The 57,311-nt window shown below is 75.3% G+C and carries 49 protein-coding genes and 1 riboswitch (2 of these 50 running past the window's edge); of the genes, 21 read left to right on the top strand and 28 right to left on the bottom strand.

What is annotated here, in order from left to right; genetic code table 11:
• Both guaA and thiE read right to left on the bottom strand, forming a co-directional pair.
• Positions 1 to 664, bottom strand: partial view of a glutamine-hydrolyzing GMP synthase gene (guaA, locus tag ABRQ22_RS19160; protein WP_308202267.1) — the start only. It extends 950 nt beyond the left edge of the window; 664 of the gene's 1,614 nt are visible here — the first part of the coding sequence; the start codon lies at positions 662 to 664; its stop codon lies beyond the left edge, outside the window.
• A gap of 43 nt (positions 665 to 707) precedes the next feature.
• Positions 708 to 1,394, bottom strand: coding sequence for a thiamine phosphate synthase (gene thiE / locus ABRQ22_RS19155; RefSeq protein ID WP_353709584.1), 687 nt, complete (start codon positions 1,392 to 1,394; stop codon positions 708 to 710).
• Positions 1,395 to 1,484: 90 nt separating this feature from the next.
• Positions 1,485 to 1,564: riboswitch (TPP riboswitch) on the top strand.
• Positions 1,565 to 1,568: 4 nt separating this feature from the next.
• Between thiE and ABRQ22_RS19150 the strand changes: the two genes are divergently transcribed.
• The 3 genes from ABRQ22_RS19150 to ABRQ22_RS19140 all read left to right on the top strand — a co-directional run bounded on the left by ABRQ22_RS19150 (position 1,569) and on the right by ABRQ22_RS19140 (position 4,057).
• Positions 1,569 to 2,966, top strand: coding sequence for an FAD-dependent oxidoreductase (locus ABRQ22_RS19150; protein WP_353707834.1), 1,398 nt, complete (start codon positions 1,569 to 1,571; stop codon positions 2,964 to 2,966).
• 5 nt (positions 2,967 to 2,971) lie between these two features.
• Positions 2,972 to 3,205, top strand: a complete 234-nt coding sequence (thiS, locus tag ABRQ22_RS19145; RefSeq protein WP_308202266.1) for a sulfur carrier protein ThiS — start codon at positions 2,972 to 2,974, stop codon at positions 3,203 to 3,205.
• 108 nt (positions 3,206 to 3,313) lie between these two features.
• Complete coding sequence (locus tag ABRQ22_RS19140; protein WP_253051422.1) at positions 3,314 to 4,057, top strand: thiazole synthase; 744 nt, start codon at positions 3,314 to 3,316, stop codon at positions 4,055 to 4,057.
• Positions 4,058 to 4,140: 83 nt separating this feature from the next.
• Here ABRQ22_RS19140 and ABRQ22_RS19135 read toward each other — a convergent pair whose 3' ends face one another.
• Positions 4,141 to 5,406, bottom strand: a complete 1,266-nt coding sequence (locus ABRQ22_RS19135) for a ThiF family adenylyltransferase (protein ID WP_353707833.1) — start codon at positions 5,404 to 5,406, stop codon at positions 4,141 to 4,143.
• The gene (locus ABRQ22_RS19130) at positions 5,403 to 5,843 is read right to left on the bottom strand and encodes a DUF3817 domain-containing protein (protein ID WP_353707832.1); all 441 of its coding nucleotides are present in this window, start codon (positions 5,841 to 5,843) and stop codon (positions 5,403 to 5,405) included. The genes ABRQ22_RS19135 and ABRQ22_RS19130 overlap by 4 nt, the downstream gene beginning before the upstream one ends.
• Before the next feature lie 123 nt (positions 5,844 to 5,966).
• On the opposite strand from ABRQ22_RS19130, the gene ABRQ22_RS19125 reads away from it, so the two are divergent.
• From ABRQ22_RS19125 to ABRQ22_RS19115, 3 genes are all read left to right on the top strand, one after another.
• Complete coding sequence (locus tag ABRQ22_RS19125) at positions 5,967 to 7,763, top strand: ABC transporter ATP-binding protein (RefSeq protein ID WP_253050858.1); 1,797 nt, start codon at positions 5,967 to 5,969, stop codon at positions 7,761 to 7,763.
• The gene (locus tag ABRQ22_RS19120) at positions 7,760 to 9,493 is read left to right on the top strand and encodes an ABC transporter ATP-binding protein (RefSeq protein ID WP_253050857.1); all 1,734 of its coding nucleotides are present in this window, start codon (positions 7,760 to 7,762) and stop codon (positions 9,491 to 9,493) included. Before ABRQ22_RS19125 ends, ABRQ22_RS19120 begins: the two co-directional genes overlap by 4 nt.
• A 102-nt stretch (positions 9,494 to 9,595) precedes the next feature.
• Positions 9,596 to 10,714 (top strand): hypothetical protein, encoded by a 1,119-nt coding sequence (locus ABRQ22_RS19115; RefSeq protein ID WP_353707831.1) that lies wholly within the window; start codon positions 9,596 to 9,598, stop codon positions 10,712 to 10,714.
• 71 nt (positions 10,715 to 10,785) lie between these two features.
• Here ABRQ22_RS19115 and ABRQ22_RS19110 read toward each other — a convergent pair whose 3' ends face one another.
• A complete protein-coding gene (locus ABRQ22_RS19110; protein ID WP_353707830.1) occupies positions 10,786 to 11,679 on the bottom strand; it encodes an SURF1 family protein in 894 nt (297 codons plus the stop codon).
• A 244-nt stretch (positions 11,680 to 11,923) separates the two neighbouring features.
• Between ABRQ22_RS19110 and ABRQ22_RS19105 the strand changes: the two genes are divergently transcribed.
• The 5 genes from ABRQ22_RS19105 (at position 11,924) to ABRQ22_RS19085 (ending at position 19,663) form a co-directional block, all read left to right on the top strand.
• Positions 11,924 to 14,425 (top strand): phosphoketolase family protein, encoded by a 2,502-nt coding sequence (locus tag ABRQ22_RS19105; protein WP_353707829.1) that lies wholly within the window; start codon positions 11,924 to 11,926, stop codon positions 14,423 to 14,425.
• Positions 14,422 to 16,635: a phosphate acetyltransferase gene (pta, locus tag ABRQ22_RS19100; RefSeq protein WP_353707828.1), complete on the top strand. Its 2,214-nt coding sequence runs from the start codon at positions 14,422 to 14,424 to the stop codon at positions 16,633 to 16,635. Before ABRQ22_RS19105 ends, pta begins: the two co-directional genes overlap by 4 nt.
• Entirely contained in the window at positions 16,632 to 17,891 is a 1,260-nt protein-coding gene (locus ABRQ22_RS19095) for an acetate kinase (RefSeq protein WP_353707827.1), read from the top strand. The genes pta and ABRQ22_RS19095 overlap by 4 nt, the downstream gene beginning before the upstream one ends.
• A 16-nt stretch (positions 17,892 to 17,907) precedes the next feature.
• Positions 17,908 to 18,849: a DUF4031 domain-containing protein gene (locus tag ABRQ22_RS19090; protein WP_353707826.1), complete on the top strand. Its 942-nt coding sequence runs from the start codon at positions 17,908 to 17,910 to the stop codon at positions 18,847 to 18,849.
• Positions 18,850 to 18,973: 124 nt separating this feature from the next.
• Positions 18,974 to 19,663, top strand: coding sequence for an ElyC/SanA/YdcF family protein (locus ABRQ22_RS19085; protein WP_353707825.1), 690 nt, complete (start codon positions 18,974 to 18,976; stop codon positions 19,661 to 19,663).
• Positions 19,664 to 19,710: 47 nt separating this feature from the next.
• Here the strand turns inward: ABRQ22_RS19085 and ABRQ22_RS19080 are convergent, their stop codons facing one another.
• From ABRQ22_RS19080 to ABRQ22_RS19065, 4 genes are read right to left on the bottom strand one after another with little or no spacing between them, the layout of a single operon-like run.
• Positions 19,711 to 21,354, bottom strand: a complete 1,644-nt coding sequence (locus ABRQ22_RS19080) for a succinic semialdehyde dehydrogenase (protein ID WP_253050849.1) — start codon at positions 21,352 to 21,354, stop codon at positions 19,711 to 19,713.
• 9 nt (positions 21,355 to 21,363) lie between these two features.
• Positions 21,364 to 22,425, bottom strand: a complete 1,062-nt coding sequence (locus ABRQ22_RS19075) for a GNAT family N-acetyltransferase (protein WP_353707824.1) — start codon at positions 22,423 to 22,425, stop codon at positions 21,364 to 21,366.
• Positions 22,422 to 23,039 carry a GNAT family N-acetyltransferase gene (locus ABRQ22_RS19070; protein WP_353707823.1) on the bottom strand — a complete coding sequence of 206 codons (618 nt, stop codon included), beginning with the start codon at positions 23,037 to 23,039 and terminating at the stop codon, positions 22,422 to 22,424. The genes ABRQ22_RS19075 and ABRQ22_RS19070 overlap by 4 nt, the downstream gene beginning before the upstream one ends.
• A gap of 8 nt (positions 23,040 to 23,047) precedes the next feature.
• Positions 23,048 to 24,172: a GuaB3 family IMP dehydrogenase-related protein gene (locus tag ABRQ22_RS19065; RefSeq protein WP_253050846.1), complete on the bottom strand. Its 1,125-nt coding sequence runs from the start codon at positions 24,170 to 24,172 to the stop codon at positions 23,048 to 23,050.
• Positions 24,173 to 24,317: 145 nt separating this feature from the next.
• On the opposite strand from ABRQ22_RS19065, the gene ABRQ22_RS19060 reads away from it, so the two are divergent.
• Together ABRQ22_RS19060 and ABRQ22_RS19055 are read left to right on the top strand one after the other, a co-directional pair.
• Positions 24,318 to 25,019 carry an exonuclease domain-containing protein gene (locus tag ABRQ22_RS19060; protein ID WP_253050845.1) on the top strand — a complete coding sequence of 234 codons (702 nt, stop codon included), beginning with the start codon at positions 24,318 to 24,320 and terminating at the stop codon, positions 25,017 to 25,019.
• Between the two features lie 161 nt (positions 25,020 to 25,180).
• A complete protein-coding gene (locus tag ABRQ22_RS19055) occupies positions 25,181 to 26,716 on the top strand; it encodes a UDP-N-acetylglucosamine 1-carboxyvinyltransferase (protein WP_253050844.1) in 1,536 nt (511 codons plus the stop codon).
• A gap of 54 nt (positions 26,717 to 26,770) precedes the next feature.
• Here ABRQ22_RS19055 and ABRQ22_RS19050 read toward each other — a convergent pair whose 3' ends face one another.
• Positions 26,771 to 27,409 (bottom strand): Rid family hydrolase, encoded by a 639-nt coding sequence (locus tag ABRQ22_RS19050; RefSeq protein WP_205207131.1) that lies wholly within the window; start codon positions 27,407 to 27,409, stop codon positions 26,771 to 26,773.
• A 357-nt stretch (positions 27,410 to 27,766) separates the two neighbouring features.
• Between ABRQ22_RS19050 and ABRQ22_RS19045 the strand changes: the two genes are divergently transcribed.
• Positions 27,767 to 29,380, top strand: a complete 1,614-nt coding sequence (locus ABRQ22_RS19045; RefSeq protein ID WP_353707822.1) for an FAD-dependent oxidoreductase — start codon at positions 27,767 to 27,769, stop codon at positions 29,378 to 29,380.
• A 144-nt stretch (positions 29,381 to 29,524) separates the two neighbouring features.
• Here the strand turns inward: ABRQ22_RS19045 and guaB are convergent, their stop codons facing one another.
• A complete protein-coding gene (guaB, locus tag ABRQ22_RS19040) occupies positions 29,525 to 31,054 on the bottom strand; it encodes an IMP dehydrogenase (protein WP_253050842.1) in 1,530 nt (509 codons plus the stop codon).
• An 82-nt stretch (positions 31,055 to 31,136) separates the two neighbouring features.
• A complete protein-coding gene (locus tag ABRQ22_RS19035; protein WP_353707821.1) occupies positions 31,137 to 32,270 on the bottom strand; it encodes a MerR family transcriptional regulator in 1,134 nt (377 codons plus the stop codon).
• A gap of 267 nt (positions 32,271 to 32,537) precedes the next feature.
• Between ABRQ22_RS19035 and ABRQ22_RS19030 the strand changes: the two genes are divergently transcribed.
• Complete coding sequence (locus ABRQ22_RS19030) at positions 32,538 to 32,828, top strand: WhiB family transcriptional regulator (protein ID WP_031316449.1); 291 nt, start codon at positions 32,538 to 32,540, stop codon at positions 32,826 to 32,828.
• 174 nt (positions 32,829 to 33,002) lie between these two features.
• On the opposite strand, the gene groES is transcribed toward ABRQ22_RS19030, so the two are convergent.
• Positions 33,003 to 33,299 (bottom strand): co-chaperone GroES, encoded by a 297-nt coding sequence (gene groES / locus ABRQ22_RS19025; protein ID WP_253050840.1) that lies wholly within the window; start codon positions 33,297 to 33,299, stop codon positions 33,003 to 33,005.
• Between the two features lie 240 nt (positions 33,300 to 33,539).
• On the opposite strand from groES, the gene ABRQ22_RS19020 reads away from it, so the two are divergent.
• Positions 33,540 to 34,829, top strand: coding sequence for an SAM-dependent methyltransferase (locus ABRQ22_RS19020; protein ID WP_353707820.1), 1,290 nt, complete (start codon positions 33,540 to 33,542; stop codon positions 34,827 to 34,829).
• Positions 34,826 to 35,983 (top strand): glutamate--cysteine ligase, encoded by a 1,158-nt coding sequence (locus tag ABRQ22_RS19015; protein WP_353707819.1) that lies wholly within the window; start codon positions 34,826 to 34,828, stop codon positions 35,981 to 35,983. The genes ABRQ22_RS19020 and ABRQ22_RS19015 overlap by 4 nt, the downstream gene beginning before the upstream one ends.
• Positions 35,984 to 36,000: 17 nt before the next feature.
• On the opposite strand, the gene ABRQ22_RS19010 is transcribed toward ABRQ22_RS19015, so the two are convergent.
• On the bottom strand, positions 36,001 to 37,119 hold the full coding sequence (locus tag ABRQ22_RS19010) for a hypothetical protein (protein WP_353707818.1): 1,119 nt from the start codon (positions 37,117 to 37,119) through the stop codon (positions 36,001 to 36,003).
• The gene (tsaD, locus tag ABRQ22_RS19005) at positions 37,116 to 38,165 is read right to left on the bottom strand and encodes a tRNA (adenosine(37)-N6)-threonylcarbamoyltransferase complex transferase subunit TsaD (RefSeq protein ID WP_253050836.1); all 1,050 of its coding nucleotides are present in this window, start codon (positions 38,163 to 38,165) and stop codon (positions 37,116 to 37,118) included. The genes ABRQ22_RS19010 and tsaD overlap by 4 nt, the downstream gene beginning before the upstream one ends.
• Positions 38,166 to 38,294: 129 nt before the next feature.
• Here tsaD and ABRQ22_RS19000 point away from each other — a divergent pair, with 129 nt between their 5' ends.
• Positions 38,295 to 38,942 carry a malonic semialdehyde reductase gene (locus ABRQ22_RS19000; RefSeq protein ID WP_253050835.1) on the top strand — a complete coding sequence of 216 codons (648 nt, stop codon included), beginning with the start codon at positions 38,295 to 38,297 and terminating at the stop codon, positions 38,940 to 38,942.
• 74 nt (positions 38,943 to 39,016) lie between these two features.
• Here ABRQ22_RS19000 and ABRQ22_RS18995 read toward each other — a convergent pair whose 3' ends face one another.
• From ABRQ22_RS18995 to ABRQ22_RS18965, 7 genes are all read right to left on the bottom strand, one after another.
• On the bottom strand, positions 39,017 to 39,838 hold the full coding sequence (locus tag ABRQ22_RS18995) for a sulfurtransferase (protein WP_353709583.1): 822 nt from the start codon (positions 39,836 to 39,838) through the stop codon (positions 39,017 to 39,019).
• Positions 39,839 to 39,930: 92 nt separating this feature from the next.
• Complete coding sequence (rimI, locus tag ABRQ22_RS18990; protein ID WP_353707817.1) at positions 39,931 to 40,482, bottom strand: ribosomal protein S18-alanine N-acetyltransferase; 552 nt, start codon at positions 40,480 to 40,482, stop codon at positions 39,931 to 39,933.
• A complete protein-coding gene (tsaB, locus tag ABRQ22_RS18985) occupies positions 40,479 to 41,210 on the bottom strand; it encodes a tRNA (adenosine(37)-N6)-threonylcarbamoyltransferase complex dimerization subunit type 1 TsaB (protein ID WP_353707816.1) in 732 nt (243 codons plus the stop codon). The genes rimI and tsaB overlap by 4 nt, the downstream gene beginning before the upstream one ends.
• Before the next feature lie 46 nt (positions 41,211 to 41,256).
• Complete coding sequence (gene tsaE / locus ABRQ22_RS18980) at positions 41,257 to 41,856, bottom strand: tRNA (adenosine(37)-N6)-threonylcarbamoyltransferase complex ATPase subunit type 1 TsaE (protein ID WP_353707815.1); 600 nt, start codon at positions 41,854 to 41,856, stop codon at positions 41,257 to 41,259.
• Positions 41,853 to 43,097 carry an alanine racemase gene (gene alr / locus ABRQ22_RS18975; protein WP_353709582.1) on the bottom strand — a complete coding sequence of 415 codons (1,245 nt, stop codon included), beginning with the start codon at positions 43,095 to 43,097 and terminating at the stop codon, positions 41,853 to 41,855. The genes tsaE and alr overlap by 4 nt, the downstream gene beginning before the upstream one ends.
• A 205-nt stretch (positions 43,098 to 43,302) precedes the next feature.
• On the bottom strand, positions 43,303 to 44,217 hold the full coding sequence (locus tag ABRQ22_RS18970; RefSeq protein ID WP_353707814.1) for a pseudouridine synthase: 915 nt from the start codon (positions 44,215 to 44,217) through the stop codon (positions 43,303 to 43,305).
• Positions 44,218 to 44,309: 92 nt separating this feature from the next.
• Positions 44,310 to 46,043: an NAD(P)H-hydrate dehydratase gene (locus ABRQ22_RS18965; RefSeq protein ID WP_353707813.1), complete on the bottom strand. Its 1,734-nt coding sequence runs from the start codon at positions 46,041 to 46,043 to the stop codon at positions 44,310 to 44,312.
• A 128-nt stretch (positions 46,044 to 46,171) separates the two neighbouring features.
• Here ABRQ22_RS18965 and ABRQ22_RS18960 point away from each other — a divergent pair, with 128 nt between their 5' ends.
• Positions 46,172 to 47,221, top strand: coding sequence for a TIGR03560 family F420-dependent LLM class oxidoreductase (locus ABRQ22_RS18960; protein WP_253050829.1), 1,050 nt, complete (start codon positions 46,172 to 46,174; stop codon positions 47,219 to 47,221).
• Positions 47,222 to 47,304: 83 nt separating this feature from the next.
• On the opposite strand, the gene ABRQ22_RS18955 is transcribed toward ABRQ22_RS18960, so the two are convergent.
• Both ABRQ22_RS18955 and glmS read right to left on the bottom strand, forming a co-directional pair.
• Complete coding sequence (locus ABRQ22_RS18955) at positions 47,305 to 47,655, bottom strand: holo-ACP synthase (RefSeq protein WP_253050828.1); 351 nt, start codon at positions 47,653 to 47,655, stop codon at positions 47,305 to 47,307.
• Between the two features lie 139 nt (positions 47,656 to 47,794).
• Positions 47,795 to 49,672 carry a glutamine--fructose-6-phosphate transaminase (isomerizing) gene (gene glmS / locus ABRQ22_RS18950; RefSeq protein WP_353707812.1) on the bottom strand — a complete coding sequence of 626 codons (1,878 nt, stop codon included), beginning with the start codon at positions 49,670 to 49,672 and terminating at the stop codon, positions 47,795 to 47,797.
• Positions 49,673 to 49,797: 125 nt separating this feature from the next.
• On the opposite strand from glmS, the gene ABRQ22_RS18945 reads away from it, so the two are divergent.
• Complete coding sequence (locus ABRQ22_RS18945) at positions 49,798 to 50,691, top strand: DUF72 domain-containing protein (protein WP_353707811.1); 894 nt, start codon at positions 49,798 to 49,800, stop codon at positions 50,689 to 50,691.
• Between the two features lie 114 nt (positions 50,692 to 50,805).
• Entirely contained in the window at positions 50,806 to 51,795 is a 990-nt protein-coding gene (coaA, locus tag ABRQ22_RS18940) for a type I pantothenate kinase (protein WP_253050825.1), read from the top strand.
• 27 nt (positions 51,796 to 51,822) lie between these two features.
• Here the strand turns inward: coaA and ABRQ22_RS18935 are convergent, their stop codons facing one another.
• The 4 genes from ABRQ22_RS18935 to glmM form a co-directional block, all read right to left on the bottom strand.
• A complete protein-coding gene (locus ABRQ22_RS18935; RefSeq protein ID WP_353707810.1) occupies positions 51,823 to 52,545 on the bottom strand; it encodes a DedA family protein in 723 nt (240 codons plus the stop codon).
• Positions 52,546 to 52,802: 257 nt separating this feature from the next.
• Entirely contained in the window at positions 52,803 to 55,349 is a 2,547-nt protein-coding gene (hrpB, locus tag ABRQ22_RS18930; RefSeq protein WP_353707809.1) for an ATP-dependent helicase HrpB, read from the bottom strand.
• Between the two features lie 56 nt (positions 55,350 to 55,405).
• Positions 55,406 to 56,005, bottom strand: coding sequence for a peptide deformylase (locus tag ABRQ22_RS18925; RefSeq protein ID WP_353707808.1), 600 nt, complete (start codon positions 56,003 to 56,005; stop codon positions 55,406 to 55,408).
• A 38-nt stretch (positions 56,006 to 56,043) separates the two neighbouring features.
• Positions 56,044 to 57,311, bottom strand: the 3' portion of a protein-coding gene (gene glmM / locus ABRQ22_RS18920; protein ID WP_353707807.1) for a phosphoglucosamine mutase. The gene runs 94 nt beyond the window's last position; only the last 1,268 of its 1,362 coding nucleotides appear in the window; the start codon falls outside the window, past its right edge — the gene reads right to left on this strand; its stop codon occupies positions 56,044 to 56,046.

The following is a 57,311-nucleotide window of genomic DNA, read 5'->3' as shown; positions in this document are numbered from 1 at the left end:
GGTCCGCGATGACGTTGCCGGGCGTCCAGTCCGGGGCCAGCCCGGCGCCGTCGTACAGGAAGTGCTCCAGCACGGTCTGGCCGTGCGCGGAGTGCTTGACCTCGGGGTGCCACTGCACGCCGTAGAGGCGACGCTCGCGGTCCTCGAACGCGGCGACCGGCGAGCCCGACGACGTCGCGAGGACCTCGAAGCCCTCGGGCGCGCGGTGCACCGCGTCGCCGTGGCTCATCCACGTGGTCTGGTGCTCCGGCGTGCCGTCGAGCAGCACGCCCGCGGCGCACACCTCGACCTCGGTGCCGCCGTACTCGCGCAGGCCCGTCTGGGCGACCTCGCCGCCGAGCGCCTTGGCCATGGCCTGGAAGCCGTAGCAGATGCCCATCACGGGCACGCCGGCCTCGAACAGCGCCGGGTCGACGAACGGGGCGCCGGTCGCGTACACCGACGACGGCCCGCCGGAGAGGATGATCGCCACCGGGTCCTTCGCGAGCATCTGCTCGACCGTGAAGGTGTGCGGCACGATCTCGGAGTAGACCTTGGCCTCGCGCACGCGGCGCGCGATGAGCTGCGCGTACTGGGCGCCGAAGTCGACGACGAGCACGGGGCGCGGGGTCGCGGCGACCTCGGCGGTGGTGGGGGTGTCGGGAGCGGTGGCGGGTGACGTCACGGCTCCAGGATAGTCGCCGCGCGGCGCGGTCCCGTCCCGCGTCTCAGGCGCCGGTGGGCTCGGCGGCGCGCTCGGCCGCTCGCTCGGCGACCCGCCCGCGCAGCGCCCGGGCGGCCGCCTCCGGGTCTGGCGCCTGCGTGATCGCCCGCACGACGACGACGCGGGTCGCCCCGGCGTCGAGGACCGCGTCCAGCCGCTCCGCGTCGATCCCGCCGATCGCGAACCAGGGCGTCGTGGGCCGGGTCGCGGCGACGTCGCGCAGCAGGTCGAGCCCGACCGCGGCGCGCCCCGGCTTCGTCGGCGTCGCCCAGAGGGGGCCCACGCAGAAGTAGTCGACGTCCGGGTCCGCCTCGGCCGCGGCCGCCTGGTCGGCCGAGTGGGTGGACCGGCCGAGCACCGGCGCGGCCCCGAGCAGGGATCGCACCGCGGAGACCGGCAGGTCGCCCTGACCCATGTGGACGACGGGTGCACCGGTGAGCGCCGCCACGTCGGCCCGGTCGTTCACGGCCCACAGGGCGCCGTGCTCCGTCGCGACCCGTGCGACGAGCTCCTGGAGCTCGAGCTCGCGCGCCGCGACGAGCGTCTTGTCGCGGAGCTGGACCACGTCGACCCCGCCCGCGAGCGCCGCCCGCAGGAAGTCCTCGAGGTCGCCGCGCTCCTCGCGCGCGTCGGTGCACAGGTAGACGCGTGCGTCGGCGAGCCGGGCCCGCGCGTCGTCCGCAGCCGGCACGGCGGGGTTCGCGGGCGTGGCGAAGGTCTCGGTGCTCACCCGCCGGAGCCTAGCCGCGCCCGCTCCCCCGCGCGGGTACTGTGGCCGACAGCACGGGAGCCCCGCACGGGGCTGAGAGGGCGTCGGAGCCGACCGTCGAACCTGATCTGGGTCATGCCAGCGAAGGGAGCGCGCATGCACACCCCCGTCCGTCCCGGGCCCCGCCCGCCGGGAGCCGGCCCTGCCGCGCCCGACGGCGCGCGCGACCTCGTCGTCGTGGGCGGCGGGATCGTGGGGCTCGCCGTGGCGTGGCGCGCCGTGCGCGCCGGCCTGTCGGTCACGGTGCTGGACCCGGCGCCGGGCGACGGCGCGACGCACGCCGCGGCCGGGATGCTCGCCCCCGTCACGGAGGCCGACTTCGGCGAGGACGCGGCGCTGCGCCTGCACCTCGCCGCCGCCGCGGCGTGGCCGGGGTTCGCCGCCGACCTGCGCGCCGCGACCGGGGCCGACGTCGGTCTGCGCACCGCGGGCACCCTCACGCTCGCCTACGACGCCGACGACCTCGCCCTGCTCCGCCGCGTCCTCGCCCTCCACGCGGAGCACGGCCTCGCCTCGCGCGAGCTCACCGTCGCCGACGCCCGTCGGCGCGAGCCGTATCTCGGCCCGCGGGTCGCGGGCGCCGCCTGGGCGCCGGACGACCACGCGGTCGACCCGCGCGCGGTGCACGCCGCCCTGCTCGGCGGGCTGCACGGCCTGGTCGGTGGCGGCACCGGAGCGGGCTCCGGGCCGGGGACGCTCGCGGGGTCGGGCACCGGATCCGCGGCAGGCGCCGTCGTCGTGCGGGCGTCCGCGACGCGGCTCGCGCTCGGCCGGGCCGGGCGGGTCGTGGGCGTGCACGACGACGCGGGCCGGCTCCACGCGGCGGGCGCGGTCGTCGTCGCGGCGGGATGGGAGTCCGGAGCGCTCCTCGCGGACGTGCCGGGCGTCGTCGTGCCGACCCGGCCGGTCAAGGGGCAGACGTTGAGGCTCGACGCCGGGCCGGACCTCGCGCTGGAGCACGTGGTGCGCGGGGTCGTGCAGGGGCGACCCGTGTACGTCGTGCCGCGCGACCCGGTCCCGGACGGGCAGGGTCGCGGCGTCGCGGGTCACCGGGAGGTCGTCGTCGGCGCGACCACCGAGGAGAACCCCGACGACCGCCGCGCGACCGCGGGCGGCGTCTTCGCCCTGCTGCGCGACGCGCGCGCCCTGCTGCCCGGGATCGACGAGGCCGCGCTCGTCGACGTGACGCCCCGGGCGCGCCCCGCGACCCCGGACAACCTCCCGCTCGTCGGTCCGACCGGCGTCCCGGGGCTGCACCTCGCGACGGGGCACGGCCGCAACGGCATCCTGCTCGCGCCGCTCACCGCCGACGCGGTGATGGCCGGGCTCACGGGTGCCGCGCTCTCGCCCACCGTCGCGGCCGCCCTCGCCCCCACCCGCACCGACCGCTTCGCCGAACCCGGGATCGCTCCCCACGGCGGGCCCGACCTGGGGAGCGACCCCGGGTTCGGCACCGTCCGGTCCGCCGCGTTCTCCCTGACGACACCGAGGTGATCTCCGTGACCCGACCTGCTCCGACCGCGCTCGTCAACGGCGAGCCGTACCCGCTCGACGCCCCCGTGCACCTCGAGCAGCTCGTCGCGGCGCTCGTGCCCGCGTACGTCGCCGACGGGACGCCGCAGGGCGTCGCCGTCGCGGTGGACGACGCCGTCGTGCCGCGCGGCTCGTGGGCGACGACCGTCGTCGCGCCGGGTGACCGCATCGAGATCGTGACCGCCGTCCAGGGCGGCTGAGGAGGACCCGTGACCACGACCGACATCTCCCCCGCGCCCGCGCACCGACCGTCGGACGGCGGCGACCCGCTCGTCGTCGCCGGCACGACGATCGGGTCCCGCCTCGTCATGGGCACCGGCGGGGCGGCGAACCTGCTCACGCTCGAGGACGCGCTCGTCGCCTCGGGCACCGCACTGACGACCGTCGCGATGCGCCGCGTCGCCGTGCGCGCCGGTGGCGTGGCCTCCCCCGACGCCGGGATCTGGGCGCTCCTCGCGCGACTCGGCATCCGGGCGCTGCCCAACACGGCCGGGTGCTTCTCGGTGCGCGAGGCCGTGCTCACCGCGCACCTCGCGCGCGAGGCGTGCGGCACCGAGTGGGTCAAGCTCGAGGTGATCGCGGACGACGTCACGCTCCTGCCCGACCCCGTCGGCCTCGTCGAGGCGGCCGAGCAGCTCGTGCGCGACGGGTTCGTCGTGCTGCCCTACACGAACGACGACCCGATCCTCGCGCGCCGGCTCGAGGACGTCGGGTGCGCCGCCGTCATGCCCCTCGGTGCGCCGATCGGCACCGGCCTCGGCATCCTCAACCCCCGCAACATCGAGGCGATCGCCGCCGCCGCGCGCGTGCCCGTGATCCTCGACGCGGGGATCGGCACGGCGTCCGACGCCGCGCAGGCCATGGAGCTCGGGTGCGCCGGCGTCCTGCTCGCGACCGCCGTCACGCGCGCCGCCGACCCGGTCCGCATGGCGCACGCGATGCGCCTCGCCGTCGAGTCGGGCCGCCTCGCCGCCGGTGCCGGCCGCATCCCCCGCCGCGAGGGCGCCCTCGCGAGCTCGTCCCCCCAGGGTCGACTCGACCTCGCCCTCTGACGCCGGTCCCGCCAGCGGATCAGGCCGTCCTGGCTCGTCAGCCGACCAGGACCCGCGACGTCCACCTGCTCGGCGGGGGCGGACTAGGTGGCCGGGGTCGTTTCCAGGGCGTCGAGGAGGGCGGGGACGCCGCCGACGACCGAGCGGGCGTCGATCCCGGCGGCGCGCGCGACGTCGGCGACGCGGGCCGAGCGGCCGCCGACCGCGCACAGGACGAGCACGGGTCGGTCCGTCGGGAGGTCCGCGAGCGCCGCGGCGGGGTCGCCCGTGAGGAACGTGCCGCTCGGCACGAGGGTCGACCCGGGCAGGGGACGCACCTGCGCCTCCCAGTCCTCGCGCACGTCGAGCAGGTACGGGGCCGTGCCGTCGTCGCCCAGCAGGGCCGCCGCGTCGCGCGCGGTGACGTCGCGCTCCCCCGTGACCGGCCGCGCGACCGACGTCGCCGGGGCCAGTCCGCAGAACGCGGCGTAGGCGTCGTCGCCCGGCAGGAGCGCGGTGACGGGGTCGCGGGTCGGGTCGGCGCGCACGGTGAGCTGGCGCCACGAGAGGTCGAGCGCGTCGTAGACGGCGAGGCGGCCGAGCAGCGTCGTGCCGGCGCCGGTGACGAGCTTGATCGCCTCGGTCGCCATGACGGAGCCGACGGTCCCGCACATCGCGCCGAACACGCCGCCGGTCGCGCAGTCGGGCGCGGCACCGGGCGGGGGCGGGACGGGGAACACGTCGCGGTAGGTGACCCCGCGCGCCTCGCCGTCCCCCGGGCCGTCGGGAGCCGCGCCGCCCGGGCGCGGGACATCGTCGGGCAGGGCGAACCGGGGCGCGCCCCAGAAGACGCTGACCTGCCCCTGGAAGCGGTAGATCGAGCCCCAGACCACGGGCAGGCCGAGCACCTCGGCCGCGTCGGAGACGAGGTAGCGCGTGGGGAAGTTGTCGGCGCCGTCGAGCACGACGTCGTAGCCGCGCAGCACGTCGAGCGCGGTGTCCACGTCGAGGCGGACCGCGTGCTCGACGACGCGCACGTGCGGGTTGACGTCGGCGATGGCGTCGTGCGCGGAGTCGACCTTGCGGCGCCCGACGTCAGGACCGCCGTGGATGACCTGCCGCTGGAGGTTGGAGGTGTCGACGACGTCGTCGTCGACGATGCCGATCGTGCCCACGCCCGCGGCGGCCAGGTAGAGCAGGGCGGGGCTGCCGAGGCCGCCCGCGCCGACGACGAGCACGCGCGCGGCGGCGAGACGGCGCTGCCCCTCGGGGCCGACGCCGGGCAGCGCGAGGTGGCGCGCGTACCGCTCGAGCTCCGCGGTGGTCAGCTCGGGGCCGGGTGCGACGAGGGGCGCGAGCGGCGTCGTCATGACGCGTACTGCTCCTCCAGGACGGCGAGCTTGGCCTCGGCCTCGGCGTGCACCTTCTTCTCGAGGATGAACGACATGACCGGCACGACGCCCGCGAAGACCATGGCCGCGAGGCGGCCCCAGCCCCACCGCATCTTGGTCCACAGGTCGAGGACCGTCACGAGGTAGACGACGTAGATCCAGCCGTGGGCGAAGGGGATCCACGAGACGTACCGCATGACCCCGTCGACGTCGACGAGCTGGCCGACCCCGTACTTGACGAGCATCTCGACGCACAGGACGAGGAGCATCACACCGGTGATGATCGCGAGGACCCGGTAGCGGGCGAGCGCGCCGCGCGCCTTGCGGATCGCGGTGCGGGCGGCCTCCGTGCTGGGCGTCGCCGCGCCGGCGGGGGCGGGCGTGTCGGTGGGGGTGGCCGGGTCCTGCGTGGTCATGGGAGGGGTCCTCGTTCCGGGCGAGACGGCCGCGGCGGTCCGTGCCGCCGCGGTGGCGTGTGACGCGGTCGCCGCCGTTAATGCGTCGCCGCGTGTCGGACGCCGAACCTAGGGTAGAACACCGTGCGACCCCTCCCCCTCCCCGACCCGGGGACCCCCGACCTGCGCGGACCGACGCGCTACCTGCTCTGGCTGGCCCGTCGTCAGTGGACCGTGCTCACCGTCTCCGTGCTGCTCGGCCTGGCCAACTTCGCGTGCCAGGCGTTCCAGCCGTACATGCTCGGCCGCGCGCTCGACGAGGGGCTCGCGGAGGGGTTCGGGCCGGAGCTGTGGCGCTGGGCGGGCCTCCTGCTCGCGCTCGGCCTCGGGATCGTCGTCACCGGGGTCACGCAGCACCGGTTCGACATCGCGAACTGGCTGCGCTCCGCGCTCACGACGTCCCAGCTCGTGGGCGACGTCACCGCGCGCTCCGGCGACGCGATCACGGAGGAGCTGCCCACGGGCGAGGTCGTGTCGACCGTGGCGAGCGACGCCATGCGCGTCGGCCAGCTCTTCTCGATGATGGGCCAGTTCCTCGGCGCGCTCGGCGCGTACGTCGTGGTGGCGGTCATCATGCTCTCGACGTCGCTCCAGCTCGGGCTCGTCGTCGTGCTGGGCCTGCCGGTCGTGGCGGCGGTGCTCGCGCTGCTCGTCAAGCCGCTCCAGCAGCGCCAGGCCGCGCAGCGCGAGGCGCAGGGCCGGCTCACGACGCTCGGCGCCGACACCGTCTCCGGCCTGCGGATCCTGCGCGGCATCGGCGGCGAGGGCGTGTTCGTCGGCCGCTACGCGCGCCAGTCGCAGAAGGTGCGCGAGGCGGGGGTCAAGGTCGCGCACACGCAGGCCACGCTCGACGCCCTGCAGGTGCTCCTGCCGGGCCTCCTCGTCGTGCTCGTCGTCTACCTGGGCGCGACGGCGGCCCTGCGCGGCGACATCACGCCCGGGCAGCTCGTCGCGTTCTACGGGTACGCGGCGTTCCTCGGCTGGCCGCTGCAGGTCGCGACGCAGATGCTCAACATCGCGACGCGCGCCCACGTCGCGTCGCGCAAGATCGTGCGCGTCCTCGCGGTCGAGCCCGCCGCAGGCGCGACGCCGGCCACCGCGCCCATGCCGCCCGAGGGCAGCCCCCTCGTCGACGAGACGAGCGGCCTGGTCCTCGAGCCGGGCCGCGTGGTCGCGCTCGTGTCCGCGGACCCCGACGCGTCGGCGGCCGTGGCGACACGCCTGGGCCGGTTCGACGACGCCGCGGAGGCCGCGACGCCCGTGCGGCTCGGCGGGACGCTCCTCGCCGACCTGGACAAGCACGCGCTCCGGCGCCGGGTCGTCGTCGCCGAGGCGACGCCCCAGCTCTTCTCGGGCGCGCTGCGCGACGAGCTCGACCCGCGGGGTGCCGCGACCGAGGCCGACGTTCTCGCCGCCGTCACCGTCGCCGACGCCCACGACGTGCTCGACTCCGTCCCCGACGGCCTCGCGGGCGAGCTGCCCGAGAAGGGTCGCTCGCTGTCGGGCGGGCAGCGCCAGCGCGTCGCGCTCGCGCGCGCCCTGCTCACGGAGCCCGAGGTCCTCGTGCTCGTCGAGCCGACGAGCGCCGTCGACGCCCACACGGAGGCACGGATCGCCGCGCGCCTCGCCGACGCCCGGCGCGGACGCACGACGCTCGTCGTCACCGCCTCGCCGCTCGTGCTCGAGCACGTCGACGAGGTGCTGCTCCTCGAGGGCGGCCGCGTCACCGCGCGCGGCACGCACCGGGACCTCGTCGACCGCGCCCACGCGTCCGGCACCGCGCCGGACGACGACGCGGCCCGCTACCTGCGCGTCGTCGGGCGCTCGCTCGACGAGTCCCCCGTGCTCGCCCACACCGCACCCGAAGGAGGAGAGTCGTGAAGCTCCCCGTCGCCGACGGCCCCGCCGTCCGCGCCGCCGCCGGGCGGCTCTTCGCCCGCCACCGCGGCACGTTCGTGCTCATCGCCGTGCTCCACACCCTCGCCGCCGTCGCCGGGCTCGTCGGGCCCTGGCTGCTCGGCCGGCTCGTCGACGCCGTCACCGAGGGCACGACGTCGTCCTACGTGACGACGGTCGTCGCCGTCGGCGCGGGGGCCGTCGTCGCGCAGGCGGTGCTCCGCCGGTACGCCCAGCGCCTGTCCATGGTGTTCGGCGAGACGGTGTTCGCCGAGCTGCGCGAGGACCTCGTCGAGACGGTGACCTCGCTCCCCCTCTCGACGGTCGAGCGCGCGGGCACGGGCGACCTCGTCGCCCGCACGACCAACGACGTCGACCGCATCCAGCACGCGGTGCGCTTCGGCGTGCCGCAGCTCCTCGTCGCCGTCGTGACGCTCGTGCTCACGGTCGTGGCGTCGGTCGTCGTCGCGCCGCTGGTCGCGATCGCGCTGTTCGTCGGGGTCCCGCTGCTCGTCGTCGTCTCGCGCTGGTACCTCCGGCGCGCGTCGGCGGGCTACCAGCGCGAGGCCGCCGCGTACGCGACGCTCAACGGCACCATCACGGAGAACGTGGAGGGCGCGCGCACGGTCGACGCGCTCTCGCTCACCGAGCGGCGCCAGGCCCGCGTGCGCGCCGACCTCACCGAGGCGTACGAGTCGGAGAAGTACACGCTCGGGCTGCGCACCGTGCTGTTCCCCGGCATCGACCTCGCGATCGCGATCGCGCCCGTCGCGGCGCTCGTGTGGGGCGCGTGGCTGCTCTCGCAGGGGCAGACGACGCTCGGCGCGGTCGCCACGGTGACCACGTACGCGTTCCAGCTCGCGGGGCCGGTGTGGAACCTCATCTTCTGGCTCGACGAGATCCAGGTCGCCGCGGCGTCCTACGCCCGGATCGTCGGCGTCGCGCAGGTCCCCGGCGACCGCACCGCGACGGGCGACGTGCCCGACGGCGACCGGCTCGTCGCGCGCGACGTCGAGTACGCGTACCGCGAGGGCCACCCCGTGCTGCACGGCGTCTCGCTGGACCTCGAGCCGGGCGAGCGGCTCGCCGTCGTCGGTCCGTCCGGCGCGGGCAAGTCGACGCTCGGGCGCATGCTCGCGGGCATCCACCCGCCCACCGCCGGGTCGGTGCGCTCCGGCGGCGTCCGCCTCGTCGACCTGCCGCTGGAGGACCTGCGCCGTCAGGTCGCGCTCGTCACGCAGGAGCACCACGTGTTCGTCGGGACCCTGGCGGACAACCTGCGGCTCGCGAAGGTCGACGCGAGCGACGCCGAGCTCCGCGACGCGCTCGACGCCGTGGACGCGCGCGGCTGGGCGGAGTCCCTGCCCGACGGCCTGGAGACGACCGTCGGATCGGGCGGGCACGTGCTGACCCCCGCGCAGGCGCAGCAGGTCGCGCTCGCGCGGCTCGTGCTCCTCGACCCGCACACGCTCGTGCTGGACGAGGCGACGTCGCTCCTCGACCCGCGCGCGGCCCGCCACCTCGAACGCTCGCTCGACGCCGTCCTCGCGGGCCGGACCGTCGTCGCGATCGCGCACCGCCTGCACACCGCGCACGACGCCGACCGCGTCGCCGTGGTCGACGACGGCCGCATCAGCGAGATCGGCCCGCACGACGAGCTCGTCGCGGCGGGCGGCGACTACGCCCGTCTCTGGCACTCCTGGCAGCAGGAGTAGCCGCCCGCGAGATCGACCCGGCCGTCTCGAGATCGACCTCCAGAGGGTCGATCTCGGACGCTGGGGTCGATCTCGCGGGTTCGGTTGTCCACAGACCACGGCGTGACGCCCCGCGTCCCGCCCGCGTCGGCCACGCTCGGCACCATGCCGCACGACATCCCGCCGATCGACACCCTGCCCCGGGCCACCCCGGCGCGCGACGCCGCGCCCGTGGAGCCGCCCGCCCGCGACACCCCACCGGGCCGCACGTCGTCGGACGGGCGTGCGGACGTCACCTCTCCCGACGCCGCGCCCCGGCGCCCCGACGACGACCGCCGGACCGAGCGCCCCGTCCCGCCGACGGCGACCCGCTTCTCGGAGGAGCGGCGCACGGAGCTCGCCCGCCGCACCCGGGACGGGACCCTCGACCGCGTCCGGCGCGGCGTCTACCTCCCGCCGGTCCCTGCCGACGCGAGCCCCGCGCAGCTCCGCCGCGAGCTGGTGCTGCGTCGCGTCAGCGCCGTCGCCGAGCGGCTGTCGAGCGCGTACTGGTTCAGCCACACGAGCGCCGCGCTGCTGCACGGCTGCTGGACCTGGCGGCTGGCCGACGTCGTCCACGTCACCCAGCTCCGCCCGCCCAAGGCGGCGCAGACCCGCGAGCCGGCGCTCCGCCGGCACTGGACCCCGCTCCCGGTCCGTGACCGCACCCTCGTCGCAGGTCTCCCGGTCACGACGCTGGAGCGCACGGTCGTGGACTGCGCCCGCTCCCTGCCGGGAGCGCAGGCTCTGGTCGTCGCCGACTCGGCGCTGCGCGCGGGGGCCGACCCGGCGGTGCTCGGCGCCCTGCTCGCGGAGGCCGCGGGGCGGCGCGGCGTCCGCCGGGCACGCGCCGTCGTCGGGCTCGCGGACGCCCGGTCGGAGTCGCCCGGGGAGTCGGTCGTGCGGTGGGTCGTGCACGACGCCGGGCTGCCGGCTCCCGTGCCCGGGCTCGAGGTCCCGACGTGGCGCGGGAGTCTGTGGGTGGACCTCGGCTGGCCGGAGCACCGGGTCGCGGTGGAGTTCGACGGCGCGGTCAAGTACTCGGGTGGCGACTTCGGGGACCCGCGGTCGCGCCTGCAGCAGGAGAAGGCGCGGCACGACGCGCTCGTGGAGGCGGGGTGGGTCGTGCTCCGGGTCGTCTGGGCGGACCTGGGCGACCCGGCGACGATCGTGCGGCGCGTCGAGCGGGCTCTTCGTCGGTGACGACGCCCGCGGGGGCGGGTCCACGCGTCGAGGCGCGGCGCGAGGTCGACCCGTACGTCCGAGATCGACCCTCAGGAGGTCGACGTCGAGCCGGGCGGGTCGATCTCGGCGGGGTCCGGGAGGCCGGCGATGCCGCCGCCGTCACCGCGGGTGCGGCGCTTGCCGCCCGCCGCCTCGTCGCGCACCAGGCGGATCCACAGCAGCACGGCGAAGCCGCCGAACACCCACCACTGCAGCGCGTAGAAGAGGTTCTGGAGGTTGAGACCCGTGCCGCCCTCGATCGTCGGGCGCGGGAGCTGCGCCGGGCCGCCCTCGGCCGCCGAGGGCTGCTCGGGGTCGGACGACAGGAGCACGAGGTACCCCGAGTACATCGGTCCGCCCCACTCGTTGACGAGCGCCCCGGTCGAGATGGCGTCCGTGAGCCCCGGGGCGGAGCCGCCCTGGCCGGCGGCCTCCGAGGCCTGGAGGTAGCCCGTGAGCCGCACGACGCCGTCCGGCGGGTCGAGCGCGGCACTCTCCTCGGGCGTCTCGACCCAGCCGCGGACCACGGGCAGCACGGGAGCGCCCGAGAGACCGGCCCACGACGCGCCCTGCGTCCCGTCGTCGGTCACGTGCAGCGGCGTGAGGATGAGGTAGCCCACCCGGCCGTCGAGCGCACGGTTCTCCACCAGGAGCTGGCCCTCCGGGTCGTACTCCCCCTCGACCCAGGCCTGCCGACCGACGAGCTCGCCCGGGAAGGAGGACTGCGGCGGGAGCAGCACCCCGACGCCCTCGGGCCCGGCGGCCTCGAGCTCCGCGGCCTCCTGCTGCGCCGCGAGCTCGGCCCGCTGCTGCGCGCGGTCGAGCTGCCAGACGCCGAGCCGTGCGCACACGGCGGCGGCCAGGAGGAACAGCACGAGCAGGCCGACCACGCGGGGCTGGCGGGCGACCGCCCAGAACGAACGCGGGGCGGTGGGCTCGGGCACGACCCCACGGTAGCCGGGCCTCGCGCGAGAACCCGCATCGCGGGCGACGGACCGGGCGAACCTCACACCGGTGCGGTCGGACGCGGTGGCGTGCGCGACCGGCTCCCGGGACCTAGGACCTTTTCTGCGGTCCTGGACGGACGTCACACCGCCCGGGGCCGTCACGGACCGTGCAGGGCCCCGGTCGATGCGGTTGTATGAAGCCGTAGTCGTTCACGAACCCTTCCCCCTGCAGGAGCGTGAGATGAGCACGACCACCGCCACCGAGTCCACCGCCTGGCGACCCGCCGAGGTCGCCCCCCTCGACGACGACACCCTGCGTCGCGTCGACGCGTGGTGGCGTGCAGCGAACTACCTGTCCGTCGGCCAGATCTACCTGCTCGACAACCCGCTGCTGCGCACGCCGCTGGACCGCGAGGACGTCAAGCCGCGCCTGCTGGGCCACTGGGGCACGACGCCCGGCCTGAACTTCCTCTACGCGCACCTCAACCGCGCGATCGCGCAGCGCCGCCAGTCGACGATCTACGTCGCGGGCCCCGGTCACGGCGGCCCCGGCCTCGTCGCGAACGCGTACCTCGAGGGCACGTACTCCGAGACGTACACGGACATCACGCAGGACACCGAGGGCCTGCGCCGCCTGTTCCGCCAGTTCTCCTTCCCGGGCGGGATCCCGAGCCACGTCGCGCCCGAGACGCCGGGGTCGATCCACGAGGGCGGCGAGCTCGGCTACGCGCTCTCCCACGCGTACGGCGCGGCGTTCGACAACCCGGACCTGCTGGTCGCGGCGGTCGTGGGCGACGGCGAGGCGGAGACGGGCCCGCTCGCGACGAGCTGGCACTCCAACAAGTTCGTCAACGCGCGCAACGACGGCGTCGTGCTGCCGATCCTGCACCTCAACGGGTACAAGATCGCCAACCCGACGGTGCTCGCCCGGATCAGCGACGACGAGCTGCGCGACCTCATGATCGGCTACGGCCACACCCCGTACTTCTTCACGGGCGGGTTCGACGGCGAGGACCACTTCGAGGTCCACCAGCGCTTCGCGCAGCTCCTCGACGAGGTGCTCAACCACATCGCGCAGATCAAGGCCGACGCCGCGGCCGGGAACGACGAGCGACCCGCGTGGCCGATGATCGTGTTCCGCACGCCGAAGGGCTGGACCTGCCCGCCCGTCATCGACGGCAAGAAGACCGAGGACTCGTGGCGCGCGCACCAGGTGCCGCTCGCGAGCGCGCGGGACACCCCGGAGCACCTCGACGTGCTGCGCGGCTGGCTCGAGTCGTACCGCGCGGACGAGCTCTTCGACGAGGGCGGTCGCCTGCGCGACGACATCGCCGCGCTCGCCCCCGAGGGCACGCTGCGCATGAGCGACAACCCGCACGCGAACGGCGGGCTGCTGCTCAAGGACCTGCGCCTGCCGGACTTCCGCGACTACGCGGTCGACGTCTCGGGACCGGGCGGCAACGTCGCCGAGGCGACCCGCGTGCTGGGTCAGTGGCTCACCGACGTGGTGCGGCTCAACCCCGACAACTTCCGGATCTTCGGGCCGGACGAGACCGCGTCGAACCGGCTCCAGGCCGTGTACGAGGTCACGGACAAGCAGTGGAACGCCGACTTCTTCGGGCCGGACGTCGACGAGCACCTCGCGCGTGCCGGCCGGGTCATGGAGATGCTGTCGGAGCACCAGTGCCAGGGCTGGCTCGAGGGCTACCTGCTCACCGGGCGGCACGGCCTGTTCACCAGCTACGAGGCCTTCATCCACATCGTCGACTCGATGTTCAACCAGCACGCGAAGTGGCTCAAGGTCACCAACCACATCCCGTGGCGGCGACCGATCGCGAGCCTCAACTACCTGCTGTCGAGCCACGTGTGGCGCCAGGACCACAACGGCTTCAGCCACCAGGACCCGGGCTTCATCGACCACGTCGTCAACAAGAAGGCCGAGATCGTCCGCGTCTACCTGCCGCCGGACGCCAACACCCTGCTCTCGACCTACGACCACTGCCTGCGCTCCCGCCAGTACGTGAACGTCGTCGTCGCGGGCAAGCAGCCGGCACCGCAGTTCCTGTCCATGGACCAGGCCGTCGCGCACTGCACGCGCGGGCTCGGCATCTGGGAGTGGGCCGGCACCGAGGTCGAGGGCGAGGACCCGGACGTCGTGCTCGGCGCCGCGGGCGACGTCCCGACGCTCGAGGTGCTCGCCGCGGCGGACATCCTGCGCCGCCGGATCCCGGACCTCAAGGTCCGGGTCGTCAACGTCGTGGACCTCATGCGGCTCCAGGACGAGAAGGAGCACCCGCACGGCCTGTCGGACAAGGACTTCGACACGCTCTTCACCGCGGACCGGCCCGTCATCTTCAACTACCACGGCTACCCGTGGCTGATCCACCGCCTCACGTACCGCCGCACCAACCACGCGAACATCCACGTGCGCGGCTACAAGGAGGAGGGCACCACCACCACCCCGTTCGACATGGCCATGCTCAACGACATCGACCGCTACCACCTGGTGATCGACGTCATCGACCGCGTGCCGTCCCTGCGCTCGACCTACGCGGGTCTGCGCCAGGAGATGGTCGACGCGCGGCTGACGGCCCGGCAGTACACCCGCGAGCACGGGGAGGACATCCCCGAGGTGCGCGACTGGGTGTGGCCGGACGTCGGCGAGACGGCGACCGAGCAGGGTGGCCCGCAGTACAACGGCGCGAGCGCCGCCGTGCAGGACACCGGAGGAGACAACGAGTGAGCGATACCGCTCGCAGCATCTACATCACCTCGCCCGAGGGCGAGACGGGCAAGTCCACGATCGCGCTGGGGGTCCTCGACCTGCTGGTCCGCAAGGTCCAGCGGGTGGGGGTCTTCCGCCCGGTCACCCGGGCCGCCGGCCCGGACGTGCAGGACTACGTGCTCGAGCTCCTGCTCGCGCACGACGGCGTGGACGTCACCGCCGAGCAGGCGATCGGCGTCACGTACGAGGACGTCCACGCCGACCCGGAGGCCGCGCTCTCGCAGATCGTGGCCCGGTACCACGAGGTCGCGCGGCAGTGCGACTTCGTCGTGGTGGTCGGGACGGACTACACCGACGTCGCGGGCCCGACCGAGCTGTCGTTCAACGCGCGCGTCGCGGCGAACCTCGGCGCGCCGGTCCTCCTCGTCGTCTCCGGCAAGGACCGCACGCCCGACGCCGTGGGCAACCTCATCGAGGTGAGCGTCGCCGAGCTGCGCTCCCAGCACGCGCAGCCGATCGGCGTCGTCGCGAACCGCGTCCAGCCGGACGACCTCGACGCGGTGCGCGCGCTGCTCGGGGCGCTCGGCCCCGACGGCGAGCCGCTCGCGCGGGCCGCGGGGACGGCGTCGGGCACGACGGCCGAGCCGGCCACGGGCGCGCACCTGCCGGGCTGGGCGGTGCCCGAGGACCCGTTCCTCGACGCACCGACCGTGCGCGCGCTCATGGAGGCCGTGGGCGGGACGCTCGCGTTCGGGGAGGAGGCGCTCCTGGGCCGCGAGGCGACGGACCTGCTCGTCGGCGCCATGTCGTTCGAGCACCTGCTGGACCGGCTGACCGACGGCGCGGTCGTCATCACGCCCGGCGACCGCGTCGACATCCTCATCGGGCTGCTCGCCGCGCACTCGGCGTCGGGCTTCCCCTCGCTCGCGGGCGTCATCCTCAACGGCGGGTTCTTCCCGCCGGAGTCCACGGCGCGCCTCGTCGCGGACCTCGACCCGAGCCTGCCGATCATCCGCACCGACCTGGGGACGTTCCGCTCGGCGAGCGCCGCCGCGAGCGCCCGCGGCCGCGTCACCAAGGAGTCGCAGCGCAAGGTCGACACGGCGCTCGCGCTGTTCGAGCAGAACATCGACGGCGCGGCGCTCCTCGCCGGCCTCGACGTTCCCCGGCCCGAGGTCGTCACGCCGCTCATGTTCGAGTACGAGCTGCTCTCGCGCGCCCGCGCGGACCGCAAGCACGTCGTGCTCCCCGAGGGCGACGACGACCGCATCCTGCGCGCCGCGTCCACGCTGCTCGGCCGCCAGGTCGCCGAGCTGACGATCCTCGGCGAGGAGCCCAAGGTCCGCGCCCGCGCGGCCGAGCTCGGCCTCGACATCGACGCCGCCCACGTCGTCAGCCCGCACGACCCGGGGCTCGTGGAGCGGTTCGCGGCGGAGTACGCCCGCCTGCGCGCCCACAAGGGCATCCGGCTCGAGGAGGCGCGCGAGCGCGTCCAGGACGTCTCGTACTTCGGCACGATGATGGTCCACCTCGGCCTCGCGGACGGCATGGTCTCGGGCGCCAAGCACACGACGGCGCACACCATCAAGCCGTCGTTCGAGATCATCAAGACGCAGCCGGGCGTGTCCGTCGTGTCGTCGGTGTTCCTCATGTGCCTCCAGGACCGCGTCCTCGTCTACGGGGACTGCGCGGTCATCCCGGACCCGACCGCGGAGCAGCTCGCGGACATCGCGATCTCCTCCGCGGCGACGGCGCAGCAGTTCGGCGTCGACCAGCGCGTCGCGATGCTGTCGTACTCGACCGGCGAGTCGGGGTCGGGTGCCGACGTCGACAAGGTGCGCCGGGGCACGGCCCTCGTCCGCGAGCGCCGCCCCGACCTGTTCGTCGAGGGCCCGATCCAGTACGACGCCGCCGTGGACGCGTCCGTCGCGGCGTCGAAGATGCCGGGCTCGGACGTCGCGGGCCGCGCGACGGTGTTCATCTTCCCGGACCTCAACACGGGCAACAACACCTACAAGGCGGTGCAACGCTCCGCGGGCGCCGTCGCGGTGGGCCCGGTCCTCCAGGGCCTCAACAAGCCGGTGAACGACCTCTCGCGCGGCGCGCTCGTGCAGGACATCGTCAACACCGTCGCGATCACGGCGATCCAGGCGCAGGGGTCCGCGGCCCCTGCGCCAGCCGCCGACTCCACCCACGACTCCGGCCACTCCCGAGGAGCCACCTCATGACGATCCTGCCCGAGGGCGAGCGCCCCAACCCCTACAGCGCCTACGGGGCGCACGGGTCCGTGCTCGTCATGAACTCGGGGTCGTCCTCGCTCAAGTACCAGCTCGTCAACCCCGTCGGCGGCGAGGCGATCGCCGCGGGCACGATCGAGCGCATCGGCGAGGACACCGGCATCATCAAGCACCGGTTCGCGGGGAACACGACGACGCGTGAGGAGCCCGTCGCGGACCACGGCGTCGCCCTGCGCATCGCGCTGGGCCTGTTCGACGAGGTGGGGCCGACGCTCGCCGACGCGGACGTGTACGCCGTGGGCCACCGCGTGGTGCACGGCGGCGCGGTCTTCTCCGCGCCGGTCCTGGTGGACGACGACGTCGTCCGCCAGATCTCCGCGCTCTCGCCGCTGGCACCGCTGCACAACCCGCCGAACGTCAAGGGCATCGAGGTCGCGCGCGAGCTGCTGCCCGACGTGCCGCACGTCGCGGTGTTCGACACGGCGTTCTTCTCCACGCTGCCCGACGCCGCGGCCACGTACGCGCTGGACCGCGAGGTCGCGCAGGAGCACGGGGTGCGCCGGTACGGGTTCCACGGCACGAGCCACCAGTACGTGTCCGGCAAGGTCGCGCGCGTGCTGGGCCGCCGGATCGAGGGCCTCAACACGATCGTGCTGCACCTCGGCAACGGCGCGTCCGCGTCGGCCGTGCGCGGCGGCGTCGCGGTCGACACGTCGATGGGCATGACGCCGCTCGAGGGCCTCGTCATGGGCACGCGCACGGGCGACATCGACGCGGCCATCGTGTTCCACCTCGCGCGCAACGCGGGCATGAGCATCGACGAGATCGACGTCCTGTTCAACAAGCGCTCGGGCGTCAAGGGCCTGTCGGGGGTCAACGACTTCCGCGAGCTGCGGCGGCTCATCGACGCCGGCGACGAGGGCGCGCGCCGCGCCTTCGACGTCTACATCCACCGCCTGCGCAAGTACGTCGGTGCCTACACCGCCGTGCTCGGCCGGGTCGACGTCGTCGCCTTCACGGCGGGCGTCGGCGAGAACGACGCGGACGTGCGCGCCGCCGTCGTCGAGGGGCTCGAGCCGCTCGGCCTCGCCGTCGACCCGGAGCGCAACGCCGTGCGCTCCGGCGAGCCGCGCGTCATCTCGCCCGACTGGACGAGCACGCTCGTCATGGTCGTGCCGACGATGGAGGAGCTCGCGATCGCGCGCCAGTCCGTCGAGGTCGTCGAGGCGGCGTCGCGCGCGTCGTAGGTGGCATGCTCGGTCGGTGACCGTTCTCATCGACCCGCCGGCGTGGCCCGCGCACGGGACGCTGTTCAGCCACCTGGTGTCGGACGACTCGTTGGCGGAGCTGCACGCGTTCGCCGCGGGCATCGGCGTGAGCCGGCGGGCGTTCGACCTCGACCACTACGACGTCGCCGCCGAGCGGTACGACGCCGCGGTCGCGGCGGGAGCCGTCCCCGTCGGCGGGCGCGAGCTCGCGCGCCGGCTCGGGGCGTCCGGGCTGCGCGTGCCGGGCCGGGCCCGGCGCGCGGCGAAGGCCGACGCGCTGCTCGCCCGGTGGGACGCGCTCCTGCCCGGGGCCCGCGACGTCGGCGTCGACCTCGTCGAGCGCTGGCACGAGCCGCACCGCGTCTACCACGGGCCGGAGCACCTCGTCCACGCGCTCGACTCGCTCGCGCTCCTGGAGGGGCGACCCCCCGGAGTGCCCGACGGCGCGAGCCCGCCCGGGCGCGAGCCCGTCGGCCCGGCGGCGAGCGACACCGCGGCGACCCAGCTCGCGCTGTGGTTCCACGACGCCGTGCACGACGGCGTGGCGGGACGCGACGAGGAGCGCTCCGCCGAGCTCGCGCGTACCCGGCTCGCGGGCCACCTCGACACCGCGGTCGTCGACGAGGTCGTGCGGCTCGTGCTCGTGACGACGGACCACTCCCCCACGGCCGACGACCGGGCGGGTGCGCTCGTGTCCGACGCCGACCTCGCGATCCTCGGCTCCGCGCCGGACCGGTACGCGCGGTACGTCCGACAGGTCCGCGCCGAGTACGCGCACGTGCCCGACGACGCCTTCCGCACCGGTCGCGCCGCCGTCCTGCGAGGACTGCTCGGTGGCGGCGTGCTGTTCCGCACCCCGCAGGGCGCCGCCCGATGGGAGGACCGGGCCCGCCACAACCTCACCGACGAGCTCACGACCCTCACCACCCCCACCTAACCCTCGCCCCCGGCAACCCGCCGAACAGGTGGTCCTGGCGCGTCCCGGACGGCGGACGGGTCAGGACCACCTGTTCGGGGCGCCGTGTCGCCTGTCGGCGTTGTGGCGGCGCTAGGGTCGGGGCGTGAGCGACGACCCGACCTCCAGCCCGGCCGCGCAGTCCTCGACGTCGACGTCGTCCGGGTCGGGGGCCTCCCGTCGGGTCCCGCGCGACCGTCCCCGTCGGTCGCGGCGTCGGCGCGCGACGGTCTGGGTCGCGGCCGGCCTGGCGGTGCTCGTGCTGGCGCCGTTCGCCGTCGTGCAGGGCGTCGGGCGCGCGCACGTCGCCGACCGGGCGGACGTGCCGCCGAGCGACGCGATCGTCGTCCCGGGTGCGGGGCTGCGCCCCGACGGGTCGCCGTCGACGTACCTGCGACGTCGGCTCGACGCGGCCGCGGAGCTCTACGGCCGGGGCGTCGCGCCCGTCGTCCTCGTGAGCGGCGACGCGCACGACGACTACGACGAGCCCGGGTCGATGCGCGCGTGGCTGCTCGACCGGGGCGTCCCGGACGACGCGATCCTGCTGGACCGGGAGGGCTTCGACACGCACGCCACGTGCACGCGCGCGGTGTCGGAGTTCGGCGTCGGCACGGCGGTCGTGGTGACGCAGGGCTACCACCTGCCGCGCACGCTCTTCTCGTGCCGCGTCGCGGGTCTCGACGCGGTCGGGATCGGGGTCAGCGCGGCGAGCGTCGAGCCGTGGAAGGCCGTGCTCTACCGCGTGCGCGAGGTACCCGCGGCGACGAAGGCCGTGCTCGACGCCGTGCGGCGCTGACGACGCGCGCCCGGCACCGTCGGGGGGCAGTGGCAGCCGGAGGACGGTCAGGGCAGGCGCAGGCGACGCATGACGTCGAGCGCGGAGGTGAGCACCCTGCTGGGGAGCTCGCCGCCGATCTCGTAGAGCGTGTCGAGCGTGAGGCCCTGGTTCGCGCCGCGCTGCACGGAGATGGTCTGCGCCTCCGTGAGCGCCTCGATCCCCTCGCGGCCGTGCCGACGGCCGAGGCCGGACGCCTTGAACCCGCCCATCGGGGCGCCGACGGAGCCCCAGGCGGCGGAGTACCCGTCGTTGACGTTGACGGTCCCCGCCTCCACGCGGGCCGCGATCCGGCGGCCTCGCGCCACGTCGCGCGTCCACACGCTCGCGTTGAGCCCGAACTCGGAGTCGTTCATGACCCGCACGGCCTCGTCGTCGCTCGCGACCCGACGCACGGAGACGACGGGACCGAACGTCTCCTCGCGCGCGCACGCCGCGTCGTCGGGCACGTCGTCCAGCACCGTGGGTGCGTAGAACCAAGGGCCGATGTCCGCGCGGTGCACGCCGCCCGCGAGGACGCGCGCGCCGCGCGCGATGGCGTCCTCGACGTGCGCGACCACGCGGTCGAGCTGCGCCTGCGACGTGAGCGACCCCATGTCGGCGGAGTAGTCGAGCCCGGCGCCGAGGCGCATCTCGCGGACGAGCGGGACGAACTCGTCGAGGAACGCGTCCGCGACGTCCTCGTGCAGGACGAGCCGCTCGATCGAGACGCAGAGCTGGCCGGAGTTGGAGAAGCACGCGCGCACGGCGCCGCGCGCGGCGGCGCGCACGTCGGCGTCGGCCGCGACGTACAGGGGGTTCTTGCCGCCGAGCTCGAGCGTCGCGCCGATGAGGCGCTCTCCCGCCCGCGCGGCGACCTTGCGGCCGGTGGCCGTCGAGCCGGTGAACGCGATGTGGTCCACGTGGTCGGTCACCGCGGCGCCGACGTCTCCCCCGCCCGCGACGACGAGGAACAGGTCCGCGGGCAGGCCCGCCTCCTCGAGCAGCTCCGCGCCCCACAGCGCGGTGAGCGTCGTCTGCGGGTCCGGCTTGAGCACGACGGCGTTGCCCGCCACGAGCGCGGGCACGGCCTCGGCGAACGCGAGCGTCAGCGGGTAGTTCCACGGCGCGACGACGCCGACCACGCCCACGGGGCGACGGTGCACGCGCGTGCCGGTGAGCACGGGCAGCATCCCCGGCGCCCGCCGGTCGGCGAGGTAGCGCGGGCCGCGCCGCGCGTAGTGGCGCGTGAGGATCGCGACGTCGGCGACCTCCTCGAACGCGCTGCGGCGCGACTTGCCGGACTCCATCTGGATGAGGTCGAGGCCGTCGGACTGGCGCGCGAGCACGAGCTCGCCGAACCGCCGCAGCACGGCCGCGCGCTCCCGGACGGGGAGCGCCGCCCACGCCGGCTGCGCGGCCCGCGCCCGCTCGACAGCCCGCGCGACGTCCTCGACGGAGGACACCGGGAACGCGGCGAGCGGCGCGCCCGTGAAGGGCAGGACGGAGCGGTGCATGCCCGCCTCGTTGCTGGTGACGACGCGCTGCGCGAGCGGTGCGACGACGTCGGGCTCGAGCACGTACGTCGCCGCGGGGTTCTCGGGGTCGATCAGGCCGTCCAGCGCGGCGCCCTCGCCGGGTCCGCTGCCGGGGGTGCCGGATGAGCTCGTCATGGGGACAGGCTACGTCGTCGGACCGACAGGACCGGTGACGGGCAGCTCCCAGGTCGTGAGCACGGGGCGGAAGCCCTGGCGCGCCCAGAACGGCGCCGAGAGCGGGTTGAGGACGCCGTGGTGCAGGAGCACGACCGCGTCCTTCCCGGCGCGTTCCCGCACGCGCGCGAGCGCCGCGTCGACGAGCGCACCGCCGACCCCGGCGCCGCGCGCCGCGCCGGTCACGTGCAGGAGCACCAGGTAGGAGACCGGTCCGGCCGTGACCGTCCCGGCGACCGCCCCGGACCGCTCCGGCGGCTCGACCGCGACCACGCCCAGGACGTCCTCGCCTCGCTCCCCGGACGCGCCCCCGCGAGCCTCGGCCCGGGCCGCCGTCGCGACGAGGAACGTCGTGGCCGGGTTCGCCACCGCGCCCGCGACCTGGGTCGCGAGGTGCTCCCGGGCTCCGGGGCGCACCCGGGCCGCGCCCACGAGCTCGTCGTACGCGAGCTCGGCGAGCTGGTGCGCCACGAGCGCCGGGACGTCGTCGGCCGTCGCGTCGCGCACGACCGCACCGGCACGACCCCGCGACGCGGCGGGTGCCGTCCCGCGCCGCGCCGCCAGGTGGACGGTCGGGCGCATCCCGTGCGCGGCGAGCGCCGCGACGGCCTCGACGTCCCGGCTCGGCCACAGGAGGACCATGCCGTGGTCGCGCGGTGCCGGGCCCACCTGGCGCACGCCGTCGCCGACGGGCGGGACGCCCGGGTCCCCGGCGACGCGCGCCGCCCAGGCGGCGAGGAGCGCGGCGACCGCGCCCGGGACGTCGGGGCCGGCCGCCCGTGCGCGCAGCCGGTGCTCGCGCAGCGGGCGGAACAGCGCGGTCGACGAGTCGGCGCCGACGTCGCCGGCCGTGAGGAGACCCGCGGCCCGGGACCCGTCGAGCAGCCGGACCGCGAGCAGCCGCGCGTCGTCCGGCGCGGCGCCCAGGTCGGGGACCGCGACGAGCGGGTCGAGCGCGCGCACCCGCGCACGGTGCTCGGCCTCGAGCGCGGCCAGGTCGTCGGCGTCCGGCGCCCAGGCCGTCGTCGTCATCGCCCGGCGTCGCGCGCGTCCGCCGCGCCGAGCGGTCGACCGAGGACGACGCACTCCTGGTCGACGTAGCCGAGGCGCTCGTAGAAGCCGCGGACCGCGTCGTTGGTCGAGCGCACCATGAGGCGCACGGCGCGCGCGCCCTGCGCGGCGAGCCACGCCTCCGCCGCGACGACCGTGGCGCGACCCGTGCCGGTGCCCTGCAGGCGCGGGTCCACGGCGACGTAGTACAGCCAGCCGCGGTGCCCGTCGACGCCGGCCATCGCCGACGCGACGACCTCGCCCGCGCGGACGACGCCGCTGGGACCGCCGCCGGGGTCGCCGTCGGCGGACGCCCGTCCCGGGAGGTCGCGCGTCGCCCGGCCCACGAGCACCGTGGACGTCTCCCCCAGCCGGGCGTCCGCGAGGTCGCGGTACGGGTCGTTCCACGGCCGGGTGAGGTCGCACGCGCGCCACAGGGCGACGACGTCCTCGACGTCGTCGTCCGCGACGTCCGCGAAGGCGACGTCCGCGTCCTGACCGCGGAGGCCGCCGTCGAGCGACTCCTCACGCGCCCGCCCGGGCACGGCGGCGCCCGCGCGCGTCAGCCGCGGTCCGTCCGCGACGCGCCCCGTCACGGTGCGGCTCAGCGCGGCTGGTACGGCGAGACGACGACCTCGACGCGCTGGAACTCCTTGAGGTCGGAGTACCCGGTCGTGGCCATCGCGCGCCGCAGGGCGCCGACGAGGTTGAGCGTGCCGTCGGCCTGGCGGCCCGGGCCGAAGAGGATCTCCTCGAGCGTGCCGGCGGTGCCGACGCGCACGCGCTCGCCGCGCGGGAGCTGTGCGTGGTGCGCCTCCGAGCCCCAGTGCCAACCCCGGCCGGGAGCCTCCTCGGCGCGCGCGAGCGCGGCACCGATCATCACGGCGTCCGCACCGCAGGCCACGGCCTTCACCAGGTCGCCCGAGCGGCCGACGCCGCCGTCGGCGATGACGTGCACGTACCGGCCGCCCGACTCGTCGAGGTAGTCGCGGCGCGCGGCCGCGACGTCCGCGACCGCCGTCGCCATGGGCGCGTGGATCCCGAGCGAGACGCGCGTGGTGTGCGCCGCGCCGCCCCCGAAGCCGACGAGGACGCCCGCGGCGCCCGTGCGCATGAGGTGCAGCGCCGCGGTGTACGTGGACGCGCCGCCGACGACGACCGGGACGTCGAGCTCGTAGATGAACCGCTTGAGGTTGAGCGGCTCCGCGACGCCGGAGACGTGCTCGGCCGAGACGGTCGTGCCACGGATGACGAAGAGGTCGACGCCCGCGTCGACGACGGTCTGGTAGTGCTCCTGGGTACGCTGCGGCGACAGGGCGCCGGCGACCGTGACGCCCGCGGCGCGGATCTCCTTGAGGCGCTGCGTGATGAGGTCCGGCTTGATGGGCTCCGCGTAGATCTCCTGCATGCGCCGCGTCGCCTCGAGCGGCTCGAGCGCCGCGATCTCCTCCAGGAGCGCGGTGGGGTCGTCGTAGCGCGTCCAGAGGCCCTCGAGGTCGAGCACGCCGAGGCCGCCGTGGTTGCCGAGCGCGACGGCCGTGGCCGGGCTCATCACCGAGTCCATGGGCGCCGCGAGGATCGGCAGCTCGAAGTGGTACGCGTCGATCTGCCAGCCGACCGACACCTCCTTCGGGTCGCGCGTGCGCCGGGACGGCACGACCGCGACGTCGTCGAAGGAGAACGCGCGCCGACCGCGCTTGCCACGTCCGATCTCGATCTCGTTGCTCACCGGGCCAGCCTACCGGCGGGCCGTGCCCGTCACCTGCACGACCGCCGTGTGGGTGGGCGCTGGCAGGGTGACGCTCGTCGCCGGGACGTCCGGCGGCACCGGCCGCGACGCGCGCCGGGACCCGAGCGAGACCCCGAGGTGCACCATGACGACGACGCCCTGGACGGCGGGACCGCTCCTCGGTCTCGACACCGAGACCACGGGCGTCGACGTGGACGTCGACCGGATCGTCACCGCGGCCCTCGTCCTGCGCGAGCCCGGGTCGACGCACGTGCGGACGTGGCTCCTCGACCCCGGCGTCGAGATCCCCGCCGAGGCGACGGCGATCCACGGCGTCACGACGGCGCACGCGGCTGCCCGCGGTGGCGTGCCGGCCGAGGCGCTGGAGGAGATCGCGACGCTCGTCGTCGACGCCCAGCGCGACGGCGTCCCGCTCGTCGCGTACAACGCCGCGTTCGACCTCTCCCTCCTCGACGCGGAGCTCGTCCGGCACGGCCTGCCGACCCTCGCCGCCCGGCTCGGCCGGCCCGTGCGCCCGGTGCTCGACCCGCTCGTGCTCGACCGGGCGTGGGACCCGGCGCGCGAGGGCAAGCGCCGGCTCGTCGACCTCTGCGCGCGCTACGAGGTGCTCGACGTCGGTCCGCTGCACACGGCGGACGCCGACGTCCTCGCCACGCTGGACCTCCTCGACGCCCTCGCGCGCGCCTTCCCGGACCTCGGCGCCCTGGGCCCCGACGCCCTCCACGACCTGCAGGTCGCGGCGCACCGCCGCTGGGTCGACGCGCTCGACCCCGAGCGAGAGCCGCCCTACGTCGGGGCCGGCGCGGACGGTCGCTGGCCCTCGTAGCGGACGAGCGACGACGAGCCGGGCAACGGGGCCACGCGCCCGCGAGCACGTTCGCACCTATCTCACGACACGGATGGAGATCCTGTGACGAACCCGTGATCTCGGCACGACCACGCCGCGTCGGCGCGTGAATATCTCATCCATGAGTTATCGTCGCTCGCATGACAGCGATCGACGACGCCCCCCTCACGCAGGTCGGCACGCTCATCCGCGGCGCCCGCCAGAACCGGGGCCTCACGCAGACCCAGCTCGCCGAGCGGCTCGGCACGAGCCAGAGCGCCGTGCACCGCATCGAGCAGGGCGCCCAGAACCTCAGCCTCGAGATGCTCAACCGCATCAGCCTCGCGCTCGACTCCGAGATCATCAGCCTCGGCGGGCCCAAGCACGCGCACCTGCGCGTCCAGGGCGGCCACACCCTGTCCGGGCGCATCGACGTCAACTCCTCGAAGAACGGCGCGGTCGCGCTCCTGTGCGCGTCGCTGCTCAACCGGGGTCGCACGACCCTGCGCGGCGTCGCCCGCATCGTCGAGGTCGACCGCATCGTCGACGTGCTGCGCTCCATCGGCGTCCGCGCGACCTGGACGACCGGCGGCCGCGACCTCGAGATCGTCGTGCCGGACCAGCTCGACCTCGCCGCGATCGACGTCGACGCCGCGCGACGCACCCGCTCGATCATCATGTTCCTCGGCCCGCTGCTCGGGCTCCGGGACGCGTTCGAGCTCCCGTACGCCGGTGGCTGCGACCTCGGCACGCGCACCGTGGAGCCCCACATGATCGCGCTGCGGCCGTTCGGCCTCGCGGTCACGGCGACGGGCGGCAACTACCACGCGACGGTCGCGCCGGCGTCGGGCACGGACCTGTCGGTCGTGCTCACCGAGCGCGGCGACACCGTCACCGAGAACGCGCTCATGGCCGCGGCCCGCCGCGACGGCGTGACGACGATCCGCAACGCCAGCCCCAACTACATGGTCCAGGACCTGTGCTTCTACCTCGAGCTGCTCGGCGTCCGGGTGGAGGGCATCGGCACGACGACGCTGCGCGTCCACGGCCGCACCGACATCGACGTGGACGTGGAGTACGCCGTCTCGGAGGACCCGGTCGAGGCGATGAGCCTGCTCACGGCGGGCATCGTCACCGGCTCCGAGATCACGGTCGCGCGCGTCCCGATCGAGTTCATGGAGATCGAGCTCGCGACCCTGTCCGAGATGGGCCTGCGCTACACGCAGAGCACCGAGTACCTGTCCCGCAACGGCCGGACGCGCCTCGTCGACGTCACCGTGCACCCGAGCGAGCTGCACGCCCCGATCGACAAGATCCACCCCATGCCGTTCCCCGGCCTCAACATCGACAACCTGCCGTTCTTCGCGGTCATCGCCGCGAACGCGCAGGGCACGACGCTCATCCACGACTGGGTCTACGAGGGCCGTGCGATCCACCTCACCGACCTCACGCGCCTCGGGGCGGACGTGCGGCTCCTGGACGCCCACCGGCTCCAGGTGACGGGCCCGACGCGCTGGTCGGGCGCCGAGGTGAGCTGCCCGCCGGCGCTGCGCCCCGCCGTCGTGATCCTCCTCGCGATGCTCGCCGCGAAGGGCACCTCGGTCCTGCGCGGGGTGGACATCATCGCGCGCGGCTACGAGGGCCTCACGGAGCGCCTGCGCGAGCTCGGCGCCAACATCGAGACCTTCCGCGACTGAGCCGACGACCGACGCGACGGGCCGGCACCCTCGGGGGCGCCGGCCCGTCGTGCGTCACTTCGGGTAGACCGCGTCCACCTCGACCTCGACGAGCCAGCCGTTCACGGGAAGGTTCTCGATCTCGAGCGCGAACCGCGACGGCCGCGCGGCGTTGACGACCATCGGCGCGGTCGTGGCGGAGCCGAGCTGGACGTCGATCGGCTTCCCCGTCGCGAGGTTCGTGTTCGCGAAGAACTGCCGGTAGGCGCGGTTCCAGCCGGCGAAGTCCATCTTCTCCTGCCCCGCGGGGTTCTGGAGGAACACGCGCATGGACACGACGTCGTCGTAGGACAGCCCGGCCCGCTCGAGGTTCTCGCCGATCCGCATGAGGACGTTGATCCCCTGCGCCTCGGTGATGGTCACGCCCGCCGGCAGCACCCCTCCGGGGAACACGTCGGTGGGGATGTAGCGCTCCTCGGCGCCGGCCCCCGGCGCCGTGTTCATCGCGGAGGGCCCGAGGCCCGAGGACTTGTACCAGGCGACGTTCTTGCCGAACGCGACGCCGTCGGCGATCGACGGGGTGTCGCCGGTGACGAACGAGAAGGACTCGGTGGGCTTCGGCTCGAAGAGCTTCCCTGCGGCGACGGCGGTCCCGGGCACGGCGACGGCGGCGGTGACGGCGACGGCGACGACGACCTTGGTGCGGTTCTTCATGCAGGCCTCCTGGCGGGGACGGCGGGCGCCACCCTGACGCCCGCTCCGGCGGGCCGCGACGGCCGCCGGAGCGGTGACGCTAGACGCGCACCGTTTCGGGGGCGTGACGGGCGCGTGTCGGCTCGTCGCCCGGCGGTCGGGCACCGGCAGCGCGCGCCGCACCGCCCCGTGACCAGGCACGACGGCGCCGACACGAGACGTTTACGCGAGCCGCCGCGTGTTGACGGGCGCGAAACGCACCGGACCCACGTTCGCGACGACGCGTGCCTAGCGTCGGCCGCGGTGCTGACGGCGGCACCCGGCATCGTGGGCCGGGCCGTCCGCCCGTCAGGCCGTGGACGAGAGGGCTCCAGCCACATGGTCACTGACGAGAAGACGTCCGGCGTCTCGCGCCGCAGCTTCCTCCAGGCCGTCGGGGTCGGCTCCAGCGCCGGCGTCATGTTCGCGACGATGGGGGCGGTCGGGCTCGCGCCGACGGCCGCCGCGCAGCCACGGAACGAGTCGTGGACGCCGCCGCAGGGCAGCGACTTCAGCCTGACGGGTCGCTCCGCCAAGAAGGTCGTCGTCGTGGGCGCCGGACCCGCGGGTCTCGCCTCGGCGTACGAGCTGCAGAAGGCGGGGTACCGGGTCACGGTGCTCGAGGCGCGCCACCGGCCCGGCGGCCGGACGCTGACGATACGTGGGGGCGACTCCGAGACGGACGTCAACGGCGTCACCCAGAAGGCCCGGTTCTCCGACGGCGTGTACATGAACGCCGGCGCGGGCCGCATCGCGCAGTGGATGGTCACCATGGACTACCTGCGCGAGCTGGGCGTCCCCTACGAGGTGTTCACCAACGCGAACGCCGACGCCTACCTGTACAACGAGCGCTCGGGCGCCACCCCCGGCAACCCGGTCCGGTACCGCACGGCGAAGGCGGACGTGTTCGGCTACACGTCCGAGCTGCTGAGCTACGCGACCGACCAGGGCGCGCTCGACCAGAAGCTCTCGGCCGCGGACAAGGAGAACCTGCGGGCGTTCCTCCGGTCCTGGGGGTCGCTGCAGTCCGACGGCAGCTACCGCGGCGGCGACAACCGCGGGTTCTCGGTCTACCCGTCCGCCTGGAACGAGCACGGCACGCCGCTCCCCGGCCCCGGCACGGTCTCGGAGGTGCTCGCGTCGAAGGTGGGCCAGTACTTCCCGTTCGAGATCAACTGGGAGCAGTCGATGCTCATGTTCCAGCCGAAGGGCGGCATGGACACGACCTACGACTACTTCGTGCGGGCCATCGGCAAGCAGAACGTCCTGTTCAGCTCGCCGGTCACCGGCGTGCAGAACACCACGAGCGGCGTCACGGTCACCTACACCGCGCCGAACGGCAAGACCCGCCAGGTCGACGCGGACTTCGCGATCGTCGCCGCGCCCGCGGGGCTCATGCGCCGCTGGGACACGAACTGGGGCCCGGACATCGACGCCGCCCTCGGCGAGTTCGCGATCGGCTCGCCGGCGGGCAAGATCGGGCTCGAGTACCGCTCGCGGTTCTGGGAGGACGACCACCGGATCTTCGGCGGCATCACCGAGACCGACATGGACCTCGCCCACGTCTGGTACCCCTCCTACGGGTACGGCGAGCGCCGTGGACTCGTCGTCGGCTACTACAACACCGGGGCCAACGCGCGCGCCTACGCCGACATGACGCCGCGGCAGCGCGAGATGCGCGCCGTCGAGCAGGGCGTGAAGATCCACGGCGAGAAGTACCGGACCGAGCTGGAGAGCTCGTTCTCCATCGCGTGGCACAAGGTGCCCTACATCGAGGGCGCGTGGGCCTACCCGAATACGCAGTCGTCGCGCTTCAAGCAGCTCCAGCAGGGTGCGGGGAACGTGTACTTCGCGGGCGACTGGATGTCCGAGATCTCGGCGTGGCAGCACGGCGCGTTCTGGGCCGCCCGGTACGCCGTGCAGGCCCTGCACACGCGCGTCATGACGTCGTGAGCCCGGCGGCGCACCCACCGGACGGACCCTCCGTCTGACGCGGCACGCGGACGACGACGTGTCCGCGACGCGACGACGGCCCGGCACCCGGCACCCGGAGGGGTGCGGGACGCCGGGCCGTCGTCGTGCGGGCGGTGGCCCGCCTCAGAAGCCGGTGTAGTTGGGGGCCTCGACGGTCATCTGGACGTCGTGCGGGTGGCTCTCCTTGAGCGACGCCGACGTGATGCGGATGAAGCGGCCCTTCTCCTGGAGCTCCGGGACGGTCCGCGCGCCGACGTAGAACATCGTCTGGTGCAGGCCGCCGACGAGCTGGTGCGCGACGGTGCCGAGCGAGCCCTTGTACGCGACCTGGCCCTCGATGCCCTCGGGGACGATCATGTCGTCGCTCGTGACCTCGGCCTGGAAGTAGCGGTCCTTCGAGTACGACTTCTTGCCGCGCGAGGACATGGCGCCCATGGAGCCCATGCCCCGGTACGCCTTGTACTGCTTGCCGTTCACGAGGATCGTGTCGCCGGGCGACTCCTCGGTGCCCGCGAGCATCGAGCCGAGCATCACCGACTCCGCGCCCGCGACGATGGCCTTGCCGATCTCGCCCGAGTGGCGCATGCCGCCGTCCGCGATGACGGGCACGCCCGCCGGGCGCGCGGCGAGCGACGCCTCGTAGACCGCCGTGACCTGCGGGACGCCCACGCCGGTGACGATGCGCGTCGTGCAGATGGAGCCCGGGCCGACGCCGACCTTGACCGCGTCCGCGCCCGCGTCGACGAACGCCTGGGCGCCCTCGCGCGTCGCGACGTTGCCGCCGATGACCTGGACGTCGCGCGTCGCCGGGTCGGACTTCAGGCGCGCGACCATCTCGATGAGCATGCGCACGTTGCCGTGCGCGGTGTCCGCGACGAGCACGTCGACGCCCGCGTCGATGAGCGTCGTGGCGCGCTGCCACGCGTCGCCGAAGTAGCCGATCGCGGCGCCGACGAGCAGGCGGCCCTGGCCGTCCTTCGACGCGTTCGGGAACTGCTCGGACTTGACGAAGTCCTTGACCGTGATGAGCCCGGTGAGGCGCCCGTCCGCGTCGACGAGCGGCAGGCGCTCGAGCTTGTGCTTGCGCAGGAGCGCGGTCGCCTCCTCGCGGGAGATGCCCGCCGGGCCCGTGATGAGCGGCTGGGGCGTCATGACCTCGTCGACCTTCGTCGTCGCCCACTCGGCGACGGGCGTGAAGCGCAGGTCGCGGTTGGTCACCATGCCGATGAGGCGGCGCTCGGCGTCGAGGACCGGGAAGCCGGAGATCCGGTACTCGCCCGCGGTCTTGTCGAGCTCCTCGAGCGTCGCGTCCGGGCCGATGGTCACCGGGTTGTCGATGATCCCCGTCTGCGTGCGCTTCACCAGGTCCACCTGGAGCGCCTGGTCCTCGATGGACAGGTTGCGGTGGAGGACGCCGATGCCGCCCTGGCGCGCCATCGCGATCGCCATGCGCGACTCGGTGACGGTGTCCATGGCCGCCGAGACGAGCGGGACGCGGATCGAGATCTCACGCGTCAGGCGCGTCGTCGTGTCGATGTCCGACGGCGCCAGGTCCGAGTAGCCGGGCTGCAACAGGACGTCGTCGTAGGTGAGACCCAGGAAACCGAAGGGGTCGCGGTCGGGAGCGGCGGCGGGGACGGGCGAGGCGGTCACACCAGGATTCTACGCCGCGGGGCCCTCCCGTATTCCCGCACCGTCCGCGCACCGGCGCCCGCGCGACGCCCCGCCCGACACCTCAGCGGACGACCGCGAGGAGCTCGTGCAGGAGCCCCGGGAAGCTGCGCACGCGGTGCACCGTCGCGGCGAGCGGGAGGTCGCCGGCGGCCTCGTCGCTCGGGAGCCCGACGAAGAACGGCAGGCTCGGGTTCGCCTCGTGCGCGGCGTGGACGATCCCCAGGTCGGGGCGCGCCTGGGTCGTCACCATGGCGACCGCCGAGGGCCGCACCATCGTGACGATCTCGAGCGTGCGGTGGACGTTCGCCGGCCCGGTGACGATGCGGGCCATCGCGCCGTGCGACGCGAGCGACGCGGCGAGGGCGTGCGCGGCCAGGGGCAGCGGCTCGTCCGGCGCCGCGAACACGAGGACGATGCGGCGCATGCGGCTCGGGTGGTTGCGGGGCGGGCCGCCGGCCGCGACGATCGCGTCCTCGCTCGCCTGCGTGTACTCGCGCAGCGCGCCCAGCGTCGCGTTGGCGAGCACGACCTCCGGGACCTCGCCCGGGCCGGCGAGCACGGTGCGCTCGGCGAGCCGCTCGAGCGCCGGCTCGACGAGGTCGGACCACCAGGCCGCGGGGTCGCCGCCCGCGGGGATCCGCAGGAGCCGGTCGCACGTGCGCTGGTCGTAGGCGATCGCGGCGTCGACGACGTCGGACACGCGCGTGGGCCGCGGGGCCTCCCGCACGCCGAGGGCGCGCGGCGCGGTCCCCCGCGCGCCTTCTCCGCCCGGCACCGCGCGCAGGAACGGGCGCGACGGCGCAGCGGGCTCGGGGGCCGCGTCGTCCGCGTCGAGGTCGTCGTCGGCGTCGGTGCCGCCCTCGGCGCCGTGCTCGTCGAACGAGACGGCACCGCGGTGCGCGTCGAGCTCGTCGTCGTCGGCGGCCAGGGCCGCGCGGGCCGCGTCGGCGGGCGCGACGCCGTCGAACGTGAGGCGCCGCATGACGACCAGGCGGGCGACGTCGTCGTCCGTGTAGCGCCGGTGGGAGCCCGCGCGGTGCTGCGAGGGCCCGAGGCCGTAGCGGCGGTCCCAGGTCCGCAGGGTCGCGGGCGCGACGCCGAGCCGACGCGCGACGGCGGCGACGGCGAGGCCGGGGTTCGTGGACATGCTCGGTCGGGCTCCCTCGGGGTCGGGGGCGGACCGGACGGAGGTCATGGATCGATTCTGCCGACCGCGCCACCGTCCCGCCACCTCGTCCAGGTCACAGTCCTGCACCCTTCGCGCCAGGCTTGTGCGAAGTTTGTTCACCATGCGCGCAAACGCGCCAGCAGGGCCGCATCGCGTCAGCCTAGACGCGAATGCTGCACCGTTCTCGCCGCCTCCACGAGCCGCGTGACGCCTCCGAACGGCCGTGACCTGGCCCTTCACCTTTCTCGCACAGGGGGCTTGAACAACTTCTGAAACGCTTGTAGGTTGTTCGCCATGGCTGAGATCTCAAGGCTTCCCGGGCCCGTCATGGAGCTGTGGGAGTGGCAGTACCAGGGTTCGTGCCGCGACGCGGACGACACGTTGTTCTTCCACCCCGAGGGCGAGCGCGGCTCGACGCGACGGCGTCGCGCGGAGGCCGCGAAGGCGATCTGCCACTCGTGCCCCGTCATGATGCAGTGCCGCGAGCAGTCGCTCCGCGTGCGCGAGCCGTACGGGGTGTGGGGCGGCCTGAGCGAGGACGAGCGGGCGGCGATCCTCGCCGGGGGCGCCCGCCGCACCGGCTGAGCACCGGCAGCACGACCAGCAGCAGTACCACCAGCAGACCTGCACGGCACCGGTACGACGTCGTACCGGGAGCACGTGCGCACGACCCGTGGGAACGGTGGGGCGACCGGCCACGGAACGCAGCAGGGCCCGCGACCGGACGGTCGCGGGCCCTGCTGCTGGAACGGGTCGGCGTCAGCCGACCACCACGGCGAGGATGTCGCGCGCGGACAGGACCAGGTAGTCCACGCCGCCGTACTTGACCTCGGTGCCGCCGTACTTGCTGTAGATGACCTTGTCGCCGACGCTCACGTCGAGCGGGACGCGGTTGCCGTTGTCGTCGACACGGCCCGGACCGACGGCCAGGACCTCGCCCTCCTGGGGCTTCTCCTTGGCGGTGTCCGGGATGACCAGGCCGGATGCGGTCGTGGTCTCGGCCTCGAGGGCCTTCACGACGATCCGGTCCTCGAGCGGCTTGATGGGGACCGACACGTCGGACCTCCCCTTTCGCGGTGAGAACTGCAACGGATGGGTCGAGCGCACCGGCTGGCCGTCGTCGCGGGTGCCGGACAGCCTGGTCGCACGTGGTGCCGCCTCCGCGAGCGGTGGCGGCACGTCCTCAAATCTAGGTCGCCGTTAGCACTCGGTCAAGGCGAGTGCCAACGTCCGCCCCTCGGACGATCGCGGCCCCGGCTGCGCGTGGTCCCCGTCCCCCGTGGAAGGATCGACGCCATGGACGCCGCCACGCTGACCAAGCTGCTCAGCCCCGAGGGCTGGGCGCTGCTCGGCGCGCTCCCCCCGTACGACGAGCAGCAGGCGCTCGTGCTCGCGGCGGGGCTGCGCGCGAAGGGCGTCGACCCGGACCTGGCCGCCGCGGCGCTCACGCAGTCGCGGCTGCGCGCGGCCGCCCGCGGCAAGCTCGGCGCGTTCGCCGACGGCATGCTGTTCACGCAGGCGGGGCTGGAGCAGGCGAGCCGGCTCGTCGTCGCGGGCCTGCACGCGCGGCGGTACCAGGACGCGGGGATCCGGCGCGTCGCCGACCTCACGAGCGGGATCGGCGTCGATGCCCTCGCGTTCGCCGCGGCGGAGCTCGAGGTGCTCGCGACCGACGTCGACGAGCTCACCGCGGCGATCGCGACCGTGAACCTGCGCCACTTCCCCGAGGCCGAGGTGCGCCACGGCGACGGGCTCGCGCTCGACCTCGAGGGCGAGCGGATCGAGGGCGTGTACGCCGACCCCGCCCGACGGACACGGGGCGGCAGGCGCGTGTTCGACCCGAAGGCCTACGCCCCGCCGCTCGACGCGGTGTGGGCGCTGCGCGAGCGCGTCCCCGCCGTGGGCATCAAGGTCGGCCCCGGGATCCCGCACGACGGCCTGCCCGCGGACGCCGAGACCGAGTGGGTCTCGGTCGACGGCGACGTCGTGGAGGCCGGCCTCTGGTTCGGGCCGCTCGCGCCCGAGGGGCCGGGCCGCTCCGCGCTCGTCCTCACCCCGTGGACCGGGCCGGACGGGACCGAGCGCACCACGACGCGCCGGGTCGCCCACCGCCCGGGCGACGAGGACGTGGTGCCCGAGGTGGGCGCCGTCGGGCAGTACCTCTACGAGCCCGACGGCGCCGTCATCCGCGCGGGTCTCGTCGCCCACGCGGCACGCGGGCTGGGCGGGCGGCTGCTCGACCGGACGATCGCGTACGTGACGACCGACTCCCCCGCGCCGCTCGACGCGACCGGCCTCGCCGACGGGCTCGCGCGCGGCTACCGCGTGCTCGACACGATGCCGTTCGGGCTCAAGCGCCTGCGCTCCTACCTGCGCGAGCGGGGCGTGGGGCGCCTGACGATCAAGAAGCGGGGCACCGCCGTCACGCCCGAGCAGCTCCGCCGCCAGCTCGCGCTCACCGGCGACGCGGCCGCGACGATCGTCCTGACGCGCGTCGGCGGGTCCCAGCAGGTGCTCGTCGTGGAGCCTCTCGCCGCTCCCCCGGCCGGCGCCGTGCGGGGCGCCACCCCGGACGGCACGCGGTGAGCGCCCTCCCGCGCCGCACCGCGATCCCCTTCGCGCGGTCGGAGCGCTCGACCGTCGGGCTGGAGTGGGAGCTCGCGCTGGTCGACGCGGACTCGGGCGACCTGCGCCAGGTCGCGCAGACGGTCCTCGACGCCGTGCGCCCGGTGGACGGGGGCGCGCACCCGTCCATCAAGCAGGAGCTGCTGCTCAACACGGTCGAGGTCGTGAGCGGCGTGTGCCGCACCGTCGGGGAGGCCGGCCGGGACCTCGAGCGCTCGATCGACGAGCTGCGGGCCGTGACCGACCCGCTGCGCGTGGAGCTCATGAGCGCGGGCACGCACCCGTTCGCGCGCTGGGCGCAGCAGAAGGTCACCGACAAGCAGCGCTACAACACCCTCATCGACCGCACGCAGTGGTGGGGACGGCAGATGCTCATCTACGGCGTGCACGTGCACGTCGGCATCGAGGACCGCGCCAAGGTGCTGCCGGTCCAGCGCGCGATGCTCACGACGTTCGCGCACCTCCAGTCGCTCTCGGCCAGCTCGCCCTTCTGGGGCGGCAAGGACACCGGGTACGCGTCGAACCGCGCGCTCATGTTCCAGCAGCTCCCCACGGCGGGGCTCCCGTTCCAGTTCGCGACCTGGGAGGAGCTCGAGGGCTACGTCGCGGACATGCTGCACACCGGCGTCATCGACGCGTTCGACGAGATCCGCTGGGACCTGCGCCCCGCCCCGCAGTTCGGCACGCTCGAGACGCGCATCTGCGACGGCGTCACGAACATCTCCGAGCTGCTCGCGCTCGCCGCGCTCACGCACTGCCTCGTCGAGCACTTCTCGACGATGCTCGACGAGGGCCGCGAGCTCCCGAGCATCCCGCCGTGGTTCGCGCAGGAGAACAAGTGGCGCTCCGCGCGCTACGGCATGGACGCGATCATCATCCTCGACCGCGAGGGCAACGAGGAGCTCGTGACCGACGCCGTCGGGCGCCTGCTCGTCGAGCTCGAGCCCGTCGCCGCGCGCCTCGGCTGCCTGGACGAGCTCGACGGCGTGCGCACGATCGTGCGCCGCGGGGCCTCCTACCAGCGCCAGCGCGCCGTGGCGCGCCGCAACGGGGGCGAGCTGGACGCCGTCGTGCGCTCGCTCGTCGCGGAGATGCGGGCGGGCCGCCCGCTCTGACGGTCCGCCCGGGACGGTCAGTAGTCGCGCAGGACCACGCCGAGGTCGGCGGCCCTGTCGGCGAGCCACGCCGGCGACCAGTCCTCGGTGTCGCACGGCGACGACGTCCGGTCGGCCGCCGCCTCCGAGTACCCGCCCCACGACAGCACGCGGCACGTCGCGTCGGTCTCGAGCGCGTGCGTCCACTCCTCGTCCTCGGCGAAGCCGGAGTCGACGGCGGACTGCATCAGGTCGAACTCGTGCCACCACTGGAGCATGTGCGACAGCTCGTGCGCGAGGAGCACCTGCTTGGTCGCCGGGTCGGAGTCCTCGCCCCACCACACGAACAGCACCGTCGGGTGGGAGGGCTGGAAGCAGCCCGCCGAGCCCGTCGCGTACGCGTCGTGCTCGGCGACGTGCGCCATGCCGCAGTTCAGCGTCGGGTCGTCGGTGAACACGACCTGCACGCCCTCGTTGGCGGGGTTGAGGGCGAGCAGCCACGCCGTGGGGTCGGGGTGCTCGGGCAGGAACGGCGTCGTCTGCGTCGCGCCCGGCACGGGGTCGGGCAACGGCTCGGCGTACTCGCCCGCCTTCCAGGCAGCCTCCACGCCGGTGGCCGACGCGGCCACGTCCGGGCTCGGGTCCTCCCAGACCGTGGGGGGCGGCACCGCGCCCTCCTGCTCGGTGGGCAGGACCGCGCCGTCGTCCCGCGCCCCGCCGAGGGAGCTGACGAGGTACGCGACGACGGACACTGCGAGCACGAGGACGAACGTCACGACCCGCGCGGCACGGCCCCGACGGCGGCGCGGCACCTCCCACGAGATGGTGGACGCCCCGTACGCGGGGACGGTCGCCGCCGGCGCCCCGGAGGCCGGCTGGACCGCGGGGGCGCCGGAGAGCGCGGCGGCGGAGGCGTGACCGTACGGCGGAGCGGTCGTCGCACCCGCCGTCCCGGAGGGCGGCGCGCCGACGGGCACGGCGGCGGACCCGTACGCGGGCACGGCCGCGAGGAGCGCCCGGTGCTGCGCCGCCCAGTACGCGGCGGTGTGCTCGGCCCGGGCGCGCTCGGGCCCGGGGGGCGCCGACGCGGCCGCGTGCGCCCACGCGTGGGCGCGCCGCAGCGCCTCGTCGGGCGTGAGACCGGGCTCCGGGGTCACACGTGAGTCACGGTCAGCGGCATCGACGAGTCGACGCCGATGTCGAGGCTCGACGGCGCCACGCCCGCCCGCACGACGGCGGACCCCAGCGCGGCGATCATCGCCCCGTTGTCGGTGCAGTAGCGGATCGGCGGGATGCGCAGCTCGATCCCGGCCTCCGCGCAGCGCTTCGCGGCCATGTCGCGCAGCTGCGAGTTCGCGCTGAACCCGCCGCCGACGACGAGCGTCGACACCCCGTGCCGCTCGCACGCCGCGATGGTCTTGGCGGTGAGCACGTCGGCGACGGACTCCGCGAAGGAGGCCGCGACGTCGTGCACGGGGATCTCCTCCCCCGCGTCCTGGCGCGCCTCGACCCACCGCGCGACGGCCGTCTTGAGGCCGGAGAACGAGAAGTCGTCCGCGTGCTTCTCCTGGTCCTTGCGCGCCGTGAGGCCGCGCGGGAAGCGGATCGCCGTCGGGTCGCCCTCGCGCGCGAGGCGGTCGATGTGCGGCCCGCCCGGGTACGGGAGGCCGAGCAGGCGCCCGACCTTGTCGAACGCCTCGCCGGCCGCGTCGTCGAGCGTCGAGCCGAGCTCGGTGACGGACGTCGCGACGTCGTCGACCAGGAGGAGCGAGCTGTGCCCGCCGGACACGACGAGCGCCATGACGCGCTCCGGGAAGGCGCCGTGCACGAGCTCGTCCACGGCGGCGTGGCCGATGACGTGGTTGACGCCGTAGAGCGGCTTGCCGAGCGCGAGCGCGAGCGCCTTGGCGGCCGACGCGCCGATCGTCAGGGGCCCGACCAGCCCCGGCCCGGCCGTGACCGCGATCGCGTCGACCTCGGACAGGTCGACGTCCGCCGTGCCGAGCGTGCGCTCGATCGTCGGGATCATCGCCTCGAGGTGGGCGCGCGACGCGACCTCGGGGATGATGCCGCCGTAGCGCGCGTGCTCGTCCATCGAGCTCGCCACCGTGTCGACGAGCAGCTCGCGACCCCGGACCAGCGCGACGCCGGTCTCGTCGCAGGACGTCTCGATGCCGAGCACCAGGGGCTCGCCGGCGCTCACGGACGGCTCACTGACAGTGTGGAAGGCATGGCGTCCAGGGTAGTCGCGTGCGGGGCCGACCCGCGCCGTGTCGCCCACGTCACACCGTCTGTCGGGAAGATGATTCAACGCTCAACCGTTGGTCCGGTCATGAGCACCGACACCCTCATCGAGTCCCCTGCCGCGCCGAACGAGCTCGCCGACCAGCTCGCGATCGACGCGCAGGCCGCGGACCGCCTGTTCCGCGACGCGCACACGACCCACGCCTTCTCGGACGAGCCCGTCACCGACGCGCAGATCCAGGCGGCCTGGGACCTCGTCCGCTGGGCACCCACCGCGATGAACACGCTCCCGCTGCGCCTGCTCGTCGTGCGCACGCCCGAGGCGAAGCAGCGCCTCGGCGCGCACATGGCGGACTTCAACCGCGACAAGACGCTCGCCGCGCCCGTGACCGTCATCGCCGCCGCCGACCCGTCGTTCCACCAGCACCTCGGCACGCTCGCGCCGTTCCGCGAGGGCATGACCGAGCAGCTCGACCCGCAGACCGAGCTGCGCGAGGGCATGGCCCGCACCAACGCGCTCATCCAGATCGGCTACCTCATCGTCGGGCTGCGCGCCGCCGGCCTGTCCGTCGGGCCGATGACCGGCTTCGACGCCGCGGGGATCGACGCCGAGTTCTTCGGCGAGTCCGGCTGGCGCACGCTCGTCGCGATCAACGTGGGCTACCCCGCCGAGGAGGGCGCGCACTTCCCGCGCCAGGCCCGGCTCGACTTCCACCAGGTCGCCGAGATCCTCTGAGACCGTCCCACCCGCACGCACGAGGCGGCACCCCTCCACGGGGTGCCGCCTCGCGCGCGTCCGGGCCGCCCGCGTCAGGGCGCGGCGGGCCGCGCGGGGTCGTTCGACCACTGCGACCACGAGCCCGCGTACAGCGCCGCGTCGACGCCGAGGGTCGCGAGCGCGGCGACCTCGTGCGCCGCGGTCACGCCGGAGCCGCAGTACACGCCCACGGTGGGCCGCGCCGCGCCCGGTTCCCGTCCCGGGTCCACGACCCCCAGGGCCGCGAACCGCGCGCGCAGCGCGACGGGGTCCAGGAACGTCCCGTCCGCGGCGAGGTTGTCGGTCGTCGGCGCGCTCACCGCGCCGGGGACGTGTCCCGCGCGCGGGTCGACCGGCTCCACCTCGCCGCGGTAGCGCTCGCCCGCGCGCGCGTCGAGCAGGACGCCCGACGTCGCGAGGCCGGCCGCGCCGTCGGCGTCGAGCACGGGCATCCCGCCCGGCGTGACGACGACGTCCCCCGGCTCGGGCCGCACCTCGCCCGCGTCGAGCGCGTGCCCGGCGGCCCGCCACGCCGCGAGCCCGCCGTCGAGGATGCGGACGTCCTCGTGCCCGGCCCAGCGCAGCAGCCACCAGGCGCGCGCGGCGGACGTGCCGCCCACGGCGTCGTAGACGACGACCGGCCGGTCCGCGCGCACGCCCCAGCGCCGCGCCGCGGCCTGGAGGTCGGCGGGGTCGGGCAGCGGGTGCCGGCCCGCCGCGGCCGAGGGCGGCGCGGCGAGCTCGGTCTCGAGGTCGACGTAGACCGCGCCCGGGACGTGCCCTGCGCGGTGCTGCTCGCGCCCGTCGGTGACGCCGAGCGCCCACCGCACGTCGAGCACGACGGGCGGGCGTCCGCCCGCGAGCGCCGCCGCCAGGGCGGCCGCGGTGACGAGGACGCGGTCGCGGCGCGCGGCGTCGGACCCGCGGTCGTCCGTGCCGAGGCCCGGGCCGCGCGGCGCGGACGCGGTCACGCGACGGCGCCCGTCTCGGACGCCGTCCCGTAGTCCGGCGCGTCCGGCCCGTCGGGAGTCGTGGTCGCGCCGAGCTCGAGCCGCATCGTGTAGGCGTCGACGTCCTCGGGCTGGTAGTAGCGCTTGCGGATGCCGAGCTGCTCGAACCCGTACTTCGCGTAGAGCGCGAGCGCCGGGTCGTTGTCGACCCGCACCTCGAGCAGCACCGCGCTCGCGCCCAGGTCGCGCGAGCGGGCGATCAGCGCCTCCAGGAGCGTCGAGCCGACGCCCTGGTGCTGGAACGCGGGGTCGACGCCGAGGGTCATGACCTGCGTGACGTCGCCGTCGAACCACAGGCCCGCGTACCCGACCACGGGCTGCGGGCCGGCGGCGTAGAGCCGCACGGGCTCGGCGGCGACGTACCAGCGTCCGAGGCCCGCGAGCTCGTCGGCGAGCATCCCGTACGTCCAGGCGCCGCGCCCGAACAGCTCGCGCTCGAGCTCGACGACGCGGTCGAGGTCGGCCGCCCGGAGCGGGCGCAGGCGGATCTCGTAGCGGCGCGCGCTCATCGGGTCGCCTCGGGCGCCGGGGCGGGCACGGTGTCGCTCACGCGCTTGCGTGCGGCGGCCTCGTGGACGTCCGGGCGGCGCAGGTACAGCGGCTCCGTCGGCTGTCCGGCCCCCGCGGCCCGGCGCGCGATCGCGAGCCGGGCGAGCACGGCGGCGTCGGGGACCTGCGGCGCGTCCTCGGCGGCGTCGAGCGCGTCCGGGTAGAGCTCGCCGCCCTCCCCCACGACGACGGCGCCCGCGGCGTGCTCGGCGACCGCGGCCGCCGGCCCGACGTCGGGCCCGGCGACGGTCTCCAGGACCGGCACGGCGTGCGGGCCCTCGTGCGCGACGACGCGGTACCGCGCCCAGTACACCTCGCGGCGGCGCGCGTCGGTCGCGACGAGCAGCTCGTCGTCGGGCTCGAGGCCGAGGTCGCTCACCGCCTGGGCGGCGATCGCGTCGAGGCTCGGGACGCCGAGCACGGGGATGCCGAGCGCGAAGCCCAGCGCCCGGGCGGTGACGAGCCCGACCCGCAGGCCCGTGAACGGCGCGGGGCCCGTGCCGACGGCGACGGCCGTGAGGTCGCGGCGGTCGACCCCGGCCTCGGCGAGCGCCTCCTCGACGAGCGGGGCGAGCGCCTCGGCGTGCCGGCGGCGCTCCGGGGCGTCGCGGCGGGCGAGACGGGCGCCGTCGTCGGAGACGACGGCGACGGTGACGGAGGCGGAGGTGTCGAGCGCGAGAACAGCCACGGCCCCAGCCTACGGCCGAGACCGCGACGTCCTCCTCGCGAGCGGGCTAGCGGGACAGTGCCGCGACGTCGAGGTCCGCCCAGCGCGGACCGACGCCGCGCACCGTCACCCGGCGCGCGCCCGCCTCGGGCGCGTCCTCGTCGTCGGACGTGCCGCCGGTCGCGTCGCCGCGCGGGCGCTCGAGCACGATCTCGAGCCGGTCGCCCGCGAGCGCCTCGACGAGCCCGCTGCCCCACTCGACGACGGTCACCGACTCCTCCAGGCTCGAGTCGAGGTCGAGCGCGTCGACCTCGTCGAGCGAGCCGAGGCGGTACGCGTCCACGTGCACGAGCGCCGGGCCGCCCACGAGCGACGGGTGCTCGCGCGCGACGATGAACGTCGGCGACGCGACCTGCCCGCGCACGCCGAGCCCGGCGCCGATGCCCTGCGTGAGCGTCGTCTTCCCCGCACCGAGGTCGCCGGTGAGGATCACGAGGTCGCCCGCGCGGAGCACGCCGGCGAGGGCGCGGCCGAACGCGCGCGTCGCCTCGGCGTCGGGCAGGACGACGACGTCGCGCGCCGCCTGCGACGACGTGCCCGTCGCGGTCTCCGCCGCCGCGTCCGCGGGAGGCGCGGCGGGCGTCGAGGGGGTCGGGTCGTCGCTCATGCGCGGACCGTCCTTTCCGTGGTCTCGTCCTGGCTGGGGTCGTCGGCCAGCAGCGCCCGCGCGCCGTCGTCGAGCACGTCGGTCCCCACGTGCTCGCGCGGCACGCGCGCGCCGAGGCGCGTCGTGATCTCGTAGCTGATGGTCCCGGCGGCCCGCGCCCAGTCCTCGGCGGTGGGGACGCCGTCGTGCTCGACGCCGTCGCCCGCGCCGAACAGCGTGACGACGTCGCCCGCGCGCTCGGTCGCGGCAGGGCCGAGGTCGAGCACGAGCTGGTCCATGCACACGCGCCCCGCGACGCGCACGACGCGCCCGCCGTCCGCCCCGGGGCGTGCGCCGACGAGCACCGGGCCACCCGGCGCGGCCGTGGGGCCGCCACCCGACGCGTGCCGCGGGATCCCGTCGCCGTAGCCGAGCGGGACGACCCCGAGCGTCGTGTCCCGCGGGGTCGTGTAGTGGTGCGAGTAGGAGACGCCGTGGCCGCCCGGCACGCGCTTGACCGTCGCGAGACGCGCCTCGAGCGTCATCGCGGGCCGGAGCCCGTACCGCGACGGCGGGCCGAGCTGCGGCACCGGCGTCATCCCCCACACCGCGAGCCCCGGACGGACCAGGTCGTAGTGGGTGCGCGGCGCGGTGAGCGTCGCGGCGGAGTTCGCGAGGTGGCGCAGCTCGGGCGCGACGCCCGCGCGCTCCGCGAGCCGGACGGCCTCGTCGAGCACGTCGGCCTGTGCCACGACGCTCGGGTGCCCGGGCTCGTCCGCGAACGCGAGGTGGGACCACAGCCCGACGACGTGGACCGCGCCCTCGGCCTGGGCGCGCGCGACGGCGGCGAGCACGTCGGGCAGGTCCGCGGGCATGATCCCGTTGCGGCCGAGGCCCGTGTCGACCGCGAGGTGCACGCGCGCGGTCCGGCCGGCGGCACGGGCGGCGGCGACCACCTCGTCGACGGCCCAGCGCGCGGCGAGCGACACGTCGACGTCCGCCTCCACGAGCGCGCGCAGCGGCGCGCCCGGCGGGTAGAGCCACGTGAGGACGCGCGCGCGGTCCACCCCGATCCCCGCCGCACGCAGCGCGAGCGCCTCGCTCGGCTGCGCGGTCCCGAGCCACGTCGCACCGCCCGCGAGCGCCCCGAGCGCGCTCGCCACCAGGCCGTGCCCGTAGGCGTCGGCCTTCACGACGGCCATCACCTGGGCCGACGGCGCGTGCCCGGCGAGGGCGCGGACGTTGTCGCGGACCGCGGCCAGGTCGACGACGGCACGCGCGGGGTAGCCGGGTGCTGCCGGGGTTGGGGCGGGTGCGGCCGGGGTTCCGGCGGGTGCGCCGGTCGGGGTCGTGCGCTGGGTGTCGCTCACGGTGGACGATTCTCTCACCGTCGCCGCCCGGGGAGCGGGCGCCGGGTCGCGGTCCTCGGGTCGCGTCACCGGGACGCCGCCGATCCGGCCGCCACCCTCACCAGGCGCCGAGCGTCCGGTCCGTCTCGAAGCGCCGCGGCTGCCCGGTCAGCGGGTCGGCGAAGGCGAGCGAGCGCGAGACGAGCTGGAGCGGGCGCGCGTAGTCGTCCGGCGCGACGTCGTACGGCTCGGGGTAGAAGTTGTCGTGCACGATCGGCACCCCGAGCCGGGCCATGTGCAGCCGGAGCTGGTGCGTCTTGCCGCTGTGGGGCTCGAGCCGGTAGCGCGCGAGGCCGCGGGCCGGGTCGGTCTCGATCACGTCGACGCGGCTCTCGGCGTTGGGCTCGCCGTCCACCTCCTCCGCGCGCATGACGCCGCGGTGCTTGACGATGCGGCTGCGCACGGTCGCGGGCAGGGCCAGCGCCGGGTCCCAGGGCGCGACCGCCTCGTAGGTCTTGCGCACCTCGCGCCGCGCGAAGAGCTCCTGGTACGCGCCGCGCACCTGCGGTCGCAGCGTGAGCAGCAGGACGCCCGCGGTGACGCGGTCGAGCCGGTGCGCGGGGCTGAGGTCGGGCAGGTCGAGGTCGCGGCGCAACCGCACGAGCACCGACCGCGCCACGTACGCACCGCGCGGGATCGTCGCGAGGAAGTGCGGCTTGTCGACGACCAGCAGGTCCCGGTCGCGGTGCAGCACGCGGACCTCGAACGGCACCTCGGGCTCGACCGGCGGGTCGCGGTAGAGGAACACGAAGCCGCGCGGCTCGTACGGGGTGGTCGCGTCGACCGGCCGTCCGCGCCCGTCGACGACCTCGCCCGCCGCGACCTTCTCGGCCAGGCGTGCGGCGTCGTCCGGGAACCGGTGGCGCACGTAGTCGAGCGTGCGCGTGTACCGCGCGACGCTCTCGGCGTCGTGCGGCAGCACGAGGCGCGTGGGGTTGAGGCCGTCGCGCACGGGGAGGGGGACCACGCCCACCACGGTACCGGCGGGCCGCGCCCGGACCTGTCGGCCGCCCACGGGCCTCGGACCCGTGGTGACCGGCCGGTGCCAGGAGAGCGCCGCGCCGCTCAGCGTGCGGCGAGCAGCCCCGCGACGACGGCGGGCACCGCGTCGGCGACGTCGAGCGCCGCGACCGGGCCGCCCGGGTTCGCCCGCTCCGCCGCGAGACCGTGCACGACGGCGGCCGCGGCCGCGAGCTCCGCGGCCAGCCCCGGCTCCCGGAGGATCCGTGGGGCGTGCGCCGCGAGCACGGTGCCGAGGATCCCGGCGAGCACGTCCCCCGCGCCGGCGGTCGCGAGCCACGCGGGCGCGTCCGCCTGGGACCACGCGCCCTCCGGCCCGACGACGACGGTCGCCGACCCCTTGAGCAGCACCGTCGCACCGGTGGCCGTGTGCGCGCGCCGTGCCCACCGCAGCGGCTCGGCCTCGACGTCGGCGCGCGTCACGTCGTCACCGCGCGACCGCAGCAGCGTCGCGAGCTCCCCCGCGTGCGGGGTGAGCACGACCGACGGCGGGCAGCGGTCGGGCAGCAGGGACAGCGCCCCGGCGTCGACGACCACGGGCACCCGCTCCCCCTCGTCCTCGGCGGCGAGCTCACCGGTCGCGGCCGCGAGCGCGTCCCGGACCCGCTCGTGCTGGCCGCCGTCGTCCACGGGGTCGCCACCCGGCCCGGGCGCGGGCGGCACGCCGGGCCCGAGCACCCAGGACTGCACGCGCCCCGCTGCGGGCACCACCTCGGGTCGGGCGGCGAGCACCGCGCGCGTGACGTCGTCGGGCCCGCGGAAGCGGACCATCCCCGGGCCGGTGCGGACCGCGGCGCTCGCGACGAGCACCGCGGCGCCCGGGAAGGTCGGCGTGCCCGCGACGACGCCGACGACGCCGCGCGTGTACTTGTGGTCGGTCGCGCCGGGCACGGACCAGAGGGCGGCGACGTCCGCGGGCTCGAGCCGGCGGACGACCGGCGCCGCGGTGCCGCCGTCCGGAGCGGGCGCGCCGAGGCGCAGCCCGATGTCGACGACCGCGCCGTGGCCGGCGAGGTGCGTCGCCGGGGGGAGCAGGAGGCCGGGCTTCGCCGCGCCGAACGTCACCGTGCGGTCCGCGCGCAGGACCGGCCCGCGCACCGTGCCGTCGTCCACGCCGACCCCGCTCGGCGCGTCCACCGCGACGACCCAGGGCCGCCCCCGGGGCCCGACGCGACGCCCGCCACCCTCGTCGGACGCACCGTCGCCGCCGAGCGCGTCGTCGGCGGGCGCTCCGCCGTCGAGCAGCGCGGCGAGACGCCGCACGAGGTCCGCCGCGACGCCGCGCAACGGCCCCCGGGCGCCGATGCCGACGAGGCCGTCCAGCACGACGTCGGCCCGCCGGACCTGCGCGGCGACCCGGTCGGCGACGTGCGGGTCCAGGTGGTCGTGCGGCCGGCCCGCGCGCGTCGGGTCGTCGGGGCTGCCGACGAGCACCTCGACGGACCCGCCCGCGTCCCGGAGCGCCGCGAGCCCGCCCGCGTGCGCATGCTCGCCGGTGAGGACCGCGAGCACCTCGACGCCCCGGCGCGCGAGGTACGCACCCGCGTGGAGGGTGTCCCCGCCGTTGTTGCCCGACCCCACGAGCAGGACCGCCCGGGCGCCGGTGACGCGCCCGTCCCGACGGCCGCCGTCCGGCAGGGCGACCGACCGCCGTCGTGCGACGTCGCGCGCGACGATCGTCGCGAGCGCGAACGAGGCGCGCTCCATGAGCGGGACGCCCGCGGCGAGCAGCGGCTCCTCGGCGGCGCGCACGTCGGCGGCGGACCAGGCTTCGATCATGACCTCATCCTGCCCACCGTCCGCCCTCGTCGCCTGCGCGGCGGCGCCGGCGCAGCGGTGCGACCGAGCGGTGAGACGACGCGCGGGGGCGCGCTGCGGGTCGCACGGACCCGCATAGGGTGACGACCATGCGATTCGGACTCTTCATCCCCCAGGGCTGGCGCTACGACCTCGTCGACGTCGCACCCGAGGACCACTGGAAGACGATGCTCTCCCTCCTGCACTACGCCGACAACGCCGCCGCGGGCGAGCCCCTGCCGGGCGGCGAGTTCGCGTGGGACGGCGTGTGGGTCTACGACCACTTCCACACCACGCCGACCCCGAGCACCGAGGCGACGCACGAGGCGTGGACGCTCATGGCCGCCTTCGCGGCGGCGTCGCAGCGCGTGCGCCTCGGCCAGATGTGCACGTGCATGGCCTACCGCGACCCGACGTACCTGGCCAAGGTCGCCGCGACCGTCGACCACGTCTCCGGCGGGCGGCTCGAGATGGGCATCGGCGCGGGCTGGTACGAGCACGAGTGGCGCGCATACGGGTACGGGTTCCCGAGCGCGGGCGAGCGCCTGCGCGCGCTCGACGAGGGCGTCCAGATCATGTCCCGCATGTGGCGGACCGGGTCGTCGGGCACGTTCGACGGCGAGCGCTACCAGGTGGACGGCGCGCTCTGCTACCCGCAGCCCCTGCAGCAGGTCGTGGTGGACGGCGAGGGCGCGAGGCCGAGCATCCCGCTGTGGATCGCGGGCGGCGGCGAGAAGAAGACGCTGCGGATCGCCGCGCAGCACGCGCAGTACACCAACTTCGACGGCTCGCCCGAGGGCTTCGCGCACAAGTCCGCGGTGCTCGCGCAGCACTGCCGCGACCTCGGCCGTGACCTCGGCGAGATCACCCGGTCGGCCAACTACAACGTCGTCATCGGCGAGACCGCGCAGGACGTCGCCGACCGGCTGGACCGGATCGAGGAGCACGCGCGCCGGTACTTCCCCGAGAAGGCGGACGACAACGTGGCCTCGTGGCGCAGCGGCCCGCTCGTCGGCACGCCGGAGCAGATCGTCGAGACCCTCACCGGCCTGCGCGACCAGGGCCTCGGCTACGCGATCGGCTACTTCCCGTTCGCCGCGACCGACCGCGACCAGCTCGAGCTCTTCCAGCGCCAGGTCATCCCGGCCCTCCAGCGCTGACCGCCGCACCGTGTGGGCGTGAAGGGGCCCGGTTCTCGGTCGAGAACCGGGCCCTTTGCATCCCCACAGCGCGCGGCGGGCGGTCAGCCCTCCGCGACGACCATGGCCGAGGCGATGCCGGCGTCGTGGGAGATGCTCAGGTGCCAGGCGGTGATGCCCAGCGCGTCCGCGCGCGCCGCGACCGTGCCCGTGATCTCGACCTCCGGCGGGCCCCCGACGACGCGGTGCACCGTCGCGTCGTGCCAGCGCATGCCCGCCGGGGCGCCCAGCGCCTTGGCGATGGCCTCCTTGGCGGCGAACCGCGCGGCGAGCGACGCGGGCGGCAGGTCCCGCTCGGCGGCCGTGAACAGCTTCTCGCGGAGCCGGGGCGTGCGCTCCAGGGTCTCCATGAACCGCGCGACGTCCACGACGTCGATCCCCACGCCCTTGATCATGCGCCCACCCTACGGGGGCCGTCCTCCCTCCCGGTCCCCCACCAGGCGATCTCACCACCGCGAGCAGGCGGTCCTGGCTCGTCCGGGAGACCGGACGAACCAGGACCACCTGCTCGGCGTCCGACGGTGCGGCGGAGGACTACTCGACCGTGACCGACTTCGCGAGGTTGCGGGGCTGGTCGACGTCGAGGCCCTTGGCCGTGGCGAGGGCCATCGCGAAGATCTGGAGCGGGACGACGGCCAGCAGCGGCGAGAGCAGCGTGGGCGACTCGGGGACCCAGAAGATCTCGTCCGCGTAGGGGCGCACGGCGTCGTCCCCGTCCTCCGCGATGACGAGCGTGCGGGCGCCGCGCGCCCGGATCTCCTGGATGTTCGAGATGACCTTGGAGTGCAGGCCCTCGCGGCCCGTCGGCGACGGCACGACGACGAACACCGGCTGCCCCTCGTCGATGAGCGCGATCGGGCCGTGCTTGAGCTCGCCCGCGGCGAAGCCCTCGGCGTGGATGTACGCGAGCTCCTTGAGCTTGAGCGCGCCCTCGAGCGCGACCGGGAACCCGACGTGGCGGCCGAGGAAGAGGACGGACGTCGCGTCCTTCATGGAGCGGGCGGTCGCACGGACGTACTCGCCGCGCTCGATGACGGTCTGGATCTTGCGCGGCATGTCGCGCAGGTCCTCGAGGATCGCCGAGATCTCGTCCGGGAACTTGTTCCCGCGCAGCTGCGCGAGGTAGAGGCCCAGGAGGTACGCGGCGGTGATCTGCGACAGGAACGCCTTGGTCGAGGCGACCGCGATCTCCGGACCGGCGTGCGTGTACAGCACCGCGTCGGACTCGCGCGGGATGGTCGACCCGTGCGTGTTGACGATGGAGATGACCTTGGCGCCCTGCTCGCGCGCGTGGCGCACGGCCATGAGCGTGTCCATCGTCTCGCCCGACTGCGTCACCGCCACGACGAGCGTCTTCTCGTCGACGATCGGGTCGCGGTAGCGGAACTCGTGCGCGAGCTCGACCTCGACGGGGATGCGGCACCAGTGCTCGATCGCGTACTTGGCGACGTGCCCCGAGTATGCGGCCGTGCCGCACGCGACGACGATGATCTTGTCCACCGACCGGAGCACGGCCTCGTCGATGCGCACGTCGTCGAGCACGAGCTTGCCCGACGGGTCGGTCCGGCCGAGCAGGGTGTCCGCGACGGCGTGCGGCTGGTCGTGGATCTCCTTGTCCATGAAGGACGAGAAGCCGCCCTTCTCCGCGGCGGCCGCGTCCCAGTCGACCGTGTACCGCTTGGCCTCGGCGGGGTTGCCGTCGAAGTCGGTCACCTCGACCGACGTCGGGGTGATCGTGACGATCTGGTCCTGGCCGAGCTCGAGCGCCTCCTTGGTGTGGGAGATGAACGCCGCGACGTCGGAGCCCAGGAAGTTCTCGCCGTCGCCGATCCCGACGACGAGCGGGGAGTCGTGCCGCGCGCCCACCACCGTGTCGGGCGAGTCGGCGTGCACGGCCAGGAGCGTGAACGTGCCCTCGAGGCGCCGGGCCACCTGCCCCATCGCGAGCGTGAGGTCCTTGGTCTCGCGGTAGGCGCGCGCGAGCAGCTGCGCCGCGACCTCGGTGTCCGTCTCGGACCGGAACTGCACGCCCTCGGCGAGCAGCTCGGACTTGAGGGTGGCGAAGTTCTCGACGATCCCGTTGTGGATGACCGCGAGGCGGTCGTCGTCCGCGAGGTGCGGGTGGGCGTTGGTGTCCGTCGGGCCGCCGTGCGTCGCCCAGCGCGTGTGGCCGATCGACGCGGTCGCCGCGGGGAGCGGGTGCAGGTCGATCTCCTCGACGAGGTTCGCGAGCTTGCCCGACTTCTTGGCGAACGCGACGGCGTCGATCCCGGGCGCGACGAGCGCGACCCCGGCCGAGTCGTAGCCGCGGTACTCGAGCCTGCCGAGTCCTTCGAGAGCGACGTCGAGGGGTCGCCCCGAGGCCTCTCCGACCATGGTTCCAGGGCCTACGTAGCCCACGATTCCGCACATGGTGATCGAGTCTATCCACGGACGCGGACCCCTCCGCGGGCGCACGATCCCGCGGTTTTTCGTCAGGCCCGCTGCCAAAAGCACCCCGCGCGCGTACGGCGCCGCGTCCGGCGAGGCTGGGTCTCGTGCCCACCGTGCGGATCGGACTCTCGGGATGGCGCTACGCCGACTGGCGGGGCCCGTTCTACCCCGCCGGCCTGCCCCAGCGCCGCGAGCTCGAGCACGTCGCGTCGGTGTTCCCCGCGGTCGAGCTCAACGGGTCCTTCTACTCGCTGCAGCGGCCGTCCTCGTTCGTCGCGTGGCGAGAGCAGACGCCGGAGGGGTTCACCTTCGCGGTCAAGGGCCCGCGCTTCGTCACCCACATGAAGCGCCTGCGGGACGTGCGCACGCCCCTCGCCAACTTCTTCGCGAGCGGCGTGCTCGCCCTCGACGACCGGCTCGGCCCCGTGCTGTGGCAGCTCCCCGCACGCACGACCTTCGACGCCGGGCTGCTCGACGAGTTCCTCGCCCTCCTGCCCCGGTCGACGGCCGAGGCCGCCCGGCTCGCCCGCGAGCACGACGACCGCCTCCGCGCGCCTGCCTGGACCGAGGTGGGCGCCGACCGTCCCCTGGTCCACGCGCTCGAGCCGCGCCACGCGTCGTTCGCGAGCGCCGAGGCGCTCGACGTGCTCCGACGCCACCGGGTGGCGTTCGCGATCTCGGACGGCGCGGGTCACTGGCCGCTCGTGGAGGCGGTCACGAGCCGCCTCGTGTACGTGCGCCTGCACGGCGACACCTCGCTGTACACGAGCGGCTACCGGCCGCACGTCCTCGACGCGTGGGCCGCGCGGGTGCGGGGCTGGTGCGAGGCCGGCCACGACGTCGAGGTCTACCTCGACAACGACGTCCACGCGCACGCCCCGGCCGACGCGCTCGCCCTCATGTCCCGCCTCCCGGGCGTCGCCCTGCCCGGGACCGGCCCGACCCCGGAGCCCGCACGCGGCCGGCGGCGCGCACGGTCCCGCGACGCCACGCGCTGAGCCCGGGACGCGCGTCCCGGCACGGGTGGAGCCCGCCTGGCCCGGGCGGCACCCGACGTCCCCGGCTGGCGGGCCGTGCGCGGGCACCCGCACGCATCCGGCAGAATCAGGCGGGTGTCCTCCCCCGTCGACGACCCGTCCGACCTCCTGCCGGCCCACCTCGCGGCGCCGTCGTCGTCCCCGTACGTCGACCTCGACCGGGCGGTGTGGAGCCGCCTGTCGGAGTCGACGCCGCTCCCGCTCACAGACGACGACGTCACCCGGCTCCGCGGCCTCGGCGACCCCATCGACCTCGCGGAGGTCGACGCCGTGTACCGCCCGCTGTCGCGCCTGCTCAACCTCTACGTGACCGCGACGTCGGGGCTCCACGAGGCGACGTCGACGTTCCTCCGGGAGGAGACGGGCAACACGCCGTACGTCATCGGCGTCGCGGGCTCGGTCGCGGTGGGCAAGTCCACGACCGCGCGCGTCCTGCGCGAGATGCTGGCCCGCTGGCCCGAGACGCCGCGCGTGGAGCTCATCACGACCGACGGCTTCCTCTACCCCAACGCGGAGCTGGCGCGCCGCGGCCTCATGGACCGCAAGGGCTTCCCCGAGTCCTACGACCGGCGCGCGCTCATCCGCTTCCTGTCCAAGGTCAAGGCGGGCCACGCCGAGGTCAAGGCGCCCGTCTACGACCACCTCACGTACGACATCGTCCCCGGCGCGGAGGCGGTCGTGCGCAAGCCTGACGTGCTGGTCGTCGAGGGGCTGAACGTGCTCCAGCCGGCCCGGCCGAGCGCGCACGACGAGTCCACGGTCGCGGTGTCCGACTTCTTCGACTTCTCGATCTACGTCGACGCGCGCACGCGCAACATCCGGCAGTGGTACGTGGACCGGTTCCTCGCCCTGCGCCGTACCGCCTTCGCCCGGCCCGAGTCGTACTTCCGCCGCTACGCCGACCTCACGGACGAGCAGGCGGTCGAGAAGGCGAAGTCGATCTGGGACGCGATCAACGCCCCGAACCTCGAGCAGAACATCCTGCCGACGCGGGGTCGCGCGACGCTCGTGCTCACCAAGGGCTCGGACCACTCGGTGCAGCGGGTCCGGCTGCGCAAGCTCTGACGCACGGCCGACGGGTGCCCCGCGGACTCACGAGGCGCGCGGTGCCGCGCCCGGCCGGTTCTCCGAGGTGCTCGGCTCGTCCGCGGTCTCCGGCGCCGGGGACGTCGGGCCCTCGGCCTGCGGCAGCTCGCCCTTGCGGCGCGCGCGCATCATGAGCACGCGGTCGATGACGAACCCCGCCGCGATCCCCAGGACGACGCCCACGACCATCGCGAGGAGCGGTTCGTGGCCCAGCCACTGCGCCGCGACGAGGCCGATGAGGACCGAGTACACCGCCCAGGTGACGGCCGCGATCCCGGAGAACGCCATGAACCGGCGGCGCGGGTAGCCCACGGCGCCGGCCGTCATGTTCACCGCGACGCGCCCGACGGGGATGTAGCGCGCGGCCAGGATGAACGACGCCCCACGGTGGGCGAGGGCCCGTTCCGCCCACGCCACGGCCTTGCGGCCCCGTGGTGAGCGCAGGAACCGGACGCGGTCGGTGCCGATGGCGCGACCGATCGAGAACGCGATCTGGTCGCCGGTCCACGCGCCGGCGGCGGCCACCAGGAGCACGAGGAGCAGGTTCGGCTCGCCGGTCGCGTGCGCGGACACGGCGAGCGTGATGACGACGGACTCGCTCGGGATGGGCGGGAAGAACCCGTCGATCGTCGCGAAGCCGAACAGCGCGGGATAGATCCACGCGGACGCCGCGAGGGCGAGAATCCAGGTCTCCAGATTCTCCAGGAAGGTCGACACGGCGTCGGGCAACGGCGTCCTCGTTCGTCGGCTGGCGGGGAGGCCAGGCGGGCGGCGGCGGCAGGTCGGGCGTCCTGCGCCACGACAAGCCTACGGAGCGCGACGACGTCGACCATCAGGGAAACCCCCGGTTCGCCCCTGAGGATTCCCGCCCGGCAGCGCCGCGCCCGGTGACGAGTCTTCCGCGTCGCGGCGCGCGGCGTCGTCATCCCGACGAACGACTTCCCGCAGCGGGGGCGTACGTCGTGAGGACCAGGACCTTCCCCGGCTCAGGCGTCGCGGCGGCGCGGGCGCGGCGTGCCCCGCAGCGGCAGGGCGGTGCTCGGGTCCTCCGGCCACGCGTGCTTGGGGTAGCGGCCCCGCAGCTCGGCGCGCACCTGCGGGTAGCCCTGCACCCAGAAGGAGGCGAGGTCCGCCGTGACCGCCGCGGGTCGACCCGCCGGGGACAGCAGGTGCAGCAGGACGGGCACGCGGCCGTCCGCGACGCGGGGCGTGCTCGTCCAGCCGAACGTCTCCTGCAGCCGGACCGCGAGCACCGGCTGGTCCTGGTCGTAGCCCACCGCCACGCGCGACCCGCTCGGGACCTCGAGCCGCTCGGGCGCGAGCGCGTCGAGGCGCGCCGCCTCCGGCCAGGGCAGCAGACGGCGCAGCGCCCCGGCGAGGTCGGTGCCCCGGCCCCGGGCGACGGCCGGGAGGTCGGGCCCCAGCCAGACGTCGACGGCGTCCAGGAGCGCCTCGTCGCCGACGTCGGGCCACGGGTCGCCCAGCACCCGGTGCAGGAACCGCAGGCGGTCCCGGAGCCGGAGTGCGCCGTCGGACCACGGGAGGCCGTCCAGACCGTCCCGGCGCAGCCCGTCGCGCACGGTCGCCGCGAGCAGGTCCGCCGGCGGGTCCCGCCACGGCTCGCGCGCGAGCTCGATCGCGCCGAGCGTGGTGACCCGGGCGGCGCGCACGCGCCCGCCCGTCCACCCGGCGACGCCGCTCGTGCGCAGCGCGGGCGCCGCAGCGGCTCGCGCCGTCGCCTCGTCGACGGGCGCGGCGGACCGCACGACGGCGTCGGCACGGCCCGCCGTGCGGTCCACGTCCGCGACCGCGAGCCACGGCGCGCCCTGCAGCGGCGAGCCCGCGGGCAGGCGCGCGCCCGCCCCGGACACCAGGAGGTAGGTCTCTCCGCCGGGTCGCAGTCGGGCCAGCCGGTCGGGGTGCGCGAGCGCGACGACGTGCCCGACGGCGGCGTCGTCGGTCAGCCGGGACCGTGCGGCGGGCCCCCCTCCCCGGGCGGAGCCGTCCTCGGCCGCGGCGGCGCGTGCCACCCGTTCGAGGCGGTCGCGCTGCGCGGCCCACGCGCCGGTCCCCGGGCCACCGCGCCGCGCCGCGCGCAGCGCCGCCGGCAGGTCGGCCCCGGGCACGCGCACGTCCTCCGAGAGCAGCGCCACGACCTCCGCGGCGAGCCGCGGGCCGATTTCGGGGACGGCGTCGAGCAGGGCGCGGGCGCGGCGCGGGTCGGCGGGCACGGAGGCGATCCGGCGCCCGAGCGGCGTCACGCCGTCGGGCCCGACGGCCCCCAGCCCCTGCAGCACCTCGCGGGCGGCCGCCCAGGCGGCCGGGGGCGGCGGGTCCAGCAGCGCGAGCCCCGCGCCGTCGGGAGCCCCCCAGCACGCGAGCTCGAGCGCGAAGCCGGTGAGGTCCGCCGTGCGGATCTCCGGCTCCGGGTGCCGCGCGAGGCGCGCGTGGTCGCCCTCCGACCAGCAGCGGTACACCGCCCCCGGGCCCTCGCGCCCGGCCCGCCCCGCGCGCTGCTCGGCGCCGGCCCGGCTGACCGCCACCGTCACGAGCCCGGGCAGCCCTCGGCGGACGTCCGTGCGGGGCTCGCGCGCGAGCCCCGCGTCCACGACGACCCGGACGCCCGGGACCGTGAGCGACGACTCCGCGACCGCCGTCGACACCACGACCCGGCGCCGCGGCCCGGGCTCGAGCGCCCGGTCCTGCTCGTGCGGGGGCAGGCGGCCGTGCAGCGGGCGCACGTCGACGTCCGAGAGCCCGCGCGCCAGCAGGCCCGACACGGTGTCCACCTCGCGCGCGCCGGGGACGAACACGAGCACGTCGCCCGTGCGCTCGCGCAGCGCGCGGTGCGTGGTGGCGACCACGTGGTCGAGCAGCGCGGGCGACGTGCCGCGGACGTCGGTGCGCGGACCGCGCGCGGGGCACCAGACGACGTCGACCGGGTGGAGGCCGCCCTGGACCTGCACCACGGGGACGGGCCGCGCTCCCCCGCCGAGCGCCTCCGCCGTCCGCCCCGCCTCGACCGTCGCGGACATCGCGACGAGCGCGAGGTCGTCGCGCAGGTTCTCGCGCACGTCCGCCAGCAGGGCGAGCGCGAGGTCGTCGTCCAGGTGCCGCTCGTGCACCTCGTCGAGCACGACGCCCGCCACGCCCGGCAGCTCCGGGTCGCGCTGGAGCCGGCGGACGAGCGTGCCGGTGGTGACGACCTCGACCCGGGTCCGTCGCGACGTCCGCGACTCGCCCCGCACCGTGTAGCCGACCGTGCCGCCGAGGTCCTCGCCGAGCAGCGACGCGAGCCGGCGGGCGGCCGCCCGGGCGGCGAGCCGCCGCGGCTGCGTCACGACGACGCGGCCGTCCGAGGCACCCTCCAGGGCCACCGCGAGGGCCGGCGGCACGAGCGTCGTCTTGCCGGTGCCGGGCGGTGCCTGGACGACGACGGCCCCCTCCGCGCGCACGGCGGCGACCACCTCGACCAGGTGACGGCCCACCGGCAGGTCGGGCGGTGCGGCGAGGAGCTGGGCGAGCGGGTCCACACCGGTAGTCTCGCGCGACGACCCGCCGGACCCGAACCGCGGACGACGGCCCGGGCTCAGCCCGGGTGACCCGGGAGCCGCGCGACCCCGAGCGTGGACGCCAGCGTGCGCAGGTCCGCGGCGTCGACGTACAGCTCGCCGCGCAGGTGGTCGGTCTCGTGCTGGACGATCCGCGCCGCCCACCCGGTGAGCACGTCGTCGAACGGCTCGCCCGCCTCGTCCTGCCCGGTGAGTCGCACCGAGCGGGCGCGCGTCCGCTCCGCCTGCCAGCCGTGCACCGAGAGACAGCCCTCGAAGAACGTCCTGGTCTCGTCGCCGACGGCCTCGTACCGCGGGTTGACGAGCACGCGGAACGCGAGCGGGGGCCGCTCGCGCTCGTCGTCCGCGTCGGGTGCGCCGGGATCCTCGACGACGGCGATCGCGAGGCCGATCCCGACCTGCGGCGCGGCGAGCCCCACCCCGGGCGCCGCGTGCATCGTCGCGCGCATCGCGTCCAGGAACCGGGGCAGCACGTCGCCGAGCTGCCCGGCGTACGGCACGGCCGGGGTCCGCAGCACGGGGTGGCCCGCCTGGACGATCGGCAGCACGCCGTCGTCGTACGCGTCGAGGAGCGCGACCACGTGCTCGCGCAGCCCCTCGTCGACCCCCTGCCGCACGCCTGCCGCCCCCCGGTCGGTCGTCCGCCCCGTCGCGCTCACAGCGCGAGCCGCTCGCGCACGACGCCCGCGAGCCGCGCGGCCACCGCGTCGGCCTGCTGCTGCGTCGCCGCCTCGACCATGACGCGCACGAGCGGCTCGGTGCCCGACGGCCGCAGCAGCACGCGACCCGTCTCGCCGAGGGTCCGCTCCGCGTCCGCGACGGCGGCCCGGAGCTCCTCGTCGCTCGACGCCCGCGCCTTGTCCACGCCGGGGACGTTGACGAGCGTCTGCGGGAGGCGCTGCACGACGGCTGCCAGGTCGGCGAGCTTCTGGCCCGTGGCCCGCACGCGGGCCGCGAGCTGGAGGGCCGTGAGCACGCCGTCACCCGTGGTCGCGTAGCGCGACAGCACGATGTGCCCCGACTGCTCGCCCCCGAGGCCGTACCCGTGCGCGCGCATCTCCTCCAGGACGTACCGGTCGCCGACCGCCGTCTGGACCGTCGTGATCCCCGCGTCGCGCATCGCGAGCAGGAGGCCCAGGTTGCTCATCACCGTCACGACGAGCGTGTCGTGCGGGAGCGCGCCCTCGTCCTGGAGCGCGAGCGCGAGGACGCCCATGATCTGGTCGCCGTCGACGACGGTGCCCCCGTGGTCGACCGCGATGCAGCGGTCCGCGTCGCCGTCGAACGCGACGCCGAAGTCCGCCTCGGACGCCACGACGACGGCCTGGAGCTGCTCGGGGTGGTTCGAGCCGCACGCGGCGTTGATGTTGCGGCCGTCGGGGCTCGCGTTGATGACCACGACGTCCGCGCCGGCCGCGCGCAGCGCCGCGGGGCCGACGTCGCTCGCCGCGCCGTTCGCGCAGTCGACCGCGATGCGCAGGCCCGCGAGCGGCTTGTGGTCCTCGTCCGCGCCGATGCTCGCCATGAGGTGCTCGACGTACGCCCCGCCCGCGCGCCCCGAGTCCGGGGAGATCCGGCCGACCGCGCCGTGCGTCGGACGCTGCCACTCCTGCCCGAGCAGGCTCTCGATCCGGTCCTCGACCGCGTCGTCGAGCTTGACGCCACCGCGCGCGAGGAACTTGATCCCGTTGTCCTGCATCGGGTTGTGGGAGGCCGAGATCACGACGCCGAAGTCGACGTCCATGGTGCTCGTCAGGTAGGCGACGGCGGGCGTCGGCAGCACGCCGACGTCCTTCACGTCGACGCCCGCGCTCGCGAGCCCGGCGATGAGCGCCGCGCCCAGGAACTCGCCCGAGACTCGCGTGTCGCGCCCCACGACCGCGCGCGGCCGGTGGCCTTCCTCCTGCCCGCTGCCGAGCACGC

The organism is Cellulosimicrobium sp. ES-005 (assembly GCF_040448685.1).
Taxonomy (GTDB): domain Bacteria; phylum Actinomycetota; class Actinomycetes; order Actinomycetales; family Cellulomonadaceae; genus Cellulosimicrobium; species Cellulosimicrobium cellulans_G.
The sequence above is the reverse complement of the archived record's forward strand: the minus strand, read 5'-3'. Positions and strand labels throughout refer to the sequence as shown.

Bases quoted from the DNA above. Each gene is read 5' to 3' on its own strand.
- ABRQ22_RS19150 (WP_353707834.1), top strand. From the start codon at position 1,569: ATGCACACCCCCGTCCGTCCCGGGCCCCGCCCGCCGGGAGCCGGCCCT.
- ABRQ22_RS19140 (WP_253051422.1), top strand. From the start codon at position 3,314: ATGGGCACCGGCGGGGCGGCGAACCTGCTCACGCTCGAGGACGCGCTC.
- ABRQ22_RS19135 (WP_353707833.1), bottom strand. From the start codon at position 5,406: ATGACGACGCCGCTCGCGCCCCTCGTCGCACCCGGCCCCGAGCTGACC.
- ABRQ22_RS19130 (WP_353707832.1), bottom strand. From the start codon at position 5,843: ATGACCACGCAGGACCCGGCCACCCCCACCGACACGCCCGCCCCCGCC.
- ABRQ22_RS19105 (WP_353707829.1), top strand. From the start codon at position 11,924: ATGAGCACGACCACCGCCACCGAGTCCACCGCCTGGCGACCCGCCGAG.
- ABRQ22_RS19095 (WP_353707827.1), top strand. From the start codon at position 16,632: ATGACGATCCTGCCCGAGGGCGAGCGCCCCAACCCCTACAGCGCCTAC.
- ABRQ22_RS19080 (WP_253050849.1), bottom strand. From the start codon at position 21,354: ATGACGAGCTCATCCGGCACCCCCGGCAGCGGACCCGGCGAGGGCGCC.
- ABRQ22_RS19075 (WP_353707824.1), bottom strand. From the start codon at position 22,425: ATGACGACGACGGCCTGGGCGCCGGACGCCGACGACCTGGCCGCGCTC.
- ABRQ22_RS19060 (WP_253050845.1), top strand. From the start codon at position 24,318: ATGACGACGACGCCCTGGACGGCGGGACCGCTCCTCGGTCTCGACACC.
- ABRQ22_RS19055 (WP_253050844.1), top strand. From the start codon at position 25,181: ATGACAGCGATCGACGACGCCCCCCTCACGCAGGTCGGCACGCTCATC.
- ABRQ22_RS19050 (WP_205207131.1), bottom strand. From the start codon at position 27,409: ATGAAGAACCGCACCAAGGTCGTCGTCGCCGTCGCCGTCACCGCCGCC.
- ABRQ22_RS19045 (WP_353707822.1), top strand. From the start codon at position 27,767: ATGGTCACTGACGAGAAGACGTCCGGCGTCTCGCGCCGCAGCTTCCTC.
- ABRQ22_RS19035 (WP_353707821.1), bottom strand. From the start codon at position 32,270: ATGACCTCCGTCCGGTCCGCCCCCGACCCCGAGGGAGCCCGACCGAGC.
- ABRQ22_RS19030 (WP_031316449.1), top strand. From the start codon at position 32,538: ATGGCTGAGATCTCAAGGCTTCCCGGGCCCGTCATGGAGCTGTGGGAG.
- ABRQ22_RS19020 (WP_353707820.1), top strand. From the start codon at position 33,540: ATGGACGCCGCCACGCTGACCAAGCTGCTCAGCCCCGAGGGCTGGGCG.
- ABRQ22_RS19000 (WP_253050835.1), top strand. From the start codon at position 38,295: ATGAGCACCGACACCCTCATCGAGTCCCCTGCCGCGCCGAACGAGCTC.
- rimI (WP_353707817.1), bottom strand. From the start codon at position 40,482: ATGAGCGCGCGCCGCTACGAGATCCGCCTGCGCCCGCTCCGGGCGGCC.
- tsaE (WP_353707815.1), bottom strand. From the start codon at position 41,856: ATGAGCGACGACCCGACCCCCTCGACGCCCGCCGCGCCTCCCGCGGAC.
- ABRQ22_RS18965 (WP_353707813.1), bottom strand. From the start codon at position 46,043: ATGATCGAAGCCTGGTCCGCCGCCGACGTGCGCGCCGCCGAGGAGCCG.
- ABRQ22_RS18960 (WP_253050829.1), top strand. From the start codon at position 46,172: ATGCGATTCGGACTCTTCATCCCCCAGGGCTGGCGCTACGACCTCGTC.
- ABRQ22_RS18955 (WP_253050828.1), bottom strand. From the start codon at position 47,655: ATGATCAAGGGCGTGGGGATCGACGTCGTGGACGTCGCGCGGTTCATG.
- glmS (WP_353707812.1), bottom strand. From the start codon at position 49,672: ATGTGCGGAATCGTGGGCTACGTAGGCCCTGGAACCATGGTCGGAGAG.